General features: G+C 53.7%; 49 protein-coding genes and 2 tRNA genes (1 of these 51 running past the window's edge). 29 read left to right on the top strand and 22 right to left on the bottom strand.

Annotated features, from left to right (window positions below):
* From gyrA to pyrF, 11 genes are all read left to right on the top strand, one after another.
* Positions 1-1653: the 3' portion of a DNA gyrase subunit A gene (gene gyrA, locus MWU64_RS08660; protein ID WP_247063524.1), read on the top strand. The gene continues 966 nt to the left of window position 1, outside the view; the window shows 1653 of its 2619 coding nt (coding positions 967-2619); its start codon lies off the left edge, out of view; it ends in the stop codon at positions 1651-1653.
* Positions 1650-2732 carry a 3-phosphoserine/phosphohydroxythreonine transaminase gene (gene serC / locus MWU64_RS08655; protein ID WP_247063522.1) on the top strand — a complete coding sequence of 361 codons (1083 nt, stop codon included), beginning with the start codon at positions 1650-1652 and terminating at the stop codon, positions 2730-2732. The genes gyrA and serC overlap by 4 nt, the downstream gene beginning before the upstream one ends.
* A 2-nt stretch (positions 2733-2734) precedes the next feature.
* Positions 2735-3832 (top strand): prephenate dehydratase, encoded by a 1098-nt coding sequence (pheA, locus tag MWU64_RS08650; RefSeq protein WP_247063519.1) that lies wholly within the window; start codon positions 2735-2737, stop codon positions 3830-3832.
* A 32-nt stretch (positions 3833-3864) separates the two neighbouring features.
* Entirely contained in the window at positions 3865-4989 is a 1125-nt protein-coding gene (hisC, locus tag MWU64_RS08645) for a histidinol-phosphate transaminase (protein ID WP_247063518.1), read from the top strand.
* Position 4990: 1 nt separating this feature from the next.
* Positions 4991-7219, top strand: coding sequence for a bifunctional prephenate dehydrogenase/3-phosphoshikimate 1-carboxyvinyltransferase (locus MWU64_RS08640; RefSeq protein WP_247063517.1), 2229 nt, complete (start codon positions 4991-4993; stop codon positions 7217-7219).
* Positions 7219-7899, top strand: a complete 681-nt coding sequence (cmk, locus tag MWU64_RS08635; RefSeq protein ID WP_247063516.1) for a (d)CMP kinase — start codon at positions 7219-7221, stop codon at positions 7897-7899. The genes MWU64_RS08640 and cmk overlap by 1 nt, the downstream gene beginning before the upstream one ends.
* Before the next feature lie 131 nt (positions 7900-8030).
* Positions 8031-9722: a 30S ribosomal protein S1 gene (rpsA, locus tag MWU64_RS08630; RefSeq protein ID WP_199007384.1), complete on the top strand. Its 1692-nt coding sequence runs from the start codon at positions 8031-8033 to the stop codon at positions 9720-9722.
* A gap of 133 nt (positions 9723-9855) precedes the next feature.
* Positions 9856-10152, top strand: coding sequence for an integration host factor subunit beta (locus tag MWU64_RS08625; RefSeq protein ID WP_114335658.1), 297 nt, complete (start codon positions 9856-9858; stop codon positions 10150-10152).
* A 66-nt stretch (positions 10153-10218) separates the two neighbouring features.
* A complete protein-coding gene (locus MWU64_RS08620; RefSeq protein ID WP_199007383.1) occupies positions 10219-10521 on the top strand; it encodes a LapA family protein in 303 nt (100 codons plus the stop codon).
* The gene (gene lapB / locus MWU64_RS08615) at positions 10521-11690 is read left to right on the top strand and encodes a lipopolysaccharide assembly protein LapB (protein WP_247063515.1); all 1170 of its coding nucleotides are present in this window, start codon (positions 10521-10523) and stop codon (positions 11688-11690) included. The genes MWU64_RS08620 and lapB overlap by 1 nt, the downstream gene beginning before the upstream one ends.
* Positions 11691-11721: 31 nt before the next feature.
* The gene (pyrF, locus tag MWU64_RS08610) at positions 11722-12432 is read left to right on the top strand and encodes an orotidine-5'-phosphate decarboxylase (RefSeq protein WP_247063513.1); all 711 of its coding nucleotides are present in this window, start codon (positions 11722-11724) and stop codon (positions 12430-12432) included.
* Between the two features lie 476 nt (positions 12433-12908).
* Here pyrF and MWU64_RS08605 read toward each other — a convergent pair.
* Together MWU64_RS08605 and MWU64_RS08600 are read right to left on the bottom strand one after the other, a co-directional pair.
* Positions 12909-12984, bottom strand: a tRNA-Asn gene (locus MWU64_RS08605).
* Positions 12985-13054: 70 nt separating this feature from the next.
* Complete coding sequence (locus MWU64_RS08600) at positions 13055-14239, bottom strand: pyridoxal phosphate-dependent aminotransferase (RefSeq protein WP_247063511.1); 1185 nt, start codon at positions 14237-14239, stop codon at positions 13055-13057.
* 190 nt (positions 14240-14429) lie between these two features.
* Here MWU64_RS08600 and uvrB point away from each other — a divergent pair, with 190 nt between their 5' ends.
* A complete protein-coding gene (gene uvrB / locus MWU64_RS08595) occupies positions 14430-16487 on the top strand; it encodes an excinuclease ABC subunit UvrB (protein WP_247063509.1) in 2058 nt (685 codons plus the stop codon).
* Here the strand turns inward: uvrB and rimI are convergent, their stop codons facing one another.
* Entirely contained in the window at positions 16488-17603 is a 1116-nt protein-coding gene (gene rimI, locus MWU64_RS08590) for a ribosomal protein S18-alanine N-acetyltransferase (protein WP_247063507.1), read from the bottom strand. It lies immediately after the preceding gene.
* A gap of 199 nt (positions 17604-17802) precedes the next feature.
* Here rimI and MWU64_RS08585 point away from each other — a divergent pair, with 199 nt between their 5' ends.
* Positions 17803-19302, top strand: coding sequence for a RimK family protein (locus tag MWU64_RS08585; protein WP_247063505.1), 1500 nt, complete (start codon positions 17803-17805; stop codon positions 19300-19302).
* A 14-nt stretch (positions 19303-19316) separates the two neighbouring features.
* Here MWU64_RS08585 and MWU64_RS08580 read toward each other — a convergent pair whose 3' ends face one another.
* Positions 19317-20477 carry a cation diffusion facilitator family transporter gene (locus MWU64_RS08580; protein ID WP_247063503.1) on the bottom strand — a complete coding sequence of 387 codons (1161 nt, stop codon included), beginning with the start codon at positions 20475-20477 and terminating at the stop codon, positions 19317-19319.
* Positions 20478-20880: 403 nt separating this feature from the next.
* Between MWU64_RS08580 and MWU64_RS08575 the strand changes: the two genes are divergently transcribed.
* Positions 20881-21906 carry a quinone-dependent dihydroorotate dehydrogenase gene (locus tag MWU64_RS08575; protein WP_247063500.1) on the top strand — a complete coding sequence of 342 codons (1026 nt, stop codon included), beginning with the start codon at positions 20881-20883 and terminating at the stop codon, positions 21904-21906.
* Positions 21907-22080: 174 nt separating this feature from the next.
* Here the strand turns inward: MWU64_RS08575 and rmf are convergent, their stop codons facing one another.
* On the bottom strand, positions 22081-22293 hold the full coding sequence (gene rmf, locus MWU64_RS08570) for a ribosome modulation factor (protein WP_247063498.1): 213 nt from the start codon (positions 22291-22293) through the stop codon (positions 22081-22083).
* Positions 22294-22611: 318 nt separating this feature from the next.
* Here rmf and rlmKL point away from each other — a divergent pair, with 318 nt between their 5' ends.
* Entirely contained in the window at positions 22612-24786 is a 2175-nt protein-coding gene (rlmKL, locus tag MWU64_RS08565) for a bifunctional 23S rRNA (guanine(2069)-N(7))-methyltransferase RlmK/23S rRNA (guanine(2445)-N(2))-methyltransferase RlmL (RefSeq protein ID WP_247063497.1), read from the top strand.
* A gap of 190 nt (positions 24787-24976) precedes the next feature.
* Here the strand turns inward: rlmKL and MWU64_RS08560 are convergent, their stop codons facing one another.
* On the bottom strand, positions 24977-25579 hold the full coding sequence (locus MWU64_RS08560) for an outer membrane beta-barrel protein (protein WP_247063492.1): 603 nt from the start codon (positions 25577-25579) through the stop codon (positions 24977-24979).
* A gap of 100 nt (positions 25580-25679) precedes the next feature.
* On the bottom strand, positions 25680-26171 hold the full coding sequence (locus tag MWU64_RS08555) for a hypothetical protein (protein ID WP_247063487.1): 492 nt from the start codon (positions 26169-26171) through the stop codon (positions 25680-25682).
* Between the two features lie 120 nt (positions 26172-26291).
* Between MWU64_RS08555 and MWU64_RS08550 the strand changes: the two genes are divergently transcribed.
* Positions 26292-27575, top strand: coding sequence for a M18 family aminopeptidase (locus MWU64_RS08550; protein WP_247063485.1), 1284 nt, complete (start codon positions 26292-26294; stop codon positions 27573-27575).
* A 53-nt stretch (positions 27576-27628) separates the two neighbouring features.
* Here the strand turns inward: MWU64_RS08550 and MWU64_RS08545 are convergent.
* Positions 27629-27704, bottom strand: a tRNA-Asn gene (locus MWU64_RS08545).
* A gap of 130 nt (positions 27705-27834) precedes the next feature.
* Here MWU64_RS08545 and MWU64_RS08540 point away from each other — a divergent pair.
* A complete protein-coding gene (locus tag MWU64_RS08540) occupies positions 27835-28743 on the top strand; it encodes an alpha/beta fold hydrolase (RefSeq protein WP_348645553.1) in 909 nt (302 codons plus the stop codon).
* Positions 28744-28929: 186 nt separating this feature from the next.
* Here the strand turns inward: MWU64_RS08540 and MWU64_RS08535 are convergent, their stop codons facing one another.
* Complete coding sequence (locus MWU64_RS08535) at positions 28930-29559, bottom strand: arylesterase (RefSeq protein ID WP_247063483.1); 630 nt, start codon at positions 29557-29559, stop codon at positions 28930-28932.
* Between the two features lie 63 nt (positions 29560-29622).
* Here MWU64_RS08535 and MWU64_RS08530 point away from each other — a divergent pair, with 63 nt between their 5' ends.
* Both MWU64_RS08530 and MWU64_RS08525 read left to right on the top strand, forming a co-directional pair.
* A complete protein-coding gene (locus MWU64_RS08530) occupies positions 29623-30342 on the top strand; it encodes an ABC transporter ATP-binding protein (RefSeq protein WP_247063679.1) in 720 nt (239 codons plus the stop codon).
* Positions 30342-32828 (top strand): FtsX-like permease family protein, encoded by a 2487-nt coding sequence (locus MWU64_RS08525; protein ID WP_247063482.1) that lies wholly within the window; start codon positions 30342-30344, stop codon positions 32826-32828. The genes MWU64_RS08530 and MWU64_RS08525 overlap by 1 nt, the downstream gene beginning before the upstream one ends.
* Before the next feature lie 8 nt (positions 32829-32836).
* Here MWU64_RS08525 and MWU64_RS08520 read toward each other — a convergent pair whose 3' ends face one another.
* From MWU64_RS08520 to MWU64_RS08505, 4 genes are all read right to left on the bottom strand, one after another.
* Entirely contained in the window at positions 32837-33619 is a 783-nt protein-coding gene (locus MWU64_RS08520; RefSeq protein WP_247063480.1) for a transporter substrate-binding domain-containing protein, read from the bottom strand.
* Between the two features lie 175 nt (positions 33620-33794).
* Complete coding sequence (locus MWU64_RS08515; protein ID WP_247063477.1) at positions 33795-34982, bottom strand: iron-containing alcohol dehydrogenase; 1188 nt, start codon at positions 34980-34982, stop codon at positions 33795-33797.
* On the bottom strand, positions 34982-35527 hold the full coding sequence (locus MWU64_RS08510) for a hypothetical protein (protein ID WP_247063476.1): 546 nt from the start codon (positions 35525-35527) through the stop codon (positions 34982-34984). The genes MWU64_RS08515 and MWU64_RS08510 overlap by 1 nt, the downstream gene beginning before the upstream one ends.
* A 165-nt stretch (positions 35528-35692) precedes the next feature.
* Positions 35693-36970: a M48 family metalloprotease gene (locus MWU64_RS08505; protein WP_247063474.1), complete on the bottom strand. Its 1278-nt coding sequence runs from the start codon at positions 36968-36970 to the stop codon at positions 35693-35695.
* Positions 36971-37162: 192 nt separating this feature from the next.
* Here MWU64_RS08505 and MWU64_RS08500 point away from each other — a divergent pair, with 192 nt between their 5' ends.
* The 8 genes from MWU64_RS08500 to MWU64_RS08465 all read left to right on the top strand — a co-directional run bounded on the left by MWU64_RS08500 (position 37163) and on the right by MWU64_RS08465 (position 45388).
* Positions 37163-37405, top strand: coding sequence for a DUF599 family protein (locus tag MWU64_RS08500; RefSeq protein WP_247063472.1), 243 nt, complete (start codon positions 37163-37165; stop codon positions 37403-37405).
* Between the two features lie 103 nt (positions 37406-37508).
* Positions 37509-37979 (top strand): PaaI family thioesterase, encoded by a 471-nt coding sequence (locus MWU64_RS08495; RefSeq protein ID WP_247063470.1) that lies wholly within the window; start codon positions 37509-37511, stop codon positions 37977-37979.
* Positions 37976-38410 carry a PaaI family thioesterase gene (locus MWU64_RS08490; protein WP_247063468.1) on the top strand — a complete coding sequence of 145 codons (435 nt, stop codon included), beginning with the start codon at positions 37976-37978 and terminating at the stop codon, positions 38408-38410. Before MWU64_RS08495 ends, MWU64_RS08490 begins: the two co-directional genes overlap by 4 nt.
* Before the next feature lie 374 nt (positions 38411-38784).
* The gene (htpG, locus tag MWU64_RS08485) at positions 38785-40677 is read left to right on the top strand and encodes a molecular chaperone HtpG (RefSeq protein ID WP_247063465.1); all 1893 of its coding nucleotides are present in this window, start codon (positions 38785-38787) and stop codon (positions 40675-40677) included.
* 12 nt (positions 40678-40689) lie between these two features.
* Entirely contained in the window at positions 40690-40908 is a 219-nt protein-coding gene (locus MWU64_RS08480) for a DUF2835 domain-containing protein (protein WP_247063463.1), read from the top strand.
* A gap of 249 nt (positions 40909-41157) precedes the next feature.
* Complete coding sequence (gene katG, locus MWU64_RS08475; RefSeq protein ID WP_247063461.1) at positions 41158-43329, top strand: catalase/peroxidase HPI; 2172 nt, start codon at positions 41158-41160, stop codon at positions 43327-43329.
* Between the two features lie 136 nt (positions 43330-43465).
* Complete coding sequence (locus tag MWU64_RS08470; protein ID WP_247063460.1) at positions 43466-44440, top strand: tRNA-dihydrouridine synthase; 975 nt, start codon at positions 43466-43468, stop codon at positions 44438-44440.
* A gap of 69 nt (positions 44441-44509) precedes the next feature.
* Positions 44510-45388, top strand: coding sequence for a metal-dependent hydrolase (locus MWU64_RS08465; RefSeq protein WP_247063459.1), 879 nt, complete (start codon positions 44510-44512; stop codon positions 45386-45388).
* On the opposite strand, the gene MWU64_RS08460 is transcribed toward MWU64_RS08465, so the two are convergent.
* The 5 genes from MWU64_RS08460 to MWU64_RS08440 form a co-directional block, all read right to left on the bottom strand.
* Entirely contained in the window at positions 45351-45857 is a 507-nt protein-coding gene (locus MWU64_RS08460) for a methylated-DNA--[protein]-cysteine S-methyltransferase (RefSeq protein WP_247063458.1), read from the bottom strand. The two genes, MWU64_RS08465 and MWU64_RS08460, sit on opposite strands and share 38 nt — an antisense overlap.
* Before the next feature lie 7 nt (positions 45858-45864).
* Positions 45865-46350, bottom strand: coding sequence for a GNAT family N-acetyltransferase (locus MWU64_RS08455; protein WP_247063457.1), 486 nt, complete (start codon positions 46348-46350; stop codon positions 45865-45867).
* Positions 46351-46457: 107 nt separating this feature from the next.
* Positions 46458-46910 (bottom strand): hypothetical protein, encoded by a 453-nt coding sequence (locus MWU64_RS08450; protein ID WP_247063456.1) that lies wholly within the window; start codon positions 46908-46910, stop codon positions 46458-46460.
* Between the two features lie 107 nt (positions 46911-47017).
* The gene (locus MWU64_RS08445; RefSeq protein WP_247063455.1) at positions 47018-47716 is read right to left on the bottom strand and encodes an NrdJb; all 699 of its coding nucleotides are present in this window, start codon (positions 47714-47716) and stop codon (positions 47018-47020) included.
* Between the two features lie 30 nt (positions 47717-47746).
* Entirely contained in the window at positions 47747-49885 is a 2139-nt protein-coding gene (locus MWU64_RS08440) for an adenosylcobalamin-dependent ribonucleoside-diphosphate reductase (RefSeq protein ID WP_247063454.1), read from the bottom strand.
* 372 nt (positions 49886-50257) lie between these two features.
* Between MWU64_RS08440 and MWU64_RS08435 the strand changes: the two genes are divergently transcribed.
* Positions 50258-51082, top strand: a complete 825-nt coding sequence (locus MWU64_RS08435; protein ID WP_247063451.1) for a DUF6160 family protein — start codon at positions 50258-50260, stop codon at positions 51080-51082.
* Between the two features lie 50 nt (positions 51083-51132).
* Here the strand turns inward: MWU64_RS08435 and MWU64_RS08430 are convergent, their stop codons facing one another.
* The 3 genes from MWU64_RS08430 to MWU64_RS08420 form a co-directional block, all read right to left on the bottom strand.
* The gene (locus MWU64_RS08430; RefSeq protein WP_247063448.1) at positions 51133-51927 is read right to left on the bottom strand and encodes an ABC transporter ATP-binding protein; all 795 of its coding nucleotides are present in this window, start codon (positions 51925-51927) and stop codon (positions 51133-51135) included.
* 9 nt (positions 51928-51936) lie between these two features.
* Positions 51937-52842: an ABC transporter permease gene (locus MWU64_RS08425; RefSeq protein ID WP_247063446.1), complete on the bottom strand. Its 906-nt coding sequence runs from the start codon at positions 52840-52842 to the stop codon at positions 51937-51939.
* Between the two features lie 66 nt (positions 52843-52908).
* A complete protein-coding gene (locus tag MWU64_RS08420) occupies positions 52909-53883 on the bottom strand; it encodes an ABC transporter substrate-binding protein (protein WP_247063445.1) in 975 nt (324 codons plus the stop codon).
* Positions 53884-54139: 256 nt separating this feature from the next.
* Here MWU64_RS08420 and MWU64_RS08415 point away from each other — a divergent pair, with 256 nt between their 5' ends.
* Positions 54140-55807 (top strand): AMP-binding protein, encoded by a 1668-nt coding sequence (locus MWU64_RS08415; RefSeq protein WP_247063444.1) that lies wholly within the window; start codon positions 54140-54142, stop codon positions 55805-55807.
* 84 nt (positions 55808-55891) lie between these two features.
* Here MWU64_RS08415 and MWU64_RS08410 read toward each other — a convergent pair whose 3' ends face one another.
* Positions 55892-57580: an iron ABC transporter permease gene (locus tag MWU64_RS08410; RefSeq protein ID WP_247063443.1), complete on the bottom strand. Its 1689-nt coding sequence runs from the start codon at positions 57578-57580 to the stop codon at positions 55892-55894.
* Positions 57581-57671 lie beyond the last annotated feature (91 nt).

Genomic DNA, 57671 nt, shown 5'->3' with positions numbered 1-57671 from the left:
CAGACCCAGCTCCAGACCGTGTTCGGTATCAACATGGTGGCGCTGATTAACGGCGAACCAAAGACGCTGAACCTGAAAGAAATGCTGGATGCGTTCGTGCGTCACCGTCGCGAAGTGGTGACCCGCCGAACCATTTTCGAACTGCGCAAAGCCCGTGAGCGTGGCCATATTCTGGAAGGCTTGACCGTCGCTCTGGCTAATATCGACGAGATGATCGAGCTGATCAAAGCCTCTCCGACTTCGGTTGAAGCAAAAGAGAAGCTGATGAGCCGTGGCTGGGCCCCGGGTGATGTGTTGGCGATGCTGGAACGTGCTGGCCAAGACGCCTGCCGTCCTGACGACCTGCCAGAGATCTACGGACTGCGTGATGGCCTGTATTACATGTCGCCTGAGCAGACTCAGGCGATTCTGGACATGCGTCTGCACCGCCTGACCGGGCTGGAAACCGAAAAACTCCAGAACGAGTACAAAGAGATTCTGGAAAAGATCGCGGATCTGCTGGACATTCTTGGCGATCCGGAACGTTTGATGTCGGTTATCCGTGAAGAGCTGGAAGCGGTTGTTTCCGAGTTTGGTGACGAGCGCCGCACTGAAATTACCAGTTCACAGCGCGACCTGACCATTGCCGACCTGATTGATGAAGAGGACCTGGTTGTAACCATTTCCCACACCGGTTACGCCAAAACGCAGGCCGTTGAAGACTACCAGGCCCAGCGCCGTGGTGGCCGCGGTAAAGCGGCAACGGCCATGAAAGATGAAGACTTTATCGAGAAGCTGCTGGTGGCGAACTCTCACGACACCATATTGTGCTTCTCGAACCGCGGCAAGGTCTACTGGCTGCGTGTATTTGAAATTCCTCGTGGCAGCCGGGGCTCCCGTGGCCGCCCGATGGTGAACATTTTGCCGTTGGACGAGGACGAGCGTATTACCACGTTCCTGCCGGTACGTGATTATCCGGAAGACCAGTTTGTGTTGATGGCTACCTCTGCGGGTGTCGTCAAGAAGACGCCTCTGCCGAACTTCTCCCGCCCGCGCAGCAGCGGTTTGATCGCGCTGAATCTGGACGAAGGGGATACCCTGATCGGCGCGGCCATTACCAATGGCGATGCCGAGGTCATGTTGTTCTCCTCGGCCGGTAAAGCGGTTCGTTTCAAGGAAGAGCAGGTGCGCCCGATGAGCCGGACCGCCCGTGGTGTTCGCGGTATCAAGATGCCCGAAGGGCACCATGTGGTGTCGCTGATTATTCCGCAGGAAGGCGGCGTACTGTTGACGGCCAGTGAGCACGGTTACGGTAAGCGGACCGCCATTGACGAGTTCCCGGCCTACAGCCGTGGCAGTCAGGGCGTGATCGCGATGCAGTGTTCTGAGCGTAACGGTAACCTGGTGACGGCGCTTCAGTTGTTCGAAGGCGACGAGATGATGCTGATCTCTGATAAGGGCACGCTTGTGCGTACCCGCACTGATGAGGTGTCTATTCTCAGCCGGAACACTCAGGGTGTGCGTCTGATTCGTTTGGCGCAGGAAGACGAGCGCCTGGTGGGTGTCGAGCGTATCGCGGAATCCGATGATGAGGATGAAGACGGCGCGAACGTAGAAGCCAATACAGAGTCAAGTGCCGATGAAGGTGCCGCAGGCGAGGAAACTGAAGAATGAGTAGGGCGTATAATTTCTGTGCCGGCCCGGCTACGTTGCCGGAAGCCGTGCTGAAACAGGCGGAAACGGAGCTATTGGACTGGCGCGGTACTGGCATGTCGGTGATGGAGATGAGCCATCGCAGTGACGAGTTTGTCGCCATCGCTGAAACCGCAGAGAAAGACCTACGGGAATTGGCTGGGATTTCAGATGATTACGCAGTTTTGTTCATGCAAGGTGGTGCGTCCAGTCAGTTCGCTACCATCCCGCTGAACCTGCTGGGTGAGAACGGCACAGCAGATTACGTAAGCACGGGCATCTGGTCCAAAAAGGCTATTGCCGAAGCCAAGCGCTTCGGTAACGTCAATGTGGCGGCCAGTTCGGAAGACAGCGGTTTTACCACTATTCCGGATCAGTCCAGCTGGGCAACCACGCCCGATGCGGCCTATTTGCACTACACACCCAATGAAACCATTGGTGGCCTGGAATACAACTTCGTGCCGGAGAGCGGTTCCGTTCCTCTGGTAGCGGATATGTCATCAACGATTTTGTCTCGCCCTCTGGATGTCTCGAAGTTTGGCCTGATCTACGCCGGCGCTCAGAAAAACATCGGCCCATCCGGACTGGTCGTTGTGATTGTCCGCAAAGATCTGTTGGGTAAAGCCCGCAAAGAAACGCCGACAATGATGAATTATCAAGTCATTGCCGATAACGGTTCGATGTACAACACGCCAGCTACTTATTCCTGGTACCTTGCAGGTTTGGTGTTCAAGTGGCTGAAGGAGCAGGGTGGCGTGCAGGCGATGGGTGAAATCAATGCCCGTAAAGCCAGCAAGCTGTATGGCTTCATTGATAACAGCGATTTCTACGCTAACCCGATCGACCCGCGCTTCCGTTCCTGGATGAACATCCCGTTCACCTTGGGCGATGATGCGCTGAACGGTGAATTTTTGAAAGGCGCCAACGCGCGAGGCTTGCTCAACCTTGCCGGTCATCGCTCTGTGGGTGGCATGCGTGCGAGTTTGTATAACGCAATGCCCGAAGCGGGTGTAGATGCGTTGATCGGGTACATGGCGGAATTCGAGAAGGAGCGGGGCTGATCATGACCGACGAGAAGGCCCGCCTGAGCGAACTTCGGGACGAAATCGACAGCCTTGATCAGCAGATCATGAAACTGATCAGCGCCAGAGCCGCCTGTGCCCAGGAAGTCGCCCATGTCAAAATGGCTGCGAATCCCGGGCAGGATGTGTTTTTCTACCGCCCGGAGCGGGAAGCTCAGGTGCTTCGCCGGATAAAAGAAGAAAATCCGGGGCCCTTGCCGGCTGAAGAAATGGCGCGTCTGTTTCGGGAAATCATGTCGGCGTGTCTGGCGCTCGAGAAGCCGATGCATATCGCGTTTCTGGGGCCGTTGGGCACCTTCACGCAAGCGGCCGCGCTCAAGCACTTCGGCCACTCGGTCATCAGTGTGCCGATGCCGGCGATTGACGAGGTGTTCCGCGAGGTCGAATCCGGCTCAGCACATTACGGCGTCGTTCCGGTCGAGAACTCAACAGAAGGTATGGTGAATCATACCCTCGATATGTTCATGTCGTCGCCGCTGAAAATCTGCGGAGAAGTACAGCTTCGCATTCACCATCATTTAATGGTGTCGCCACAGTTTAAAGACCAGGAAATTACCCGTATTTACTCGCATCAGCAGTCGTTTGCCCAGTGCCGGCAGTGGCTGGACTCGCATCGTGCCGGAATCGAGCGGATTACGGTTTCAAGTAACGCAGAGGCGGCTCGCCGTGCGTCCGAAGAGCCCGGCTCGGCGGCAATTGCAGGTGATATGGCGGCCGAGCTATACGGTTTGGAGGTGTTGGCAAGCAGCATCGAAGACCGTCCGGACAACACCACCCGGTTCTTGATTATCGGGCGGGAAGAGGTTGAAGCGAGCGGGCAGGACAAGTCGTCCATTCTGGTGTCCATGCGCAACAAGCCGGGAGCCTTGTACCAATTGTTGGAGCCTTTCCATCGTGAAGGTATCAGTCTGACCCGAATCGAAACACGTCCATCGCCCAGCGGCACATGGGCTTACGTATTCTATATCGATTTCGAGGGGCACATGGAAGACGAGCTTGCTCGCAAAGTGTTGGCCGAGATTGATGAAGAAGCGGTGGAACTGAAGCGTTTGGGTTCTTACCCGATTGGCGTACTTTAAGATTAGATTGAATTAACCCGGAGGAACGTTGAATGTCAGTGGATTATCAGAGTCTTGCGGTCGAAGGTGTTCAGGCTCTGTCTCCTTATCAGCCCGGAAAACCAATCGAAGAGCTTGCTCGAGAATTTGGTCTGAACCCGGACGAGATTATCAAACTGGCTAGCAACGAAAACCCTCTGGGGCCGAGCGAAAAAGCCATGGCTGCGGCTCGTAAGGCATTGGAAGAATCCTGCTTGTACCCGGATGGCAATGGTTTCGCGCTGAAACAGGCTCTGGCAAGCCGGTTTGGCGTGGCGATGAACCAGATTACGCTAGGTAATGGCTCCAACGACGTATTGGAAGTGATCGCCCGTTGTTTTGCCGGGCCGAACAGTGAGGTGGTGTTTTCGCAATACGCTTTCGCAGTTTACCCATTGGTGGCCCAGGCGATTGGTGCTAAAGGTGTATCGGTTCCTGCAAAAGCGTGGGGCCATGACCTTGATGCCATGGCTGACGCGGTCAATGAGCGTACCAAGCTGGTTTTTGTCGCCAACCCGAACAATCCCACCGGCACGGTCCACATCGCCGATGCGATCGAAGCTTTCCTCCAGCGTATCCCGGAACAGGTGTTGGTTGTTCTGGATGAAGCCTATTGCGAGTACCTGACCGGCAAAGCGTTTCCTGACGGGGTCCGGTTGCTCGAGCGTTTCCCGAACCTCGTTGTTTGCCGTACCTTCTCCAAAGCCTGGGGGCTGGCGGCGATGCGGGTAGGCTATGCTTTCAGCTCACCTGCCATTGCCGATGTGTTGAATCGGGTGCGCCAGCCTTTCAACGTCAACTCTATTGCCCTGGCTGCAGCTGCCGCCGTTCTTGAAGACGAAGACTATTTGAACCGGTCCCGCGAGGTGAATGAAGCCGGCTTGCGTCAGTTGGCCGAGGGTTTCGAAAAAATCGGTGTGCCATTCATTCCGTCTGTCGGTAATTTTATAGCGGTTGAAGTGGGTCAACAGGCGGCCGAGGTTTATCAGGCTTTGCTCAGTCGTGGGGTGATCGTTCGCCCGGTTGCCGGTTACGGTATGCCTAATCATTTGCGCGTATCCGTAGGCCTTGCGGAAGAAAACCAGCGATTCCTGGATGCCTTGTCGGATGCACTGCGAGCTGCGCGGGATGGGCATTAAGGTGGCTGATAGCGCACCTTCATTTCAACGGGTTGCCATCATTGGACTTGGCCTGATTGGTGGCTCTCTCGCCAGTGCCATTCGCAAACATGGCCTGGCCGGTTGCGTGGTGGGTTTTGATCAGCGTGCCGATGAGCTTGAGCTGGGCGTAGAGCTTGGCGTGATTGACCAGGCTGCTCCTAACCTGCAAGCGGCGGTTGAGGGCAGTGACCTGGTTGTTCTGGCGGTCCCTGTGCGGGCCACACGCACGGTGTTAGAGCAAATTAAACCATGGTTGGGTAAAGATGCCGTACTTTCGGATGTAGGCAGCACCAAGACCAGCTTTGCTACCGATGTGGAAGCCGTATTCGGAGCGATACCTCCCAATGTTATTCCGGGGCATCCCATCGCGGGTTCCGAAAAAAGCGGCATTCGCGCAGCCAATCCCGATCTGTTTGCCAATCACAAAGTGATTCTGACTCCGGCCGATAATGCCAATAGCGTAAGCTTGGTTCGTTTGAAAAAAATGTGGGAAGGCGCCGGGGCAACCGTATTGACTATGTCGGTGGCTTACCACGATGAAGTGTTGGCCGCGACCAGTCACCTGCCGCATCTGATTGCGTTTTCGTTGGTGGACACCCTAGCCGGAGAAGATGAGAACCTGGATATCTTCCGGTACGCTGCCGGAGGCTTCAGGGACTTCACGCGAATTGCAGCCAGCGATCCCGTGATGTGGCATGACATTTTTTTGTCAAACCGCGACGCAGTGTTGCGCGTGATTGACCATTTTACCCACGATTTGGGTGAACTCCGGGGTGCCATTGCCGAAGGCGATGGCGCGACTTTGCTCCGGGTTTTCAGTCGTGCCAAGGCGGCGCGCGAACATTTTACGAAGATGCTTTCAGGGCAGGCGTACGTGACTAATAACAGTGATCAGCAAGTTATCTTTCAAATGCAGCCGGGCGGATCGGTCCGCGGTGACATTCGGGTGCCGGGTGATAAATCCATTTCGCACCGTTCCATCATGTTGGGTGCATTGGCCGAAGGCGTGACTGAGGTGAAAGGCTTTCTCGAAGGTGAAGACAGCCTCGCTACCCTGCAAGCCTTTCGCGACATGGGGGTTACCATCGAGGGTCCGGAAAACGGATTGGTACGGATTCACGGGGTAGGGCTGCATGGCTTGCAGGCGCCCCGCGGCCCGCTGTATTTGGGTAACTCTGGCACTGGCATGCGCTTGTTTGCCGGCTTGCTGGCGGCGCAGCCGTTCGATTCGGAACTTTCCGGCGACACAAGTTTGTCAAAGCGCCCGATGAACCGGGTTGCTGATCCGCTGCGCGCCATGGGCGCGGTGATTGATACAGCGGAAGGCGGGCGCCCACCATTGAAGATCAAGGGCGGACAATCGCTGAACGGTATTCACTACGATATGCCGGTTGCCAGTGCGCAGGTAAAATCCTGCCTGTTGTTGGCCGGGCTATATGCAAACGGCGTCACCTCGGTGACAGAGCCTGCGCCTACGCGCGACCACACAGAGCGCATGCTGCAAGGCTTTGGTTATGAGGTTCAGCGAGACGGAGCAACGGCCAAAGTCACCGGTGGCGGCAAATTGGAAGCGGGTGTTATTGATGTGCCTGCGGACATTTCATCTGCGGCGTTCTTCCTCGTAGCCGCTTCTATTGCACCGGATTCCGATCTTACCCTGCGCCATGTGGGTATGAACCCGACGCGTGTCGGTGTGATCAACATCTTGCGCCAGATGGGCGCGAACATTGAAATTCTCGAAGAACGGGTTATTGGCGGTGAGCCAGTGGCTGATCTGCGAGTGCGTTCGGCCGAGTTACACGGTATTGAAATCCCCGAAGATCAGGTGCCGCTGGCCATCGATGAATTCCCCGTTCTGTTTATCGCAGCGACCTGCGCCAAAGGCCGCACAGTGCTTCGTGGTGCTGAAGAGTTGCGAGTCAAAGAGAGTGATCGCATCCAGGTAATGGCTGACGGGCTGGCCGAGCTCGGTGTTGAAACCACCGTTACCCCGGACGGGATTATTATTGAGGGTGGCCAGACGATTGGCTCCGGTACGGTTGAGAGTCATGAAGACCATCGTATTTCGATGTCCTTCGCGGTGGCCTCTTTGCGGGCGACTGGCCCGATTACCATTAACGATTGTTCGAACGTGACAACATCGTTCCCGGACTTCGTTGAGCTGGCGAAACAGACAGGTTTTAATATCAGAACAGAAGGTGGTTCTTAATGGTGGATAGTAAGGCCCCGGTCATTACAGTAGACGGTCCTGGCGGTGCGGGTAAAGGAACGATTACCCAAATGTTGGCCCGTAAACTAGGGTGGCACTTGCTTGATAGTGGGGCCTTGTATCGCCTCACCTCTCTGGCAGCAACCCGCCAGGGTGTGGCTCTGGATGATGAATCGGGCCTGGTTAAAGTTGCGGCCACTCTGGATGTGGAGTTTGAGCCGGGAGAAGTAGGCCAGCCGGTGCGTGTGCTTTTGGCGGGGCAGGATGTCACTTCCGACATCCGTACCGAAACCTGCGGCAACAACGCGTCAAAAGTGGCGGTCATGCAGCCGGTTCGGGATGCGCTTTTGCAGCGCCAGAGGGATTTTCAGAAAGCGCCCGGTGTCGTGGCCGATGGCAGGGATATGGGGACCGTGGTTTTCCCCGAGGCGCCAGTGAAAATCTTCCTGACTGCAAGCGCCGAAGAACGCGCACGCCGTCGTTATAATCAGTTGAAGGAAGCCGGGGTCGATGTTAGTATTGACGCCGTTTTAGACGAGATTCGGGAGCGTGATGATCGGGATATGAACCGGTCAGCAGCCCCTCTTAAGCCTGCAGATGATGCGCAAGTCATTGATTCTACAGGTTTGAGTATAGAAGAGGTGTTAGACAGGTGTATGGCCGCAGCAGGTCAGGCCTGACTACACCTTTTTGTCGTTGGAATGCCGGAGTCAGCGAAATATTGCCAGCCACAGGCTGAATCCGGAAATCATTAACAGACCGTGTTGCTGGCGGCACGGAGCATACTTGCGTTGATCATATAGGGCACATAATGAGCGAGAGCTTTGCGGATTTATTCGAAGAAAGTTTAAAAGAAATCGACATGCAGCCAGGTTCCATTGTTCAGGGGACCGTTGTTGATGTTGATAGCGACTGGGTCACCGTTAACGCTGGACTGAAGTCCGAAGGCGTTATCCCCGCCTCCCAGTTCCTCAATGAAAAAGGCGAGTTGGAAGTTCAAATCGGCGACGTAGTCGACGTAGCTCTCGACGCTGTTGAAGACGGTTTCGGTGAAACTCGTCTGTCCCGTGAGAAGGCGAAGCGCGCTGAAGCCTGGAAAGTGCTTGAGAAGTCCTTCGAAGCTGAAGAAGTCGTTAAAGGTATTATTAACGGCAAGGTTAAAGGTGGTTTCACCGTTGATCTGGCTGGTATCCGTGCGTTCTTGCCGGGTTCACTGGTAGACGTTCGTCCGGTTCGCGACACTGCGCACCTGGAAAACAAAGAACTTGAGTTCAAAGTTATCAAGCTGGACCAGAAGCGTAACAACGTGGTTGTTTCTCGCCGCGCCGTTCTGGAAGCTGAAAACAGCGAGCAGCGTGAAGCTCTGCTGGAAACTCTGACCGAAGGTCTGGAAATCAAAGGTATCGTCAAGAACCTGACCGACTACGGCGCGTTCGTAGATCTGGGTGGTGTTGACGGCCTGCTGCACATCACTGACATGGCTTGGAAGCGCATCAAGCACCCAAGCGAAATCGTGAATGTGGGCGACGAAATCAATGTTAAGGTCCTGAAATTCGACCGTGAGCGTAACCGCGTTTCTCTGGGTCTGAAGCAGCTGGGCGAAGATCCTTGGGTAGATATCAAAGCTCGTTACCCGGAGAGTGCTCGCGTAACGGCTCGTGTAACCAACCTGACCGACTACGGCTGCTTCGCAGAGCTGGAAGAAGGTGTTGAAGGTCTGGTTCACGTATCCGAAATGGATTGGACCAACAAGAACATCCACCCGTCCAAGGTTGTTCAGGTAGGTGACGAAGTTGAAGTAATGATCCTGGATATCGACGAAGAGCGTCGTCGTATTTCTCTGGGTATCAAGCAGTGTGTGTCTAACCCTTGGGAAGACTTCTCTGGCAACTTCAACAAAGGCGATCGCATCTCCGGTAAGATCAAGTCAATCACAGACTTCGGTATCTTCATCGGCTTGGATGGCGGCATCGACGGTCTGGTTCACCTGTCTGACATCAGCTGGAACGAAACCGGTGAAGAAGCCGTTCGCGAATACAAGAAGGGTGACGAAGTTGAAACCGTTATCCTGTCTGTTGATCCAGAGCGTGAGCGTATCTCCCTCGGTATCAAGCAGCTGGAAAGCGATCCGTTCGCCGAGTTTGTACAGCTGAACGACAAGGGCTCAATCGTTAAGGGTACTGTTTCTGCAGTAGACGCTAAAGGCGCCACTATCGCCCTGAACGAAGAAGTTGAAGCGGTACTGAAAGCCTCTGAAATCAGCCGTGACCGTGTTGAAGACGCGCGCAACGTGCTGAAGGAAGGCGAAGAAGTTGAAGCGAAGATCATCAGCATCGATCGCAAGAACCGCGTTATCAACCTGTCTGTTAAGTCTAAAGACGTAGAAGACGACAAGCAGGCTCTGGACAGCGTACGCAGTAAGGCTGCAGAAACCTCAGGCGCCACCACCATCGGTGACCTGATCAAGGAACAGATGCAGCAGCAAAACGCCAACAAAGACTAATTGTCTGGTTGGTAGTGAAAAAAACGGGCTCTAAGAGCCCGTTTTTTTTGTGTTTTTTTCTGGTTTGGCTAAACTAGAGTCATTGGAATCCAGCATTTAAGTGCGGAATAATAATGACAGAGGAAAGTGCCTCATGACGAAGTCCGAACTGGTTGAACTGGTAGCATCAAAACAGACGCAGCTCTCGGTTAAAGATGTCGAGCTGGCGGTTAAGACGATCATTGAGCATATGTCTCAAGCGTTAGCGGATGGGCAGCGTATTGAAATAAGAGGGTTTGGCAGCTTTTCTTTGCATCATCGCGAAGCGCGTGTCGGCCGAAATCCCAAAACCGGTGAAGCTGTGCAGTTGCCTGCGAAGTATGTGCCGCATTTTAAACCCGGAAAAGAGCTTCGGGAACAGGTTAATGATAGTTTGAAGAAGGGTTTTTAATCTTCGCGCAAGTGAATCTTGCAGCAACATGAGATCGCAATTTTATCCGTCTGGAGCGAGTACGAGATGGCAGCACTGCAGAAGATTCTCTTAATTGTCTTGGTCGTAATTCTGATAGTCGTTGCTCTGGTGTTCTCGTTGAATAATCAGATGGCGGTGTCTCTTAATTTTCTGCTGTTCGAGACCCAGCCTCACGGGGTCGCTGTCTGGATTATCTTGTCGTTTGTTCTTGGGGCGCTGGTCGGTGTTCTGCTGATGTTGATCGGTTCGTTTCGGTCCTCAGTATCCCGTCGCAATCTCAAGAAGCGGCTTGAGCGCACGGAGCAGGCGTTAGAGAAATCCCGGGCTGATAACGACCAGGCACTTTAATGGAATTAGTGTTCAACTGGCTGCTTCTCACGGTAGCTGTTGCTGTTGGCTGGCTAGTAGGGCGGTACGGCAGTGCCTATCGTCGATCTCGTAAAACCATATCTGACGTAGATTCGGTTAAAGATCGGCTTCAGTTTTTATTTACCAATTATTCAGATCAGGCCGTTGAGAACTTTGTGCAATCCTTGCCGGTTAACAAAGACACGGTCAGCCTTCATCTGTCGATTGGAAGCCATTTCCGCAATAAAGGCGAAACAGATCGCGCCACTCTGATACATCAAAATTTGCTGGCCCGCCCCGAATTGCCTGCACGCTACACCCCCAAAGTGACGCTCGAACTGGCCATGGACTATTTGGGCGCCGGGTTGCTGGACAGAGCGGAAGCGCTGTTTCAGGAATTGATGGGGGATCGTGAGTATGGCCGCCGTGCCGCAAATGAGCTAATAGAGCTATATCAGCAAGAAAAAGAGTGGGAAAAAGCCGGGCAAGTGGCGAAAACGCTGACTCGGACTGATTCGGATCCGGTGATGTTTAAAACGCTGGCTTACATCACTTGCGAGTTGGCCGATTCTGCATTGAAAGACGACGATCGCTGGACGGCGAAGAAATTATTCAGAGAAGCGTTGGAATACGACCCTTCGTGTGTGCGCGCGACCCTGCTGTTGATGAAGTTGCATGTCCGTCAGGGTAACTATCGCGAGGCGAGTAAGCAGGGGTTGAAGGTGTTCGATCAAAACCCCCAATTTGGCCCTGAGGCCGTTGAACGGCTGATGCAACTTGAGCGCGATCATGGTGACGTGGGGCGTTTATTCAAGAAGCTGAAAAAACTTTATGAACAACACCCAAGCACCAGCTTGCTGCTTGCGCTGGTAGAATCGGTGGAGCGTTCGTCCAGCCGCCCTGCAGCCATTGATTTGCTGCGTCAGGAGCTGGAGGTGCGCCCGTCCATGCGAGGTCTGTTGCGCCTTGTGGAGTTGGCAGGTTACGAGAAGGGAATGACGACCGATGAAGGACGTCTGGTGAGTCGTATTGGCCATCTGATACTGGCTAATCGTCCGATCTATCGCTGTGTGAACTGTGGCTTCGATGGTCGGCAGCTGCATTGGTTGTGCCCGAGCTGTAAACAGTGGGAGACCGTGCGGCCGATTCAAGGTGTGGAAGCCGAATAACGTTTTAATTTACTGACCGGGAAAATCGAACGTGCAAAACCCCAAAGACCCGAAAATCATTGTAGCTTTAGACTTTCCCTCTCAGGATCCGGCGCTGGCGCTTGTTGATCAGCTTGACCCGGGCAAGTGTCGCTTGAAGGTTGGCAAAGAGTTGTTTACCCGCTCCGGCCCGGAACTGGTCAGGGCGCTGCAGAGCCGTGGCTTTGATGTCTTTCTTGATCTGAAGTTTCACGATATCCCGAACACTACTTCGTCGGCAGTTGCTGCCGCAGCGGACCTGGGTGTGTGGATGGTGAATGTTCACGCGTCAGGTGGCGAGAAGATGATGGTCGCCTGTCGAGAGCGCCTGGAGTCGTTTGGTGCAGATAAGCCGTTGCTGATCGCTGTTACGGTTCTGACCAGTATGTCAGGCGATGATTTGGCAGGTATCGGTATTACCGATTCGCCAGAAGTGCAGGTGTCCCGCCTCGCAACGCTAACCAGGAATTGTGGATTGGATGGCGTAGTGTGCTCCGCCCAGGAAGCGCCGCGCCTGAAAGCAGAGCAGGGTGCTGATTTCCAGCTCATCACCCCGGGCATTCGCCCATTGACTGCTGATAAGGGCGATCAGCAACGTATCATGACCCCCACAGATGCCCTGAAAGCGGGTTCTGACTACCTGGTTATTGGTCGCCCGATTACCAAGGCTAACGACCCTCTGGCGGCGTTGGAAGCTATTCATGCTGAGGTTGCCGCTGTTTAAACTTGTTTCTTGAAGCCGATTCCCGGCCCTAGCCTGTGAGGATTGCGGGTAGGGCTGCGGGGGCTGGCTCCCAAAAACCGCTCCTTCGGCACGTCCATGTGACGCTTCTGCTCCGCCATCCATGGCTCCGCACATTTTTGGGAGTCAGCTCCCGCGACCCTAGATCAAGTTATGTAGCAATAGTCGGCTAGAGTGGTGTCTGTTGGTCAGTGCAGCGTCGAAATGTGGTTTGAATCGCGTATATTGGCATTGCTTGGTCGGCAGTGTGGGAAGCCCTTTCCAAAAATTTCGTAGGCCATGGATGGCCGGAGAGAAGCGCACATGGATGTGCTTGTAGCGGTTTTTGGAAAGGGCTTCCCACACTGTCCTTGCAACTAGCTAAGCAGGCTAAGGCGGCAATCTCCAGAACAATCGGGTAAAACGAACGCCCACAAAAAAGCCCGCTAATTCATAGAACTAGCGGGCTTTCGAAATAGTGGCTCCCCGAGCTGGGCTCGAACCAGCGACAAACGGATTAACAGTCCGTTGCTCTACCAACTGAGCTATCGGGGAACATCGTCATGTGACGAGGCGCGTATATTAGTGTGACCTTACCGCCTCGTCAACCCCTTAACTAAAAAAATTAGCCAAGAGCTTTTTCCAAACGCTCAATGGCCTTCTCGAGGTTGTCCATGCTGGTTGCAAAGCTCAAGCGCATGTGCCCCGGGCTACCGAACGCAGAACCCGGAACCAACGCAACGCCCGCTTCGCCCAGCAGTTTCTCGGCGAACTCAACGTCAGTGCTTACGCCCTCTGTTGCGTCGATTGCGCCCTGGAAGCTTGGGAACACGTAGAAGGTCCCGTCGCCGTAAGGGCACTCAACGCCCGGCAACTTGTTCAAGGCATCAACCAGCCAGTCGTGACGCTCCTTGAACGACTTAACCATCTCGCCTACGCATGCCTGATCACCATCAAGTGCAGCGGTAGCCGCCGCCTGGGAGATAGAGCAGGGGTTAGACGTGCTTTGAGATTGAATCTTCTTCATCGCACCGATGATCTTCGCCGGGCCTGCGGCATAACCGATACGCCAGCCTGTCATGGAGTAGGCCTTGGAAACACCGTTCAGCACGAACGTGCGTTCGTAAAGCGCAGGGCAGGCATTGACGATGTTGCAGAACGGCTTGCCGGTCCACAGAATCGGCTCGTACATGTCGTCGGTGGCGATCATGATGTTCGGGTGCTTTTTCAGCACTTCACCAATCGCCTTCAGCTCTTCCATCGAGTAAGCCATGCCGCTCGGGTTAGAGGGGCTGTTGATCACGAACAGACGGGTACGGTCGGTGATCGCGTTTTCCAGCTGCTCCGGGGTGATCTTGAAGCGGGTATCTACGGATGTCTCGATGATAACCGGCTTACCCTCTGCAACCAGCACCATGTCCGGGTAAGATACCCAGTAAGGAGCAGGGATAATGGCTTCGTCGCCCGGGTTCAAAGTAGCCAGTGCCAGGTTGAAAAAGCTTTGTTTGCCACCACTGGATACCAGAATCTGGTTGGCTTCGTATTCCAGACCGTTGTCGCGTTTGAACTTCGCAATGATCGCTTTTTTCAGAGCTGGCGTACCATCAACGGCGGTGTACTTGGTTTGGCCGTTGGTAATGGCTTCAATGGCGGCCTGTTTGATGTGCTCTGGGGTGTCGAAGTCCGGCTCACCTGCGCCCAGGCCAATAATATCTTGGCCAGCAGCGCGAAGCTCTGCTGCTTTGTTGGTAACGGCGAGGGTTGGAGATGGCTTGATAGCCTGTACACGGCTGGAAAGTTGAAGGTCCAAACTTGAGCTCCTTAAAGCTGCGTCTTATGGGCTGCGACCGGCGTGTTAGCACGGGGAGTTCTGATTCCCGTCTGAATTTTACACGGCCGTCGATCGTGCAGATGGTATCATGAAGCGACGGTATCGCTAAATTTCTTGTAAGTAGTAGCCGTGATGGTTGCCACTGACGACTGGAGGTTCTTTGCCAATTATGGCTAGTCAATCAACTCGTGCTCCCAAAGAGGGTGTTTTTCGTGTCGATTCTCCCTATAAGCCAGCCGGGGATCAGCCCACGGCGATTGCCGGGCTGGTAGACGGCATTCACTCAGGTCTGGCCCATCAGACCCTGCTGGGTGTTACGGGCTCCGGTAAAACCTTCACCATCGCGAACGTGATTCAGGAAGTGCAACGGCCAACCATTGTGATGGCCCACAACAAAACTCTGGCGGCGCAGCTGTACGGTGAGTTTAAAGAATTTTTCCCTGACAACGCGGTGGAGTACTTCGTTTCCTACTACGACTACTACCAGCCAGAAGCCTACGTACCGTCTTCCGATACGTTTATCGAGAAAGATGCGTCTATTAACGAGCACATTGAACAGATGCGCTTGTCGGCGACCAAGGCGCTGTTGGAGCGACCGGATGCGATCATCGTCGCTTCGGTATCGTCGATTTACGGTTTGGGTGACCCTGAGTCTTACATGAAGATGATGCTGCATCTGGATCGAGGTGACCCGGTTGATCAGCGCGCCATACTGCGCCGATTGGCCGAGCTGCAGTACACCCGGAACGACGTGGAATTCCATCGCGCCAATTACCGGGTTCGGGGGGACGTGATTGATGTGTTCCCGGCCGAATCCGAACGTGAGGCCATTCGCATTGAGCTGTTTGACGATGAAGTTGAGCAACTCAGTTATTTTGATCCACTGACCGGCGAAGTTCTGCGTAGGGTGCCGCGAGTCACCATTTATCCTAAGTCTCACTATGTCACTCCGCGCCAAAAAGTGTTGGATGCGGTCGAAAATATCAAAGTGGAACTGGATGAACGGCTGAAACAGTTGCGGGATAACCATCGCTTGGTAGAAGCTCAACGGCTGGAAGAACGCACACGTTACGACATCGAGATGATGTTGGAGCTGGGTTACTGCAACGGCATTGAAAACTACTCACGCTATCTGTCTGGTCGAGATCCGGGCGCGCCGCCACCCACCTTGTTCGATTATCTGCCGCCGAATGCTTTGCTGGTGGTGGACGAATCCCACGTGACGATTTCGCAAATCGGGGCGATGTACAAGGGCGACCGTTCGCGTAAAGAAACACTTGTTGAATATGGCTTCCGCCTGCCGTCGGCACTGGACAACCGCCCCATGCGCTTTGAAGAGTGGGAGCGGATTGCGCCTCAGATGATTTTCGTGTCGGCGACCCCCGGTAATTATGAAGCTGAACACGCCGGGCAGGTGGTGGAGCAGGTGGTTCGTCCGACCGGGTTGCTGGATCCGGAAATAGAGGTTCGTCCTGCGTCTACCCAAGTAGACGATCTGCTCTCCGAGATTCACGCCCGGGTTGAGGTTAAAGAGCGTGTTCTTGTGACCACGTTAACCAAACGTATGGCGGAGGACTTAACCGACTTCCTGATGGAGCACGATATTCGAGTGCGCTATCTGCATTCGGACATTGATACGGTGGAACGGGTCGAAATTATCCGGGATCTGCGCCGGGGCGAGTTCGATGTGCTGGTGGGCATCAACCTGTTGCGAGAAGGGCTGGATATGCCAGAAGTTTCTCTGGTGGCTATTCTGGATGCCGACAAGGAGGGCTTCTTGCGTAGCGAGCGTTCGCTGATTCAGACCATTGGGCGCGCTGCTCGTAACGTGAACGGCAAAGCCATTCTGTATGGCGACAGGATTACCGGTTCCATGCAGCGAGCGCTGGACGAAACAGAGCGTCGCCGGGCGAAACAGCAGGCCCATAACGAAGAGCATGGCATTACACCGACCGGTCTAAATAAAAAAATTGCCGATATCATGGAAGGGGCTCCCGGCGGCGGGCGTGGTCGCCGCAAAGCTGATCGGCCCGGCCAGAAGGCTGCGGAAGAGGCGGAAGACTACCTCGTGGCGGCCGGCAAACGGTCACCGCAAGAGCTTCTTAAAGAAGTGGCGGGTCTTGAAGATGAAATGTACAAAGCCGCCGCTGATCTGGATTTTGAAGCAGCGGCCCGTTTGCGAGACCGGATATCGGAATTGAAGGAGGCAGCCATCCGCAATGGCTGATTATGCTCTTGGTGGGCCGACAATCACCGCTGCTTGCAGCGGCTGGTTGCGGCCGTAACTCGAGATCTTGCTAAACACCCGTTTGTCGATCGGTAAATATTGCTTGTCGGCCACGGTTTCACCTTCCTCTATGTCGATCTCGGGGTCGTGCAGATACACGAAATCCTCATCGATGGCGCACACCGTCACCCAGTGAGGTGCCCGGCTGCGGTTCAGTTGCCAGGTGCTGATGAGAATAACCGCTATCTCGCCTCTAAGCAGGGCCTCTTCCATCGCATCCAGTGTTAATGGGTCGTGGTGTATCTGGATGCCGGTTTGCCCTATGTCGTGCAGAAACCCCTCATGCACCAGTTCCAATACCCGCTTTTTATCGTCGTTACGGACGGTGTCTTTGAACAGAGCGCCCTCTTGGCTAATCCAGGCGCTGGCCTGAAAGCCGCGGTTCCAGGCTGAAAGTGCGAGGCCGTGGGGGCCGCAGCCTCCATGGCCCGCAAGCATGAAAATGGTGGTGGCTTCGCGCCATATTTTCAGCTCTTCAAGGGTGGTTAACGGCTGACGCTCATCCAGCGCCGACAGCGCCATCATCAGAGCCGATGGACCGCAGGTAAATTCGGTCGTCTGCGGGTAATAAGGTACCGGTAGAAACTCCCGGGCGGGTTCGTAGTAGAGAATACGTCGCTCAAATCGCAGCGCGGTACCGTGGTCTTCATAGTAATCGCGGTAGGTGCCGAACTGTCGGTAACCCAGGCGTCGATAGAGATTGATGGCGCCGACGTTATCTTCCCGTACCTCAAGGCGCATAACAATGCGGTCGGCATCGGACGCTTCTTGCTCTGCCGCTTTGATCAGTTGTTCTCCGACACCTTTTCCACGGGCATTCGGGGAAACCGCAATGGAATAGATTCTGGCGAGACGGGTCGCGGCATTCATCAGAACCAGGCAGTAACCCACCAGATCGGAACCCAGTTCCGCAACGATCAGTCGGTCTCGGGGCACTTCCAGAAAACGCCGGAAGCTCCGCCGGGAAATGCGGTCTTCGACAAAGCACAGGTTTTCGAGTTCGACGAGGTTTTTAAGGTCGCCGGCGACGGCTTGTCGTAGCAGTACATCATGCATGGTGATTGAGCCCCGGGGCGCAGAAAAGACGGGGAGGCCATAAGGGCTCCCTCTGCAGCTATTATGGTAGAGGCAAGGGCCTTTCGATAGCGCGGAGGGATGCGTAAAAGCACTCATCAATGGATGATTGTGGGGGACCCTGCAGCGGCGTATTGTTGCGCTAATTATCCGGCTGAACCTTCAGGGAGGAATGCCCGCTATGTCCCGTTTGTTGATTGTTGTGGATCGTGAGAAAGATTGGGCGCCTTATTACCCAAGCGAAGATGTACTCACCTTTGACCAGTACCTCCAGTTTACGGCCCCTACTAACAGTCGGGTGCGGGTAATAAACCTCTGCCAGAGTGCCCGGTATCTGAGCCGGGGCTATTACTGCTCCTTGTTAGCAGAAGCCCGTGGCCATCACGTTGTGCCTTCTGTAATGACCCTGAATGACCTCGGTCGAAAAGGTCTGTTTTCCCTGGAACTCGAGGAGTTGGACGCCAGTGTTATCCAGTGGCTGGAAAACGCAGCCCAGGAGATCGATCCCGCTACAGACGAGCGGGCTGCTACCCATGAAGTTCGGATTCGGACGTATTTTGGGCAAGCTGAACATGCAGACCTTAAACCCGTTGCTCGTGCGCTGTTTGAGCGTTTTCCTTGCCCCATTCTCGAAGTGGTTTTCCGGCACAGAAAACAGTGGCAAATCGAATCCATGAAGCCTGCTTGCCCCGCGGATCTCAATGAGCATGAGCAAGATCTGTTTGCAGCGGCTTTGGATCGATTTAGCAGCATGGTATGGCGCAAACCGAAAACCCGTCGCCGCTATCGTTTTGATCTTGCCATGTTGGTAAATCCCGATGAGGAAATGCCGCCGAGTGATGAAGCTGCTCTTAAAAGGTTCGAGCGTGCAGGTCGTAAGCTGGGTATTAATGTCGAGCGAGTTACTCGCCGGGATTACATGCGGCTGCCGGAATTCGATGGTTTGTTTATTCGGGAGACCACAGCGATTGATCATCATACCTATCGCTTCGCGCGAAAGGCGGAGGCGGAGGGTTTGGTCGTGATCGATGATCCGGTCTCTATTCTGCGCGGCACCAATAAGGTGTTCCTCGCGGACTTGCTGAAAAACAACAAAGTACCAACACCCAAGACGCTGATTCTTTCCAAAGGCCAGGCGGATGCGGTCGAGCAGGTGGTGAATGAATTGGGCTTCCCGGTGGTCATAAAAATTCCCGATGGCGCATTTTCGCGGGGTGTCGCCAAAGCCAAGGATGAAGCGGAGTTAAAAGCGGGTTTAAAAGAGTTGTTCAGGCAGTCAGCGTTGGTGTTGGCTCAGGAGTATTTCTACACCGACTACGACTGGCGTATAGGCGTATTGGGTGGCCGCGCGATTTATGCCTGCAAGTACATGATGGTGAAAGGCCATTGGCAAATCTATCAACATGGCGGTGCAGCGGTCGAAAGTGGCGATTTCGAAACGATGCCAACCTATGAGGTGCCTAAAAATGTGATTCAAGCGGCTCTGAATTCGACCCGCCTGATCGGGAACGGACTTTATGGCGTCGATATCAAACAGGCAGGAAACCGTGTTGCAGTCATTGAGGTAAACGATAACCCGAGTATCGACTCGGGCGTTGAGGACAAGTTTCTTGGCGGTGAGCTCTACACCTTGGTTATGCAGGAGTTCCTTTCCCGCATGGAAGAAAATCGTCGACGGTAGCTGTGTATTTCGGATCAGGCAGCAACCCAGATCCGGACACTGCCCAGCCAAGGAGGATTGGCCAATGCTTCGCGAACGCGTTGGCTGGTAATCTCCGGAGCCGGGTAGTCCTCGTCCAGAAAAATCTCGAGATGCACGCGTTTTTCGAGATAGTGGAGGCCCAGCCGGCTTTGAGGCGGCAGTTCGCCCAGCGATTCTGCAATCTCGGTATGGATTTCCTCCCGAGACGGTAGCCCGGGCTCGTTCAGTGCTGGAGTATCCTCGTCGTTTTCAGCATCGATATGAAAAGTGATGTCCTGGATGTTATCGAGCGCTTCGCGCATACCTGCGACCACCTTCAGGCCGATCTGGTGACCTTCTGAAACACTGATCTCGGGCCGCACCACAAGATCAACGTCCAAAAGAATATCCTGACCCATTCGACGGCTGCGCAGTTCATGCACGTTTCGAACGCCCGGTGTTGATAGGGCGATGGCGCGTAGCTTCTCGGTGTCTTCCTGAGACAAGCCGGTGTCGATCAGTTCTTTTACACTGTCCCAGGTAAACTTCCAGCCGGTGTGGACGATGATGATGGCAACGGCCACAGCCGCAGCCGTGTCGAGCCAGACCACGCCCAGCATTGCACCGGCTGTTGAAAGCAATACCACGACTGATGATATGGCATCCGTGCGGCTGTGCCAGGCATTGGCGACAATAAGGTCTGATCGGATCTTGATGCCGACTCGGCGGGTGTAGCGAAATATCCATTCTTTACTCAAAACCGATATGGCCGCTGCAATCAGTACCGGCCAAGCAGGAATCACCAGCTCCTCACCTTCAAACAGGCGCAGAATATTCTCCCACGCTAAGGCTGCACCGACAGCGATGAGGATACTTCCTAACAAAAGGGTTCCCAGAGTCTCAATTCGTTGATGACCATAAGGGTGATCGTCATCCGGACCTTTTCGGGACAGGCGCATAACAGCGAGCACAACCCAGTCGGAGACGACATCGGTAAACGAATGGATGCCGTCAACAACCAGAGCGTGAGAGTGGAACAGTGTGCCGGCGACGACTTTAAGCAGGCCGAGAATGGCATCAAGTAGCATGCCAATGATGGTGACTTTGGAGGCTGCGTGTTTCTCGGCGTCTAGGTCGCGCTCGGGGTTCGCGGGGCTTCTAAATAGGTTTTCCATTCTGGCAGGCTCCATTGTATTGCTGTGGCGCCAGTATAGCCTCAAAAAATCAAAAAAGGGCTTGCAAAATCCAGAATGACCTTCCGTTTTATGCACATTGTGAAATGTTAATCGCTAGCTACCATTACGTTACGCTTTTCGTCAATTCTTATTTCAATCTTTATAAGTTATTGAAAGTTAAGGGTTAAAATGCTGCTCAAAAAATGATCAATCTGTAGGCTGGCGCCGTTATCAAGGCTTGGAAACGTTTGCCCCGCGCTTATTAACAGAGTTATCCACAGATTCCGTGGAAAAGCCCCGGAAGCCTCGACAGTATGCGGCTTTTGGCGACATTTGATGGTTCAGGAAGATGGTGTGGAAAACTTACGGTATACTCCCGCCACCTCTTGCAAGGAGTTTTCTGATGTACCCCGTTCTAAGAAATTTGTTGTTTCGGTTACCGCCAGAGCAGGCTCACAATGTCGCTTTGAAGAGCCTCGATGTGGCTCAAAAAACAGGCATGCTTAACCTGTTTACGCGTCATCCCGATCCTTGCCCGGTAACGGTTATGGGTCTGGAATTTCCAAACCCGGTGGGACTCGCGGCCGGTTTGGATAAAAATGCAGACCACCTGGACGCGTTAGGTGCTTTGGGGTTCGGGTTTATTGAAGTGGGTACGGTCACGCCACTGGCCCAGCCCGGTAACCCTAAGCCGCGCATGTTCCGTTTACCTGAGCATGAAGCGATCATTAACCGGATGGGTTTCAATAACGAAGGGCTTGAACACCTAATCGGTAATGTCGAAAACCGCCGCTATAAAGGCATTCTTGGCATTAACGTCGGAAAAAACAAAGATACGCCGAATGAGGAATCAGAATCCGATTATCGCAAGGGGATTGCGGCGGTTTATCGCTACGCTGATTACATCACCGTGAATGTTTCGTCGCCCAATACGCCGGGCCTACGGGATCTACAGTTTGGTGATTCATTAAAGCAGTTATTGCACGCGATTAAAGACGAACAAACGCGTTGTCATCAATCGCAAGGGCGTTACGTGCCGATAGTGGTGAAGATTGCGCCGGATATGGATGATGACGGTGTTCGGTTTGTAGCTGCTGCGCTTCTTGAGGCCGGGCTGGATGGCGTGATTGCAACGAATACGACGATCAGTCGGGAGGCCGTTAAGGGGCATCAGCACGAGCAGGAGGCTGGTGGTTTGAGTGGGGCACCCGTGCGGGAGTCGTCAGTCAGAGTGATCGCAGGGCTGTATGCGGAACTGGGGGACCGTATTCCTATCATCGGAGTGGGTGGAATCACAGATGCCGAAAGTGCGGCTGAGAAGATCCGGGCGGGCGCTAAACTGGTGCAAATCTACACCGGGTTTATCTACAAAGGTCCGAAGCTGATTGGTGATGCGGTAGAGGCTGTTCGCAAAGCGCGGCCGGCGTAAAATGGTAGGGCCCGCTTAGCGGGCCCTTTGCGGGGAATGAACCCCGTGGCGCTTCTTCGCATGGTACGGGGCGGGTGGCCCCGTTTCGGTTGCTCGGAATACTGCGTCAAATTGTCTTGATCAAACAATGTAAAAAAAACAGATCTAGCTTACTGAGATTGGCCAACACCGCTATTATGTTGCAGTTACGTTGGCTAATTTGTGGATGCCGGAGACGCCGGTCATGCCCTCCCAGTTATCTGTGCGGCCTTCTCGCCACCCGTTCAACCATTCCTGGCGCGTTTCTGGTTGATCTAATGGGCAGCTGTCTTTGGATTTTCCGGACACGCCAGCGAGGTAACCCCGCTTGAATGCACGAGCGTAAACGTCTCTTTTCTGTCTTTTCATGCCGTTCCTCACTATGGATTAACAGAACAAGCGTGTACACATCTGCAGTGACCATGGCGATGGGGCCCATCCGGGACAACCCACTATTGCCAGCTTCGGTCAGAGCAGTCAGGATCCTGTTAATGGAAGCGTTAATTGTTGCTTCCAGAGCGACGCGTCAAGTACAAGGTAAGACGAACCTTGCAGAGAAGTACACTAACGATTTCGTCTATATGAATGCTTTCTTATAGTTTTATGAACTAATGATGACGGGCCATTTTGGCTTTCGCTGCGAATCCAGCGGCTTACCAGCTTTATCTAGAAAACCAGGAGTTTATTTTGTCCAAGTATGTCTTTTTTGTAACCTGCCCGAAGGGCGTTGAGTATCTCCTGGGTGATGAGTTGGAGGCTTTTGGCCTCACGCTTTTACGCAACGCACCGGCGGGTGTCTGGGTTGAAGGTGAGCTGGAATCTGGATATCGGGCATGTATGTGGTCCCGGCTGGCCAACAGGGTGATTCTGCATATCGATGAAGTGGACGCTCGCAGCGCCGAAGAGCTCTACGACGGCATCGTAAAAATGGATTGGCAGGCCCATATTCCTGCAGGTGGCAGCTTCCGGGTCAATTTCCTTGGCCAGAATGAAGCACTTAGAAATACCCAGTTCGGCGCCCAGAAAGTAAAGGACGGAATTGTCGATAGCATTCGTGGCGCGGGTGCACCGAGGCCGGCGGTTGCCCAGAAAGATCCGGATGTGACCATTTCAGCTCGGCTCAACCGTGGCCGTTTGGCGGTTGGCATTGATCTCAGTGGCCACAGCCTTCATATGCGGGGCTATCGCACAGAGCAGGGCTTAGCCCCCTTAAAAGAGAATCTTGCCGCGGCCGTACTGTTGCGGGCAGGCTGGCCCGAGATCGCCGAGGCAGGCGGGGATTTTGTTGATCCCATGTGCGGTTCCGGCACGCTGCTGATTGAAGCCGCTTTGATGGCGCTGGATATTGCGCCGGGCCGTCGCCAGGAGCGCTTCGGGTTCGAAAAGTGGCCCGGTCACCAGCCCGAGCTATGGCTGGGCATTCGCCAAGAGGCAGAACGCCGTGCACACGAAGGCAAACAGCGGCGTGTGCCGGTATTCGCCGGGTTTGATGAAGATGGCCGGGTATTGGATACAGCCCAGAGAAACGTTCAACGGGCGGGGCTTGAAGGTATTGTAACGGTCGAGCAGCGTTCGCTGAGCGACTTTACGCGCCAGGACGGCTGGGCGGAGACGGGTCTGATTTTGACTAACCCGCCCTACGGTGAGCGGTTAAGTGAGCGCAATGTGCTTGCTGCGCTTTACCAGAGCTTGGGCGAAGTGTCGCTGCGTGAGCTGGCCGGATGGCGTTTGGGTGTGTTCACCGGCGCGCCTGAATTCGGTAAGTCTGTGGGGCTCAGAAGCTTCAAACAATACAAGCTTTTCAATGGCAAATTGCCGGCGCAATTGCTGTTATTTGAAGTGAGTGCAGAAAACGCAAGAACCCCGCGAGATCCCGCTGCCGCTGGCCAAGTGGTCCCGCGTATCGTCAATGCGGAGCGGGCCGAGATGCTTCGGAACCGCTTGAAGAAGAACTTGAAGTCCATCGGACAATGGGCCAGAAAGCAAAATATTGGCTGCTACCGCCTCTATGATGCGGATATGCCTGAGTACGCACTGGCGATTGATATCTATGAGGGCCGGGTGCACGTTCAGGAATACTTGGCACCCAAGTCCATCGATGAAAAAGCTGCACGCGAACGGTTGGCAGAAGCCCTGGCCGTTATCCCTGATGTGCTGGAAATCGACCCCAAGGACATGGTCTGCAAACAGCGCCAGCGTCAAACCGGCACTAAGCAATATGAAAAGCAAGCGGCAACCGGAGAGTATTTCAATGTGCAAGAACACGGCTGCACGCTGAAAGTTAACTTGAAAGACTATCTCGACACGGGTTTGTTCCTCGACCACCGCCCTGTGCGTCATTGGATTCAGCAGAACGTCCAAGGTAAGCGGTTCCTGAATTTGTTCTGTTACACCGGTGCGGCAACGGTACATGCTGCGGTAGGCGGTGCCAGTCGTTCACTGAGCCTTGATATGTCCAAAACCTACGTAAACTGGGCGACGGACAACTTGTCCCTGAACGGCGCAGACCCGCGTAAGCATCTGGTTGAACAGGCTGACTGCCTGGCATGGCTGGCGGACAGGCGAACGGCCAACCAAACTTTTGATCTGATCTTCATGGACCCGCCAACGTTCTCCAACTCAGCCCGTATGGCGGGTGTGTTGGACGTGCAGCGGGATCACAGTGTGATGGTTCGCCAGTGCATGGAACGCTTGTCTACCGATGGCTTGCTGATCTTCTCTAACAATTTCCGTAAGTTTAAGCTGGACGAAGATTTGGCTGCGGAGTTCGATGTGAAGGAAGTGACTTCGAGTACCCTGGATAAGGATTTCCAGCGGAACCAGAAGATTCACCAGTGCTGGCATATTCAGCATAAGGTCTGAGTTTTGGTAGGGAAGAGGCAGGCGTGGGCCGCTGCCCTGAAACCGAGTTTGGGGCGAGCGAGGCTAGAATCCTTTTTCTGGAATTTCGAAGGCCAAGGATGGCCTGAGAGAAGCGCACATGGATGTGCTCGTAGCGGTTCCAGAAAAAGGATTCTAGCCTCGCTTGACCTGCATCGAGCCTGGCGTTCCCTCAAAATTCGTAACGAATCCCCGAAGAAAACTGAAAGGCATTCGCGCTGGTATCGGTATCTTCGAACAACTTCCCGCCCTCCAGTACCAGATACATGCTATCGATTAACTTGAAATCGATACCCGCTATCCAGCTGAAACTGAAGCTGCTGCTCGGATAGTCCTCGCCAAATTCCTGGAATTCGCGGTTGCGACGCTCGTCCGGATTATCAAGCGTGGCCTCGCCACTGATGTGAGTAAAGCCTGCTTGAGCGTAAACGTTACCAATCTCGCCGACCGGGTAGTGCAGTCCCATATACCAACTGCCGTAATAGTCGACCGCAAGGGTGAAGTCACTGTTTATGTCAGCATCTTTATAACCACCGCCCAAGCGGACTTCGGCGTGAATGAGGTCGTTCAGGTGACCACCAATCACCAAAGTGCCTGCCTGGCTCCAGGTATCTTCTTTGGAGATTTCACCGATAGAGCGGTGTTCTATGGTGGTCGCCAGCAGGCCCACGTAGTGTTTGTCTGAGCGCGGCGTCTCCTGAGCGAGAGTGGCTGCAGGTGAAAGGCACAAGGACATTGTGCTGGCGGCGAGGAAACGGGTTGCGACCTTATTCATTATTATCTGGCTTCCTGTCAGTAACGGTGCTGACGCCAGATTCTGCCTTGTGTAACGGCTTGTTACGCAGACACCTGTCACAGTTCGCCGCCTCTGGCGCTCAGCCGTGCAGATCGTCCAGTAACCCGGACTCGCGTGCGATCAGCAACAGGGCGTATACCCCGTTTTCAGGAAGCTGGGGTTCCAGCCCCTCTTCAAACATCAACTCACGCCGCCGGTCTTCCAGAGTGTCTGAATCCAAATCGGTTATCAGGTCGGCGATCGGCGCAATTTCGAAAGGTGCTTCTTGCTTCACGGCCTCAAAAATAAGGTCGGCCAGAGTCTCGTCCGGGTCTATGCCGTCAACGTAAACGGTTTGGCCCGGTAGGTCTTCGTGAAGCTCCCGAACGAGCTCGAGAATGGGCACACCTTGTTCCTCTAAGTAGAACAGGTCAATGTCGCCCAAATCCGCACCATCGGGAACCCAGGCTTCATCGGGAGCGATCACCACCGATTTCATTTGCCCGTCTTCCAATGACCAGGCGATGGCGGTCGGAAAAAGTGCGTCGTCGGTTTGGCAGTATTCGATGTCCAGAAAACGAGGTATCGACACAGGGAGCTCCAGTTGGTTCGTTGAACGACTAATACGAATAGGGAGAAACCGCCAGCCTGTAGGAGAGTTAGCGGCTTCATGCCATACTGTAGCGGCCATTATCATGCAATCAGGAAGATCATGGAACACACTGAATTTAATAATGACTTGTTGCAGTTTCTGAACGCCTCGCCCACGCCTTGGCATGCGGTGAATGTGATGAAAGAACGCCTTGATGCGTCCGGTTTCGAACAGCTGGATGAGCGCGACGAATGGGCTCTGGAACAAGGTAAAAGCTATTACGCCATCCGCAATGGCTCATCCATCATTGCGTTTCGTACCGGTAAAAAAGAAGCTGCGAACTCAGGCATCCGAATGGTAGGTGCTCACACCGACAGCCCGTGCCTGAAGGTAAAACCAAACCCCGAAGTGCGCCGTAAAGGGTATTTGCAGCTCGGTGTCGAGGTATACGGCGGAGTGCTGTTGAACCCGTGGTTTGACCGCGACCTTTCCTTGGCGGGCCGGGTAACGATCCTCGATGAAGCCGGGAAAGTTCAGGATGTATTGGTGGATTTCAGGAAACCGGTGGCCATCATACCGAGCCTGGCAATTCACCTCGACCGGGAAGCCAACAACAACCGCTCGGTTAATGCCCAAGCGGATCTGCCGCCCATACTGATGCAAACCTCAGAGACGGAAACATTCGACGATCTGCTTAAAACGCAAATTGCCGACGAATCCGGCCTGACGGCTGGCAAGATTCTGGGCTACGAGCTCAGCTTCTACGACGCTCAAAACGCATCCTTGGTCGGACTGCGCGAAGACTTCCTGGCGTCTGCGCGCCTGGACAATCTTTTGAGTTGTTACATCGGTCTGCAATCGCTTCTCGATACATCAGGAGATGAAGCCGCACTGCTGGTGTGCAACGATCACGAAGAAGTAGGCAGTGTCTCGGCAGAAGGTGCCCAAGGGCCATTCCTTGGTGATGTATTGGAGCGTTGGTGTGGGGCTGACAAGGGCAGGGCGATTGCAAGGTCCATGATGATCTCCGCGGATAACGCCCACGGGATACACCCCAACTTCATGGACAAGCACGATGAAAATCACGGGCCTATACTAAACCAAGGACCGGTGATTAAGGTAAACCACAACCAGCGTTATGCAACCAACAGCCGTTCAGCCGCGTTGTACAGGCATATCAGCGATGAACTTGGGTTGCCGCACCAGACCTTTGTAGTTCGAAGCGATATGGGGTGCGGTAGCACCATCGGCCCTTTGACGGCTGCAAGTCTGGGTGTGACCACCCTGGATATTGGTGTTCCGCAGTTTGCGATGCATTCCATTCGAGAACTGATTGGCGTGCAGGATGGCTTCACCCTGTACCAGGTTCTTAAAGAGTTCATGCAGCGGGAAGAAGTGCTTTGACCTAGAAAGAAAAAAGCCGCTGATTGAAACAATCAGCGGCTTTTAAAAAGAAGTGGCTCCCCGAGCTGGGCTCGAACCAGCGACAAACGGATTAACAGTCCGTTGCTCTACCAACTGAGCTATCGGGGAACAGCATCAATGTGCGGCGCATATTAAGGACTTTGATTTGGTTCGTCAACCCCCTGAATTAAAAGGTCAAAATTTGCACAGGCGAGTGCAGTATCCGTACCGGCCACCGGTGTGGTTACGAAACGGGCACGTGCAGTCCATCTGGCCGACCCTGTTTCGAAACGTCGAGATGCCAACGCCTCAAACCGAAGTGCTTGCCACTCCGGATAACGACGAACTGCACTTGGACTGGTACCGACAAAACAGCGACCGAATCGCCGTGATCTCACACGGCTTGGAAGGCCACAGCCGAAGACCCTACGTGCTGGGCCTGGCGAAAGCGCTCATGGCAGACGGCTGGGACGTACTGGCCTGGAACTTCCGCTCCTGCGGCGGAAACATGAACCACCAGCCTCGGTTCTACCACAGCGGTGCCACCGAAGACCTCCACACCGTTGTCACCCGAGCGCTGGATAATAGCTACAAAAACCTGTTCTTATCCGGCTTTAGCATGGGCGGCAACCTCACTTTGCTGTACCTCGGGCAGCAAAGCGAACACCTCGATAGCCGAATCAGCGGCGCCGTTGCCTACTCCGTCCCCGTTGACCTCGCCGGTAGCGCCGACATGTTGGCCTTGCCCAGCCGCCGCATCTACATGCAGAGATTCCTCAACGACCTGTACGGAAAAATGCAGGAGAAAGCCGAACGCTTCCCCGAACTGATCGATATCAGCGACTTCAAAAAAATCCGAAACTTCCATCAGTTCGACAACCGATACACGGCACCGCTGCACGGTTTCAAAGACGCAAAAGACTATTGGGCCCAATGTTCAGCGTTATACCGTTTAAAAGACATTCGAGTGCCCGTGCTGATGGTCAACGCCGCCGATGACCCGTTCTTGTCTGCCGCGTGCTACCCGGAATCGAAAAAAGTATTAGGCCGGCACGTGAAAGTTGAAGCGCCCCGGTGGGGCGGCCACGTCGGCTTTGTTGAGCATGCAAAAGATGGCTACTACTGGTCGGAAAGGCGAGTGTTGGATTTCGTTGGAAATTTTGCTTAAGGGAATTGCTGAGATGCGGTGAGAGGTACCCCTGAGAAGTCTGGGGTGAGGGCGATCCGCTCCTCTCCTGAAATGTCGTAGGCCATGGATGGCCGAAGAGAAGCGCACACGGACGTGCTTGTAGCGGTTTCAGGAGAGGAGCGGATCGCCCTCGACCTACTCGAAAGCCCGAAGGCTTGGGGCCGCTTAGTGAACCAAAGGTTCTAGCTCAGGCCAAATATTCTCCAGCAACAAAGGCTGCGCCTCCTCAGTAGGATGAATACCATCCCCCTGCATCAAACCCTCCTGATCGTAAATTCCCTTTAAGAAAAACGGAACCAACCCCACTTCATACCGGTCAGACAACGCTGGAAAGATATCCGAAAACATCTGCGTATAACGCTGACCGTAATTCGGTGGAATCTGCATGCCCACAAGAATCGGAGTAGCACCTGCATCCAGCGACAGCTCAATCATCTTGGCCAGATTCGCCTCAATCACATTCGGAGGAAATCCGCGCAGACCATCGTTACCGCCCAGCTCAATGACAACCACCTTCGGCTCATTCTGCTCAAGCAAACGAGGCAACCGGCGCAAACCTCCATCGGTCGTTTCACCGCTGATACTGGCATTCACCACCTGCCAAGATAGACCTTCGCGCTCCAGCCGGTCGCGCAGCAGAGGAACCCAGGCTGTTTCAGACGGAACACCGTAAGCGGCACTCAAACTGTCGCCAACAACCAGCAAAGTGGATTGATTTGCCAATGTGGGCCACGAAACCACAACCAAAGCGAAGAGAAAAAACGACCAAACAAACGTAAACGCCTTATGAAACATAGATTCGTGTACTCTTGAAAATTAAATCATTAAACGCCAGCGAACGGAGCAACCGTGAACCAAATGACGGACCTGACAAAGAATAACCAACGCCCCATGCTGCGAGTATCCGGATTGACCCACACAGTCAGTCTCGAAACCGATACCTTGACGATCTTGCAGGGGGTGAACCTGGAAATCAAACGGGGCGAATCCGTCGCCATCGTTGGCCGTTCCGGCTCCGGAAAAACCACCTTGCTTGGCTTGTTGGCCGGGCTCGACACCCCAAGCCAAGGAACCGTAGAGCTGGACGGAGCCGAAATCAGCCGCCTTAGCGAAGACGAGCGTGCCAAACTCCGCGCACGGCGAGTGGGCTTTGTTTTCCAATCCTTTCAGCTGCTTCCAGCATTAAGCGCGTTAGAAAATGTCATGTTACCGCTGGAACTGGCCGGAATAGAAGCACCCCATCAACGCGCCCGCGACCTGCTCGAACGTGTTGGATTGGGCGAACGCCTCAACCATACACCACGGCAACTATCCGGAGGCGAACAACAACGGGTAGCCATTGCTCGCGCGTTCGCCTCTGAGCCAAGCATCCTGTTTGCCGATGAGCCCACGGGAAATCTCGATAACCGAACCGGCCAGTCAGTCTCCGATCTACTGATGGACTTAAACCGGGAACAAGGTGCCACACTGGTGATGGTAACTCACGATGAGCGATTGGCGGCACGTTGTAACCGCACCTTCCATATTGAAGCGGGTGTTTTGAGCGAGCCAGATGCGGCTCGGGAGTTCGCTGACTGATGGCTGCTGCAAAAAAATTAATGTCCGTCAGGCGAGACTGGCGCGAGCGGGATGTTCGGGTGGTATTGGTTGCCCTGATGATCGCAGTGGCAACGGTCGCGACCATCGCGCTGTTCGCAAACCAGCTTCAGCGCACCTTGGTATCTTCGGCCAGCTCATTTCTGGCAGCAGACCGTCAGCTTGATGCGGAGAACGGAAAGCCCGTACCGCCCGGCTGGATTGAAGAAGCGAGAAACCGAGGCCTGCAAACCGGCCAGATGATCAAATTCTCAACCATGGTGTTCGGCGAAAGCGGATTCCAGCTGGTTTCGGTGAAAGCCGTTAGCGATGAATACCCGTTACGCGGCGACATCGAAATTCAGCCTAATCAAGACAGCTCTCGAACCATCGTTGATGCAGGGCCAAGGCCCGGCGAAATTTGGATTAACCCGAGGTTGCTCAGGCTGTTGGAGCTTCAGATTGGTGACACGCTAGAAGTGGGAAACCTGAAACTGACCGTGTCTAATCTGCTTATCCGGGAGCCGGATGGCGGTTTTCGACTGTCGTCATTGGCACCCCGCGTGATGATGCACGTAGACGATGTGGCCGCAACCGGTGTGGTTCAGGAAGGTAGCCGAGTGGGGTTTGTCTATCTCTTTGCCGGTGATGATCGGCTACTTGAAGATTACTATCAATGGCTTGAGCCACAACTGGAACCCAGCCATGAATGGGAAGGTGTGCGTGACGGTGAAACCTTCTCACGCTCACTGGAACGAGCCGAGCGGTTTCTGTTGCTTGGCGGTAGTTTGGCGGTTTTACTCGCGGCTGTGGCCGTTGCGGTCGCAAGTCGTCAGTACGCGCTATCCCAGCGGGATACGGTGGCTCTTCTGAAAACTCTCGGCCTTACCGGTGGCGGGATTGGTCGGTTGTACCTGCGCCGCTTGGCTCTTTGGGGTGTCGTGGGAATAGCTGGTGGGTTAGCCGTTGCGTTGCCGCTGTTTTGGATGCTCGTCCGTATGTTGAGCGATGTGCTGGAGCGTCCCATTGATTTCTACCTAGACCCCTCGGCACTCACGCCGGCGTTGCTAACCGCGCTGATTTCGCTGTTTGCGTTTGCGTACCCCCCTATTCGCCGACTGCAAAATGTGCCTGCGATGCGGGTATTGCGCGCCCAGCCCGGTGAATCCGGAAGGGAAGTGGTACCGGACCTGCTCATCGCAGTCATTGCTGTGTTTGGTTTGGTATGGCTGTATGCGGGTGAATTAACCTTGGTGGTTTCATTGCTCGGTGGTTTGGTGCTCCTGCTCACGGTGTTGGCACTCATTGGCTGGCTGATGGTATCTCTCCTGCGCCGGGTGCGCGGAGGGGGTAACGCATGGCGTCTCGCGCTGGTTGGGCTGTATCGGCACCGGCAAGCCAGCATGGCGCAAATGGCCGTGTTTGCCATGACTCTGATGTTGGCGGCTACATTGGTATTAGTCCGTTCGGCGTTGCTGGAGGATTGGCAGGCCCAGCTACCGGAAGACACCCCCAATCACTTCCTAATCAATATTGCTCCGAACGACGTTGATGCCGTGGAGTCCTTTTGGGCCGAGCGCGGTGTGCCCTTGGATACGGTGTATCCGATGGTTCGGGGCCGGTTGACCGAGCTAAATGGGCAGCCCGTTAAAGAAGCGGTTAGCAAAGATGAACGCATCAATGCCTTGAATCGCGAGTTAAACCTTACGTGGATGGAGCAGCTTCCCGAAGATAACCGAATTCAGGAAGGGCAGTGGTTCGCCAAAGGGGATACCCGGGGCGTGTCGGTCGAGGCGGAATTAGCCGGTAAGTTAGGTTTAAAATTAGGAGATAAACTGACCTTTACCATTGGGTCCGAGAAAGTCACTGAGCCTGTTGGCAGCATTCGAAGCGTTCAGTGGGACAGTATGAAGCCCAACTTTTACATGGCATTCCCCCCAGATGGCGGGTTGACCAATATGCCCGCAACCTGGATCACCAGTTTTCACCTCGATGAAAGCAGCAAGCTGTTGTTGAACGAATTCTCACGACAGTACCCGACGGTATCTGTGCTGGAAATTGACCACATCATTGAGCGCATTCAGGACATTGTTCAGCAAGTGACTCAAGCTATTGAAGCGATACTGGCGTTGATTCTTGCGGCTGCGTTAGTTGTGATGGCGGCGGTGGTGAGTGCCACTTTGCGTGACCGGCAGCGAGAAGGTGCGTTGTTGCGCACCTTGGGGGGGCAGCAGCTGTTGCTAGTGCGCAGTACCATGCTGGAATTTGCACTATTGGGCTTCTTTGCGGGTGTACTGGGCGTGTTGGCCGCGGAAACCGCCGTTTATGCGTTGCAGGCACGGGCGTTTGAAGGGGAGTTTCGCTGGCATTGGCAGGTGGTGCTTTCGGTTCCGTTAATCAGCGCCTTGTTATTGGCGTTGTTCGGGCGCTGGCAACTAAGGCCGGTATTAAGCGTTTCGCCGATGCTGCTACTGCGTAGATTGGAGTAATCTCGGGTTTAACGGTAATTCGCGAGGATGGCGTCTAGCTCGCCGTTCTCGCGCATGGCCGACAACTCCCGGTTAAAACCTTGTGCGAATTCAGTCCAATCTTTTCGAAGCATGAGACGGTAGCCATATTCGCTGATGTTGCCCGTCGAAGCTCTGAACTGGTTGGACAACCCTTCATTGCGCAAGATCCATTGCCCCACCAAGCGGTCAGCCAAGGCGGCATCAAAGCGCTCGCCCAGCAAGACATAACGAAACAGATCTTTGTCGCTGGATACGTTGAAGCGATTAATTTTTTCTTGTTCGAAATAAGGGGCAAGGCTTGGGTATTTGTACCCTAAATGAGCAACGATAGTCTGCCCGAACAAATCAGAAGGATGAGAATAGTCTGCTGTGGATTCATGATGGAAAAAGAGCACTTCTTCGACATCCACGACCGCCCGCGTGAATAGATACTTATCTGGTTGTTCGGTCCATTCGGTGGCTCTTAGCGTACCGTCGATGTACCCATCAAGCAGCATGTTATCCACCCGTTTTCGAGGGATTTTTCTGGGCACCAACTCGTAACCCAAACGAGGCGCTATTGTGGTCATTACATCCCACAAAATACCGGAAGGCGTCTCTCCGTCGACAATCAGATAGGGCGGGTAACCATGTGGGGAAATGTTCAACCGAAATGTTTTGATGGCGTTTTGTGTGTCGGCCCATGCACTTGTTGATACGGCAGCGTAAAACAAAGCGAAAGGCAATAATCTAAGAACTGGGACTAGATGTTTAAAGCGTCGATGAATCATGGTCAGAAACCCATGCAGCTGGAAAACGAAAACCTTTTTAACATGCCTCCAGCCGTATCGTTGCTAGAATGCTAATCGAATAATACCTACTAAACGGTTCCGGTGAAATGTTTGTTGTGTAGTAAAATGCTACCCAACGAGTGTCGGGCAGCATTTGCCGGGTTAAAGCGGGTGATCAGGCCCAGGCTCGTCTCAAAATCGTTATGGTATCGTCGAGCGAGACTTCCCTTGGGTTGAACATGATAGAGCCATCATCCAAGGCCATTGTCGCGATGTCTTCCAGCTGACTCTCGAGGACTTTCTCGGTTTCTTTCAGCGTCCGAGGAAGTTTGCAGCGTTTGTAGAGTTCGTCCCGAAGTTTGCGGATGGATGAGATGCTGGCTTCCGCACGGCGCGCGGCCGGCGTTGCCGAATACACTTCGGGGCCTTCAAGGTGCAGTAGCAGATCGCCCAGGGGTTCCCGAATGCTTTCCAGATTGAATTCCAGTACGTAGGGCAAGTACAAGCTCATGCACAGACCGTGTGGTAAGTGGCAGATCGCGCCGGTAGCGTGCCCCAGGGAATGAACAAGGCCGACCATGGAATTGGAAAAGGCAATACCAGCCATGGTGGAAGCTTGCGCCAAATCCAGACGCCCGTCTTCGTCTTTTGGCTTATCCATAACCTTCAGCAAGGATTGGCTGATTTTCTTCACCGCTGCGGTTGCGTATGCATCGCTCAGAGGGTTCTTGGCCATGCAGGTGAAGGCTTCGGTGGCGTGGGTGAGCGCGTCCATCGCCGTGGCTGCGGTAATGTGCGGGGGCAGTGTAAGGGTCATTCGCGGGTCGATAACGGCCGCGTTGGGGAGCAAAAACGGCGATGAGTAGGGCAGTTTAACGCCTCGCTTTTCATCGGTAATAACGGCAACAGAGGTTACTTCAGAGCCAGTGCCTGCGGTGGTGGGCACCACGAAGAAGGGTTTCAGCGCTTTCTTCAAAATGCCCGCGCCACTGTACTCGGCGATGTCATCACCGCCCTCGGATACCAGAATGTTCACGGCTTTGCCGGTGTCGATGGCTGAGCCGCCACCCACCGCGATGATGGAATCGCATTTTTCCTTGCGGTACAACTTGGCGATCGCGCCAACGACGGTGGTAGAAGAGTCTGGCGGTACGTCGTCGTAGATTGAAACAATGTCCAGGCCACTCTCTTCGCAGGCCGCAATCACTGGTTCCAGAAGTCCTGCAGCACGCACGCCTTTGTCGGTAATGATCATAGGGCGCTTGGCGGCCAGGCTGGTGAGCTCGAACGGGATGTGTTCCAAAGCGGCTTTGCCTGCAATGACTTTCACCGGGCAGAAGAACTCGTAGTATTTGTTGGTCATTATGCTCTCACTGTCTCGACAAGGTTGGTGGCAACTTTCAGGTATATGCGTGCAGCATTCAGTAATTTGTTGGGCAGCTTCAAGGTGGCCGGATACTCTTTCACAGCCCGTTCCGCGACCAGTTTAGGCAGGATGAATGCTTCTAAACGATTCAAAACGCGAGTCATTTTGATCGCAAGGCTTACATCGCCATCGACCAACATGCGGTCGTGCGCGAACGCCACGGCCGTTTTTTCCTGAAACGACATCACCAAAAACGCATGGGCCATGTGCTTGAACTGGATCGACAAGTCCACCGCGCGTGGCGCTTCGTCGCCGAGATACTTCAGCCGGCCATCGCCGATGTGTTCCACCACCAGGCTCGGACCCGCAGGCATTACCTGCATCTCGAAAAGGAAGCCCACCGGAAGCTGGCTGGTTTCTGCGCGAGCGGCTTCGTCTACTTCGGTAATCGCTTGCAAAGCGCGCCCCATGACCTGAAACATCAGTTCGACGTAGGCTCGCCTGGCTTGGGATGCGATCGGTTGCAGTCGTTTAGAGAGCATGTTTTTCATCCGCTTGTTATTGGGTTATCTGATTTTTAGAGTTATTGCTCTAGAAGTCAATGTAATCATTGACACGGTGATAGCGTCAAACGGGCAATGTTTTCGCGCATAAAAAAACCGGAAGCGTTTAACTTCCGGTTTTTATTTGAAATTTCAGATCAATTGTTAATTGGTCATGGCGGCCAGTTTGCGCTTGGCCTCCTCCCCAATCTCTCCGCCGGCTTCGGCTGCAGTGGAATAGTAGCCCATGGCTTCATCCCGGCGGCCCTGTTGCTTGGAAATGTCACCAAGGCGAAGGTAAGCAATGGACGTTGGTACGACTTCATTTGCTCTTTCCAAATGGGTTCTGGCTTTGGATAAATTGTTCAGGGCCAGCTCGTTGAGCCCGCTGTGAAGTTGGTATTGGAACATTTCAGGGTACAGCGACACGGCCTTGTCGAAGTCTGCACGGGCTTTTTTGAGTTGATTCTGGCTTTTATAGATCCGGCCACGCAGGGCGAAGAACATTGCCTCGCGAGGTTCTATTTTGATGGCCTTGTTAATGGCCTCCAAAGCGCCGGAAAAATCGCCTTCCGACGCCAGCTTCATGGCGTTGTCATGTGCTTCGTAAGCCGGTTGAAGCTTTTTGATCATGGCGATTCTGCGCTGATAAATCTCGGCACCACGGTAGCCACCCGCGCCGATTTTCTGTACCAGTTTCTGATTCGCCTGCACGCGCTTTGCGGAGGGCGGGTGGCTGGCAAACAAACCGTTTAACCAGCTTGATTCGTTGCCTTCAGACAACGACAGGAACAGCTGTTGCAGTTCAACAGCCGCTTGCGGATCGTAGCCCGCGGCGTGCATGTACCTGATGCCGTAAGCATCCGATTCAAGTTCATCTCCCTGGCCATATTGTGCCAAGGCCAACTGGGCTCCCACGGCCGCTCCACCCATGATCAGGCCGGCCCATTCGTTCTCCGACATGGCCATGCCAATGCCGGCCATTCCCAAGCTGATGAGTGTGCCTTTCTGCATGCGCTGCACACTATGGCGAGCGGCTGCATGAACAATTTCGTGGCCCAGCACGGATGCCAGCTGGGCCTCATCATCAAGTTTGGCCAGCAAACCTCGGTTGATGGCAATTTTTCCCCCCGGGAGTGCCCAGGCATTGGGGACGCTGCTGTTGAGCACAACGAACTCATAGGGCAGGTCAGGGCGGTCGCTCACTTGTGCCATTTTTTGACCGACTTCCCGAACGTACACCGTCAGTTCGGGGTCAAGGTAAAACTTGCCGCCTTGCGTTTGCTGGGTTGGGACGTATTGCTCGGCTCCGAGGGACAGCTCCTGGCTTTCGGGGATCAGCGACAGCTGGCGTTCGCCGGTAACCGGATTGACAGCGCATCCGGCAAGGGTCGATAGAATGGCCAGAATAATGAGCAGACCGGGCAGGTTTCCTTTTTTCACGCATGGCTCCTTCACGTTGCGTCTGTATGTTCGTTTCGAACAGAAAGCGGCTTCAAGTCCGAAATTTATAGCACAATCGCGGCAGTATGCCCCATCGACGTTCGCTGTAATATGGCCCAGCGGGCTCGCTTACCGTATTATATGTAAGTCTTGTAACCGCATTTTACTGGCCTGGATGCAGATAATTAGCCAATGACACACTACCTAGACATTCTGGCTTTGCTCTGGTTCCTGATTTGCTGGGGTGGCTATACCTGGTACTCAAAAAAGCGAGCCCAAACTCATCCGTGTTTATCGAACAGTCTCGATCTGTATCGGGAGGATTGGATGCGGGTGATGTTGAAGCGTGAAAACCGCATTGCGGATACATCTGGTGTTTATTGCGGCTTCAACTCTGGTGGTTATCGTATTGTATCGCCGAGAATTCCATTCTGATGCTCTATGCGCACTGCGAGACAGCAAGGTTTTTAACAAAGCCAAGCCCGTTGCGCAGAAGGCAACTGCAAAACTGAACAACTGATCTGCTGGACTTTCCTGAATGAATGATGAAACCCGAATCGACCGGGTCACCCGGTTTTTGAGCACGTTAAACCAGGCGAAAGCTTTGGGCCTGGCACCGAAAGAGGTGGGTGACGGATATCTGGTCATGGAGCTGCCGTACAGCGACAAGATCATTGGCAACCCCGATACCGGTGTGATTCACGGTGGTGCCATTACCACCTTGATGGATACAACTTCCGGCTCGGTGATGATTTGTGCGTTGGATGAGTTTGAGTTGTGCCCAACACTGGATTTGCGCGTTGACTACATGCGCCCGGCAGAGCCCAGAAAACCGGTGTTTGCCCGCGCTGAAACCTACAAAGTAACCCGTAACATCATCTTCACCCGTTGTGTTGCTTATCAGGAAGGCGGCGAAATTATCGCTAACTGTGTGGGCACGTTCATGCGCATCGGTAAAGAAGCCAGCCCGAAATCCTATCGTGACCTGATTACCGGAGGCGAGGAATGACCAGCCCGGAGATTCTGAAGTACACCCAACAAACCGGTGATTTTTCTCGCATGCTGGAGAGCGTTCCGTACGCGAAGTGGATCGGTTTGCAGTGTGACCGTTTCGGGGATGATTTGATTTTTCGTCTTCCGGTGAAAGAAGAAAATCTGGGTAACCCGATTTTACCGGCGATTCATGGCGGCGTGATTGGTGGGTTCATGGAAATGTCCGCAGCCATCTACCTGATGATGTCGCAAGATACTCTGCGAATGCCCAGGATTATCGACTTTTCATTGGATTATCTGCGGGCAGGCCTGAACCGAGAAACTTACGCGGAATGCCACCTGACGCGTCAGGGAAACCGGGTTGCGAATGTGATGATTACCGCCTGGCAGAAATCCCGTTCTCAGCCCATTGCCACCGCTCGCGCTCACTTCCTGCTCGAAGACTGATTTGCTTTTGCCGGGGTTGAAATGCCCCGGCGGGCCCCCATTTCTGAACTCAGTCCACGCTGCATGGGTGTAAGCCCTCATGCGGGGATGCGCTTCCGAAACACGCCTCAAGACGTCCCTGTACGGCTCGGGCTCCGCCATCCATGGCTCCGCACGGTTTCGGAAGCGCATCCCCACATGAGGGCCCAAACTCCGAGCAGCTTTCGACATTTTACCCAAGTCGGGTGGTGTGATTGGGGAGAGCTTTCCAAAACCTTGCGTAGCCATGGATGGCGAAGCAGAGCGTACATGGATGTATCCACAGCGTGTTTTGGAAAGCTCTCCCCGATCACACCGCTCCACCGAACGTTAAATAGTAGGAGATAACACGAGCCATGACGGTAGAAACCAATAAAGAGACCCTGGGATTCCAGACTGAAGTGAAGCAGCTGCTTCAGCTGATGATCCACTCTCTGTACTCCAACAAGGAAATCTTCCTTCGTGAGCTGATTTCCAACGCATCAGATGCCGAAGACAAACTGCGCTTTGCCGCCCTGAAAGACGACTCATTGTTTGAAGGCGATTCGGATCTGAAAATCCGTCTGGACTACGACAAAGATGCCGGCACCATTACCCTGACCGATAACGGTATCGGCATGAACCGTGATGACGTGATTTCCAACTTGGGCACCATCGCACGTTCGGGCACCGCTGAATTCCTCAAGCAATTGTCCGGTGATGAAAAGAAAGACAGCGCGTTGATCGGCCAGTTTGGTGTAGGTTTCTACTCCGCATTTATCGTTGCTGACAAAGTTGACGTGTTCACCCGCCGTGCGGGCACCCCGGTTGAAGAAGGCGTGCATTGGTCCTCCAAGGGCGACGGTGAGTTCACAATCGAACAGGTTAGCCGTGACAAGCGCGGTACCGAGATTGTGCTGCACCTGAAGCCGGAAGCCACAGAATTCGCCGATGGCTGGAAATTGCGCACTCTGGTGAAGAAATACTCCGACCACATCTCGTTCCCCGTAGTTATGAAGACCGAGAGTGAGGAAGAGGATAAGAAGGGCGAAGACGAAACCATCAACGATGCGACCGCTCTGTGGACCCTACCGCGTACCGAGATCAAAGACGAAGAGTACAAAGAGTTCTACAAACACATCGCCCACGACTTTGAAGACCCGCTGACGTGGTCGCACAATAAGGTAGAAGGTAAGCTGGACTACACCAGCCTGTTGTACATTCCCAAGCGTGCGCCGTTTGATTTGTACAACCGTGAAGCGCCGCGTGGCCTGAAACTTTATGTTCAGCGTGTGTTCATCATGGACGACGCCGAGCAGTTCCTGCCGTTGTATCTGCGTTTCACCAAAGGTGTGATCGATTCCAACGATCTGTCTCTGAACGTATCCCGTGAAATTTTGCAGAACGACAGCACCGTAGAAAGCATTCGCACTGCCATGACCAAGCGTGTGCTGGACATGTTGACCAAGTTGGCGAAGAAGAGCGCGGATGAGTATCAGAGCTTCTGGAATGAGTTTGGTACCGTTTTGAAAGAAGGCCCGGCTGAAGATTTCAGCAACAAAGAGAAGATTGCTGGCCTCCTGCGTTTTGCGTCTACCCACACGGGTGAAGAAACCCAGAATGTGTCGCTGGATGATTACATCAGCCGGATGAAAGAAGGTCAGAACAAGATCTATTACATCACCGCTGATAACTTTGTGGCCGCTAAGAGCAGCCCGCATCTGGAAGTTTTCCGCAAGAAAGGCATTGAGGTGTTGATCCTGTCTGATCGTATCGACGAGTGGATGATGGGTTACCTTAACGAGTACGACAGCAAGCAGTTCCAGGACGTTGCTCGTGGTGATCTTGACTTGGGTGAAGTGGAAACCGAGGAAGACAAGAAACATCAGGAAGAAGCTGCGAAAGAGCACAAAGAGCTGACGGAGCGCATCAAGAAGGCTCTGGAAGACAGTGTTCAGGACGTGCGGGTAACCAACCGCCTGACAGACTCCCCGGCTTGCCTGGTGACCGGTGAGTTCGACATGGGCGCCCAGATGAAGAAGATCATGGAAGCAGCTGGCCAGACGGTGCCGGACAGCAAGCCGATCTTTGAAATCAACGTGGATCACCCGCTGGTTCAGCGTTTGGAAAGTGAGCAGGGCGAAGAGCGCTTCGCCGAACTATCGGCCGTATTGTTCGACCAGGCTACACTGGCCAGCGGCGAGCAGCTGAAAGATCCCGGGTCTTACGTCAGCCGCTTGAACCGTTTGCTGCTTGAATTGGCTAACTGAGTTAGTAGCTGAATGCAGCAAATTATTGTGGACATTGCCATCAGCCCTGAGGAATGGATTAAGTTCTATCAGGGCGTAGCCTCCGATGTTCACACCACGAGCCGGGACGGACGCACCGTCCGCTTCCCGGCGCGTATTCTCTCCAAGTTCTACCTTCGTGACGGCGTACGAGGCAGTTTTCGTATTCTGTTTGATGACTCCGGAAAGTTCTCCTCTATCGAAAGGCTCTGATGCCATTTGTCTGACTGTCATCCTTCGATTAATAAAATCTTTCATTAGTCTGTCTTTAATTAATTATCTCTTCGTTTCTCGTGAATGTAATCTGGCCTCATCTAAATCAGATGCGAAAGGATGATGCTATGTCAGCACCTAAGGACTGTAAGTCTCGTATATGGAGTGATGTCTCCCAAATCATGTTTGATTACTGGGAGAACTTTGCGATGGCGCATTTCACGAAACACTGAAGAGTAGGAGAAGTCTATGTCGCACAATAACCCAAGTGCCAAGTGTCCGGTGATGCACGGGGCGAATTCGACCACGAGTCGTAACGTGACGGACTGGTGGCCAGAAGGATTGAATCTGGACATTTTGCACCAGCATGATCAAAAAACGAATCCGATGGGTGACGATTTTGATTATCGGGAAGAGGTAAAAACACTCGATTTCGAAGGCATCAAGAACGATCTGCACGACCTGATGACGCAAAGCCAGGACTGGTGGCCGGCGGATTGGGGGCACTACGGCGGCTTGATGATTCGCATGTCGTGGCACGCAGCAGGAACCTACCGCTTGGCTGATGGCCGGGGTGGTGCGAGCAGCGGTAACCAACGCTTTGCCCCCTTAAGTTCCTGGCCGGATAACGTCAGTCTGGATAAGGCCCGCCGGTTGCTGTGGCCGATCAAGAAGAAGTATGGCAATAAAATCAGTTGGGCCGATTTATTGGTGCTTGCAGGTACCGTCGCTTATCAATCGATGGGCCTGCCGTCTTACGGCTTCTCCTTTGGCCGTGAAGATATTTGGCACCCTGAAAAAGACGTCTATTGGGGCTCCGAGAAAGAGTGGTTGGCGCCGTCCGACGAGCGTTATGACGATATCAGCAAGCCTGACACCATGGAAAACCCCTTGGCGGCAGTTCAAATGGGGCTGATTTATGTCAATCCCGAGGGTGTAAACGGACAACCAGACCCGTTGAAGACCGGCGAACAAGTGCGTGAAACCTTTGCCCGGATGGCGATGAACGATGAGGAAACCGCCGCTTTGACGGCTGGTGGGCATACCGTTGGTAAATGCCACGGTAATGGTGATCCGTCGGTGTTGGGGGCTGATCCCGAGGCGGCCGACTTGGAGCACCAAGGCCTTGGCTGGCATAACCCGAACATGAATGGGTTGGCGAGTCGTGCGGTCAGCTCTGGTATTGAAGGCGCTTGGACCACGAACCCGACCCAGTTTGATATGGGTTACTTCGAGCTTCTGTTTGGCTATGAGTGGGAGCTAAAAAAGAGCCCGGCAGGTGCCTGGCAGTGGGAACCGATCGATATTAAAGAAGAAGATAAGCCGCGGGATGCCAGCGATCCGTCGGTGCGTCACAATCCGATTATGACCGATGCGGATATGGCGATGAAAATGGATCCCAAGTATCGCGCGATCTGCGAGAAGTTTATGGCCGATCCCGAGTATTTTCGGGATACCTTTGCGAAGGCTTGGTTTAAATTGACGCATCGCGATTTAGGACCGAAAACTCGCTATATTGGCCCGGATGTGCCCGCTGAAGAGCTGATTTGGCAGGATCCGGTTCCTGCTGGAAACCTGGATTACAGCGAAGAAGTCGTAAAGCAGCAGATAGCCGCAAGCGGTTTGAGCATTAGCGAAATGGTCAGCACCGCATGGGACAGCGCCCGTACCTTCCGAGGCTCTGACTTACGCGGCGGTGCGAATGGGGCGCGGATTCGTTTGGCACCTCAGAACCGTTGGGAGGGCAACGAGCCGGCTCGGCTGGCGAAAGTCCTCGACGTCTACGAGCGGATTTCTGCGGATACCGGTGCCAGCGTGGCCGATGTGATTGTGCTTGGTGGCAGTGTAGGCATTGAGCAGGCGGCCAAAGCCGGGGGCTACACGGTACGAGTTCCATTCCTGAAAGGGCGAGGCGACGCAACCGATGAAATGACCGACGCAGAGTCTTTTGAACCATTGGAGCCGGTGGCTGATGCATTCCGGAACTGGTTGAAGAAAGATTATGTGGTCAAGCCGGAGGAGCTGATGCTCGATCGCGCTCATTTGCTCGGCCTGACGGCACCAGAGATGACGGTGTTGATTGGCGGGATGCGTATGCTTGGCACTAACTACGGCGATAGTGGTGCAGGCGTATTCACCGACCGTGTCGGGGTATTGAGCAACGACTTTTTCGTTAATCTGACTGACATGGGGAACACCTGGAAATCGGTAGGCAGCAATCTCTATGAGATTCGCGACCGTAAAACGGGTGAACTGAAGTGGACGGCGACCCGCGTCGATCTGGTGTTCGGTTCTCATTCAATCCTGCGCTCGTACTCCGAAGTGTATGCTCAGGACGACAATCAGCAGAAGTTTGTAAATGATTTTGTCAGAGCGTGGGCCAAGGTAATGAATGCTGATCGTTTTGATCTGCAAAAATAAACCAGCACAAATCGGCAGGATGCTCCGATAGGGGAGTATCCTGCTATCAACTTTCCGGTAAATTCCTTACAATCCTCCTCCGCTTGATTTTTGATCAGCCTCACTCTGAATATTCTGTTATTGCTCTGGAGCTTTCATGCGAATCATCCTTGCCCCGATGGAAGGGCTGGTCGATGCACCCATCCGTGAAACCCTGACCAAGGTCGGTGGTATTGACCGGTGTGTCAGCGAGTTTGTTCGTGTGACCCAGGGTATGTTGCCGCCCCGTATTTTCTACAAATACGCGCCAGAATTGCATAACCAGTCCCTGACTCAGGTCGGTGTTCCGGTGGCCGTTCAGCTTTTGGGGTCAGACCCCGAAATGATGGGACGACACGGCGCGAAAGTCGCCGAACTGGGGGCTACCCAGGTCGATATCAACTTCGGTTGTCCTGCGAAAACGGTAAACCGGCATAAAGGTGGCTGTGTGCTGATGCGTGAGCCGGAACTGATGTACGAGATCGTGGCCGGCGTTCGAAAAGCGGTTCCTGCCGATGTGCCGGTGACTGCAAAAATGCGTTTGGGATACGACGACCGCTCCATGGGCGTTGCCTGCGGTCAGGCTTTGGACGCGGCGGGCGCATCGGAAATCGTTATCCATGCCCGTAGCAAGGTGGACGGTTATAAACCGCCGGCCTACTGGGAAGAGATCGCCAAAGTTCGCGAAGCGGTCCGCAGCCATGTTATCGCCAATGGTGAAATATGGACCGTTGACGACTACTGGCGCTGCCGGGAAGTTTCAGGGTGTGACGATGTAATGATTGGCCGGGGGCTGATCGCTCGCCCGGATTTGGCAGCCCAAATCAAAGCCTCCCAGCGCGGAGAATCTTTGGAGCCGATGAGTTGGCCGGAAGCGGTGGCACTGGTGCGTGAATACGCCGCGGCCTTGCAGACCCGGTTGGAAGACCGGTTTGTAACCGGGCGCATTAAGCAGTGGCTCAATTTTCTGCGGCAAGGGTTCCCCGAAGCGGAGCGCTTGTGGCCCGAAGCCCGTAAACTGCGGGATGTGGCACCCATGCTGGCCTGCCTTAATCAGGAGATTTCTGTTCATCCGATCAATTTGGCCTCTTAAAACCTGCCTTCGAGGGCCGAATAGGTCTAGCCTGATGCTAGTTTAATAGTATAGGGCGGGAGGTTTGTGATGAACATGGCCGCGAACAGAGTAAAGGCGGGAACAAAAAAGGTTTACAGGTCTTTGGCACCTAAAGGGTTTGTGCCCGTGGTGCGCAGACCTGATTTCGAGTTGTCGCAAGATCTACCTAAATATTGGTGGGATAACGATCCCGCCAAGACACTCCTGCTGGCAGCTTTGTCGGCCAGCTTTCCTCCCGGTGAACGGTTCTTCATTGATTCGGTACGGTACTATCAGGATCAAATTAGTGACCCCGATCTGCAAAACGCGATCCGTGCCTTTATTGGCCAAGAAGCTCATCATTCGAAAGAACACAAATTGATGAACGGGTGTCTGGAGGAAAAAGGGGTCGGTCTGGCGCGAATCGAACGTGACATTCAGTGGTTCATGGATTGGATGAGAAAACATCTCAGCCCTGAGCGACAGCTAGCCCACACCGTCGCTGTCGAGCATTTCACCGCGATGATGTCAGAAGAGTTTTTGTTGAAATTTGATGCGTTGGATGAAATGGATCCGCGTATTGCTCCGGTTTGGGCTTGGCATGCGATTGAAGAATCCGAGCATAAGTCGGTGGCTTTCGACGTCTATCGCACGGTGGGTGGTAGCGAGTTCGTTCGAATTACGGAAATGGTGTACGTCAGCGTGATGTTCCCATTCTATACGTCACTTCATTTAGTGCAGCTGATGAAAGAGGAGGGCGAGCTGGGTAACCTGAAATCCTGGGCCGGCGCGCTGAATTATATGTGGGGGCAGCCGGGAATCTTTCGCAAGATGATCCCTTCATATCTGAGGTATTACAGCCCCAACTTTCATCCTTGGGATAATGATGTGCGGCACCTGCTCGACAAAGCTAAGAAACGATGGCTGCCAGCTTCGCTTCGCGATTGAGCAGTGCTTGTTTTCGTTCGATACCCCAACGATAGCCTCCCAAGCCGCCGTCAGAGCGTACGACTCGATGGCAGGGGACAATAATGGCCAGTCGGTTTGCTCCGCATGCGTTCGCTACAGCCCGCACGGCATTGGGCTTATTGAGCTGGCTGGCCAGTTCCGAATAGGTAATCGTTTGCCCCGGCGGGATGGCTTGCAGAGCTTGCCAAATTTGTTTCTGAAATCCGGTGCCTTCGAGGACTAGGGGATAGTCGAATCGGATTTCCGGGTTTTCAAGCGCCTGTATGATGCTACCAAATAACTCGGAGCTTTCGCCGTTAACCGGTGTTGTCTGCAGACTGGAAAAGCGAGCCTTGAGCAAAGCCATGAGTTTCGTTTCGTGATCGCTCAACTCGACCGTATACAGCCCCCGCTCATCCCACACGGCAAGCACCCATCCAATGGTGCTGTTTGAAATGCCGTAGTACATTGCTCTGTCAGCCTTGTAGTTCTTTACGCATTTTGAAGCGCAGGAAATGCGCTCCTTTTATGGTCACTTGCTGCTCTTCGACCACTTCAAAGCCGTGCTTTTCAAAGAAAGGGCGGGCTATGACACTGGCTTCGGTTTCAAGCTCTTTAACGCCTTTTTCCCGGAGCTGTTGTTCTGCCTCTTGGTATAGAGCTGAGGCGATACCTTGGCGGGCGTAGTTCGGTGCGGTGAATACGAGATCTATTGCGCCCCCAGCTTCATAAGAGATAAAACCCGCAAGCGCATTGCCGTCTTCTGCGACCAGCGTTTCCAGTGAGGCCAACCGATCCTGCCAGGTGTCCAGATTCGGTGTCCGGGAAGCCCAGGCGTATCGCTGAGTTTCGTCGTAAGCCGTTGCCGTCAGCTCGTGAACGGAATCGGTAAACAAGCGCACGACCGGGCTCAGGTCTTTAATCCGATATTTGCGAATAGTAATTGCAGTGGCTGTAGTCATATCGTTTCAGTGTCTACCTGTGTTGGAAAGCAGGTTGTGGCCAAAAGACGTTGACCGCTCTTTGAAGCATACCGACAACTACAGGAAAATCCAGCCTTGGCCCGGCATCAGTTTCTGTTCTTTAATAGCGAGTAAATCCGATACGCTGCCGCATCTGCATTCGGATAATCATTCTCATGAACAGTCCCGGTAAAACGGTCCTCTAGGGTTGTCGGGTTGTTGAGGTTTTCTGCCCATTGGCTGAGTACCTTTATCACTCGTTTTTCATCATTGCTGCGTAATCCCGGCCAGTACACATAGGGGACAATGTCGGGATGGCTGATAAAGAACAGTGCGGCTTCTTCCGGTTTTTCGACGATATCGCCGCGAAGGCCGATAGTGAAAGACTGGCCGTCGCTTCCAACCATTGAGACGAGCAACGAGTTGTCGTTATCGACATAGCGGGCATTTTCGGCCTTTATGGGTTGTTCGAGGCTGGGAACGGACGTGATGTAATACTGAAAAGCAATCAGCACGGCCAGAATGGCAAGAAGACTTGAAAGAGCAAGGGATTTTACCATGACTGTGTACCGTCAAGAATGAACAGGCGAGCATGCATGCCGAGCGGGAAAATAAAAAGCCCGGCAACTCGCGCCGCCGGGCTTTCGTTTACTGCTGTTGAGCTATATCAACCGCATTTGCTGTCACCGCAGGACAAGCAAGTGGCGCAACCGTCCATCACAATCACCGCTTTAGTGCTGCACTTGCCACACATGGTGGCGTTGGCCGGGTAGTCGCTGCTGGTGTCATCGTTAGTGGCTGTGCTGTGCGACGCTTCGAATTCAGCGCGCTTTTCCGCCAGGATGCGCTTGGTGGTTTCGCTCATCTCGTCGCTTTCCAGCAGGCCGATGGCCTTCAGGTGCTTCTCGATGACGGCGCCAATTTCGGCCACCAGAGACGGCATGAATACGCCGCCTTTTTTGAAGTAGCCACCGTTGGGGTCGTATACGCTGCGCAGTTCTTCAACGAGGAAGGTAAGATCCCCGCCTTTGCGGAAGACGGCAGAAATAACCCGTGTCAGCGCAATAACCCATTGAAAGTGTTCCATCGACTTGGAGTTGATGAATACTTCGTACGGCTGGCGGCTTTCATGATCGGTGTCTTCGTTGAGCAGGATGTCATTGATGGTAATGTACATCGCGTGCTCTGCTACCGGCGGCTTAATCTTGTAGGTGGTACCCAGCAAGAAGTCAGGCCGCTCGATGTATTCATTCATCTGAACGGGCTTGGTGTCCGGCTGCGCGGCCGCCGGACTTTCGTTGCTGGTTTCTGTATCGGCTTTTTTTACACGGTAGCCGACAATCTGATTGCTGATTTTAACTGTCATGTTCTTTGTCCTATCTGTCGGGTTCCGGGATCAATACTTGCCGTAAGTGCCTTCTTTAAGCGCATCAAACAAGTTGGCGGCCGTATGAACTTCACCGTCGTATTCTACCTGTTCGTTGCCCTTCAAGGTGACCTTGCTGCCATCATCCAGGGTGAACTCGTACAGAGTGTTCTCGAGATCTTTCTCTTTAACCAATACGCCCTGGAAGGCTTCCGGGTTAAAGCGGAAGGTGGTGCAACCTTTCAAGCCTTGATCGTAGGCGTACAAATAGATGCCCTTGAAGTCCTGATATGCGAAATCCTGAGGCACGTTCGCGGTTTTGGAAATGGAGGAATCTACCCATTTCTGTGCGGCGGCCTGAATGTCTACGTGCTGCTTCGGCGTAACATCGTCGGATGTGGTGAAGTAGCTCGGTAGCTTTTTATCTTCGTCCGCGGAGAACGGCATGGCTCCAGGGTTAACCAGGTGGCGATATGCCAGCAGCTCGAACGAGAACACATCCACTTTCTCTTTGGTCTTACGGCCTTCACGGATGATATTGCGAGCGTAGTGATGCGAGAAGCTCGGCTCGATACCGTTACTGGCGTTGTTCGCTAACGACAAGCTGATGGTCCCGGTTGGGGCAATTGAGGTGTGGTGAGTGAATCGCCCACCGTTCTCCGCCAGCTGTTCGACCAGTTGCGGATCAACTTCGCCAATCTTCTGCATGTAGCGGCTGTATTTGGCGTGGAGCACTTTACCTTTCAGCTTGTCGCCAACTTTGTGGCCGTCTTTGGCCAGTTCAGGGCACTTGGCCAGCATCTTGGGCGTCACTTCAAACTCGTCGTCCATGATGGGGGCAGGGCCTTTTTCTTCTGCAAGCGCCAACGACTGGCGCCAGCCTTCAACGGCCATCTCGCGAACCACTTCTTCGGTGAAGGCTACGGATTCGTCGGAGCCGTAGGGCATGCGAAGCATGGCAAGTGTGGAGCCTAGCCCCAAAATACCCATGCCGTGGCGGCGCTTGTAAGTGATTTCATGGCGCTGCTCTTCCAAAGGCAGGCCATTAATCTCAACCACGTTGTCCAGCATGCGGGTAAAGGTGCCTACAACCTTGCGGTACTTTTCGTAGTTGAAACTGGCTTTTTCGGTGAACGGGTAGTCAACGAATTTAGTCAGGTTTACAGAGCCAAGCAGGCAGCTGCCGTAGGGAGGCAAAGGCTGTTCGCCACAAGGGTTGGTGGCACGAATGTCTTCGCAGAACCAGTTGTTGTTCATCTGGTTGACTTTGTCGATCAAGATGAAGCCTGGCTCGGCGTAGTCGTAGGTGCTGGTCATGATGGTGTCCCAGATGAACTGGGCTTTGACCGTCTTGTAGATGCGGCAGGCTACTTTGCCTTCATCGTTCACTACATAGCTATCCTGAACCGGGAAATCGCGGTATAGGAATTTGCTGGTGTCGGTCAAATCGAGCTCTTCTTGCTCGACTTCTTTCTGGCTGACCGGGAACGACAGGTGCCAGTCATCGCCATTGCGCACGGCTTCGATGAAATCTTCGGTAATCAGCAGAGACAAGTTGAACTGGCGCAAGCGACCGTCTTCGCGCTTGGCTTGAATAAACTCTATGACATCCGGGTGGTGAACGTCAAAGGTTGCCATTTGCGCACCGCGACGACCGCCGGCAGAGGAGACGGTGAAGCACATGCGGTCAAAGATATCCATGAACGACAATGGGCCGGAAGTGGTTGCACCAGCGCCTGCCACGTAGGCACCACGGGGACGCAGAGTGGAAAATTCGTAACCGATACCACAGCCAGCCTTGAGGGTGAGGCCTGCTTCGTGGTTTTTCTCCAGAATGTCATTCATGGAGTCATGGATGTTGCCAGACACGGTGCAGTTGATCGTGGAAGTTGCCGGCTTGTGGGCTTCAGCTCCCGCATTGGAAGTGATTCGGCCAGCGGGAATTGCGCCATTCTGCAAAGCCCACAGAAATTCCTTCATGTACTTGTCTCGTACATTCTTTTTTTCAACTTCAGCAAGGGCTTTGGCGACCCGTTCGTAGGTTGCATTAATGTCTTTGTCTACAGACTCGCCGGTTTTGGTTTTCAGCTGATATTTGCTGGCCCAGATGTCGAGCGAAGCTTCCTGCATGGGAATCGTTGTGATCACTGCCTGTGCCTTAGCGTTCATTGCCACCCTCTGCTTTTTTAAAAACTGTGTTCACGTCTATAACCCTACATATGGGTTAATTTTCGAGGAGTATAACAGGATATAGTGTTTTGTGAATAAGGGATAACCTATGAATCGCGAAGCGCGAGCAAAGAAATTCAATGAAAAAAGACTTGAAAGTTCGTAACCCCGTGTGGGGCTTGAGCTTCTGGCCGGCTCAGGAAAATCGGCCCAAAACGGACGTTTCCTGGGGCTGATTTATAAGTGAACAAGCTGAGGGATTTGTGATCACTGCACGTCTTGTATGGCGACGTATCGGTAAACTAGGCTGGTGGCGTCGTACATCCGCAGTGGCCCATAGGAATTGGCTAATACTATACAAGGAAAAAAATAATGAAAGGCCTGAAACCAACATTATTAGCGCTGTTCGTTAGTGGAGTGCCTGCGTTGGCTCTGGCTGGTGCCGGTTTTCAGCCCTTGGATGAAGCGTCCATGGGTAATGTTACCGGCCAGGCTGGTGTCAGCATCGAACTCGAAACCAAAATTAGTATCGATCGGTTTTTGTATCAGGACGAAGGCGCGTTCGTTGTTGATTACATCAGTATCGGGGGCGCGGAACGCACGGACTTCTTTGGCTTCAACGGCATTGGAGGCCCGTCTGCGACCGATACGCTAGATAATATTCGAATTGATATTGATCTTCTGAGCGATGGTGATGCAGCCATCAATATCGTGCCCACGAACTTTGCCGCCGTTGATTTTCGGATTACGACGGGTGCTTGGTCTTTGCTGGCGACAGATGGCAGCAACAACCATACGAATCTGATGAGTTACTTTTATGCCGAAGGCTTGATGGGGCGTGGTTCGATCCATATCGATACCGCCTCGGATGTTATGCGGCTTAGAACCGGCTTTGCCATTGAAACGATGGAGTTTGATGTGCCGTTTCTGGCTCTCGGCGTTCGCGGTATGCAAATTACCGGTGCGGATTACGATTTGACCTTCCCGAGCCCGCTGGACTTGTTTGCCGAGGTGGACTTGTACATTTATGAAGGCGCACGGCTATCGAGCAATGTGTCCTCCCTGGCCATCGATATGCCATCGTTCCGTGCAGACATTGGCATTGATGAGTTGCTAGTAGGTCAGCAATCGGTGGGCAGTGTTTTCGTGGATGATCTCGCGATCATGAATACGAGGATGCGTGTATACGGACATTGAGTTTATAACTATCCGAAAAAACGGGAGCCAGTTCGGCTCCCGTTTTTTCGTCAGCCTAGTAACAGGCTGTCGTCATCCACTGTGATTCCCCGCTGTTTTTCAAACAACTCGAGGAGGTCTTTCACTTCCAGGCCTTCACGTTCTTTACCTTTAATGTCGAACACCACCTGGCCTTGGTGCAGCATCACCGTACGGGTGCCAACTTCGAGCGCCTGCTTCATGCTGTGAGTTACCATCAAGGCCGTCAGCTTCTGCTCGTCAATGATCTTGGTGGTTAGCTCAAGTACGAACGCCGCCGTTTTGGGGTCCAGCGCTGCGGTGTGTTCATCCAATAAAAGGATGGAAGATGGGGTTAGGCTTGCCATCAGCAGGCTAACCGCCTGACGCTGGCCACCGGAAAGAAGTCCCATCTTGTCGCCAAGACGATTTTCCAAGCCCAGCTTAAGCGTAGACAAGCTTTCCCGGAACTGTGCGAGGTATTGCCGTTTGACTGCGCTGGTAAGCCCGCGGCGTTGTCCCCGTTTGATGGCCAGAGCCAGATTTTCTTCAATGCTCAAACCTTCGCAGGTGCCGGCCAGTGGATCCTGAAACACTCGTGCCACGCGGCCGGCCCGTTTGTGGGTTGGTAGTTTGGTGACATCAAGGTTATCGACAACGATTTTGCCACTATCGACCATGACCTCGCCGGACAGGGCGTTAAGAAACGTCGATTTACCGGCACCGTTGCTGCCGATCACGGTCACAAATTCGCCCTGATTGACGGTCAGGCTCATGCCTCGCAAGGCGGGATTCTCCAGAGGCGTTCCCTTGCCAAAGGTGAGCTTAAGATCGGTTGCGCTGATCATAGGGCCTCCTCAGGCTTTCTTGCGGCTAAAGCGGTTTGTAAGATTGGTGCGTACGCCCGGCAAAACAATCGCCAGCGTAACCAGAACCGCGGTAATCAGGTTGAGGTCTTGTGCCTGAAGCCCGAGAACGTCCGCGTTCAGTGCGAAAGCAATCGCCAGGCGGTAAATGATGGCGCCAATAACGCAAGCAATCAGTGCGCGCATAACCGATGACGGCGTAATGACTGCTTCGCCACCAATCAAAGATGCAAGGCCGATCACGATCACACCTACGCCCATGGTGACATCCGCGGCGCCCTGGCTTTGCGCAAAGAGTGCGCCAGCTAGACCAACCAGTCCGTTCGAAAGCGCAACACCGAAAATGATCATGCCACCGGTGGCGATACCTTGAGCACGCGCCATTCGTGCATTGGCGCCGGTCGCGCGCATCGCGAGGCCGGTTTCAGACTTCATGAATCGCCATAGCAGGATCAGAGAGATAACGGCAACAATGGCAAACAACACAACCGATACCTGGTGAAATTCGAGAAACTCGATGTCGTACCAAGGTGTCAGCACGGTTTCTTCGGTTAATAGTGCCAGGTTTGGACGGCCCATGATGCGCAGATTAACGGAGTAAAGCGCGATCATGGTCAAAATGGATGCCAGCAGATTCAGAATGTTGAGTTTTACGTTCAAGATGGCGGTCACTGCACCCGCTGCCATGCCCGCAAGGACCGCCATGCCGGTAGCAAGCCAGGGGTTCCAGCCTGAAATAATGAGAACAGCCGCCACGGCAGCACCTAAAGGAAAGCTGCCGTCGACGGTTAGATCTGGAAAATCCAGAACACGGAAAGAAAGATAGATACCAAAAGCAACTAGGCCGTAAATGAGGCCGGTTTCAAGAGCACCGTAAAATGCGATTTCGCTAAGCATGGGTAATGGGTCACCGTGAAAGAAAACGGGCGGGCCTTTGTGAGGCTCGCCCGTGTTGGTCAGGCATTATTTGTCGCTGTTGACGACTTCTTTGGCGTCCTTGATAAGGTCATCAGACAGTGTGAGACCCATGCGCTCGCCAGCGGTAGGGTTCACAAACAAGTCTAGTTCTTCCATGGTTTCTACCGGCATGGTGGCCGTTTCGGCACCTTCCAGAATACGAACGACCATCGCGCCGGTTTGACGGCCGTGCTTGTAGTAATCGAAGCCCAGAGCCGCCACTGCGCCCCGGGCTACGGTTGCTGTATCGGCAGCAAATACCGGGATGTTGGAGCGCTCACCCACGGAAACAACGGCTTCTGCGGCGCTAATGACCGTGTTGTCAGTGGTCAGATAAATCGCGTCTGCTTTTCCGACTAGCGAGCGGGCCGCACCCAGAACTTCAGACGTTTTCGTTGCAGCGCCTTTGACCAGCTCCAGACCGCGAGCGGCGAGACGTTCTTCGAGCAGCTCAATCAAAGCAACAGCGTTGGCTTCGCCCGGATTGTAAACGGTGCCGATTTTCTTGGCATCCGGCATGACGCGCTGAAGGAGATCGAGATGTTTTTCGATCGGAAGCATGTCGCTGACGCCAGTGATGTTGGCGCCCGGCGCTTCCCAGCTTTTAACCAGCTTGGCGGCAACGGGGTCTGTGACCGCAGAGAAAACCACAGGGATCTTGCGCGCAGCCGCAGCGACGGTCTGGGCCGAAGGGGTTGCAATAGCCACAATGACATCGGGGCTCTCGCCCACAAATTTACGGGCGATCTGTGTCGCAATGGCGGAATTGCCCTGAGCACTCTCATGCATGAGGCGTAAGTTTTCGCCATCAATATATCCGTGCTCTGCCAGTTCGTCTTTCACGCCTTGGTGAGCCGCGTCTAGAGCGGGGTGTTCAACAATTTGCGTGATGGCTACAACGCGCGCGTCATCAGCCTGTACCAGGCTTGCAGCCGCCAGCAAGGACGCGCCGAGCAGGGTGCGCAGGGTCTTTTTGGCCATATGCCCATCTCCGGTTTTTGGGGTTGTTTTCCCTTGTGTGCAGGGTCGAAAACTTAAAGTTGGCCAGTTTAACACAGGCTTACGGCATTGAGGGTAGTGACTATCGACAGTTTTCAGGTTTAAAGTGGCGAAGCGCTGATGAATCGAAAACGTTTCGTATTGACAACATTTGGATATACACTCATGTGTTGCATTGCGCGACTAAAGTCTAATAATACGCAAGTCATCCAACTATAAAGAAAAGACAGGAAGATCCATGGACTCCACCCAAAAACTCCCGCTCGATATGGTCTACCACTGGGAGGCCACGAACGCCGACTCACTCTACATGACCCAGCCTATTGGCAATGGCCAGGTTGTTGAATATACGTGGGGGCGCGCAATCGACGAAGCACGCCGAATGGCGGCCTACCTTAAATCGCTGAACCTGCCGGAGAAGAGCCGCATTGGGCTTATTTCCAAAAACTGCGCGCATTGGGTCATGACAGATTGGGCAATCTGGCTGGCCGGTCACATTTCCGTGCCTTTGTATCCAACACTGAATGCAGACACCGTTAATTACATTCTGGGGCACGCAGAGTGTGATGTTCTGTTCGTAGGTAAGCTGGACGATTGGGAAATGATGAAGCCTGGCGTGCCAGACTCTGTTCGTTGCATTTCCTACCCGCTCAGCCCGTCGAACGACTTTGAAACCTGGGACGATATTGTCGCCAAGTATCCTCCGCTGGAAGGTAAGCCACAGCGCGAAGCGAGCGAACTGGCAACCATCGTTTATACCTCAGGCAGTACCGGGCGCCCGAAAGGGGTAATGCTGAGTTTCGAAAATATGGCATTTGCCGCGGTGGGTGGTACTAAGACCTTGGGTGTTGGGCCTAACGAGCGGATGTTGTCTTACTTGCCACTTGCGCACGTATTTGAACGCACGTTCGTTGAGCTTGGTTCGCTGTACGCTGGTTTTGAGCTCTATTTTGCGGAATCCCTTGATACCTTTGTTGCCGATCTGCAGCGCGCAGAGCCAACGTTGTTCTTGTCAGTGCCGCGTCTGTGGGTGAAATTCCAGCACGGCGTGCTTCAGAAGCTGCCAAAGCAAAAGCTGGAGCGTCTGCTTAAGGTGCCCCTGTTGAACAAGGTCATCAAAAAGAAAGTTCTCAAAGGACTTGGCTTGAGTAAGGTAAAGCTGGCCGGTTCCGGTTCTGCACCTTTGTCTCATGACGTTCTCGATTGGTATCGCAACCTCGGGCTCGAGCTGCTAGAGGGGTACGGTATGTCTGAAAACTTTGCCTACTCACACATGAATAAGCCGGGTCGTACGCGCACCGGGTACGTGGGTGAGGCGTTGCCAGGTGTTGAAACCAAGATCAGCGAGATCGGTGAAGTTCTGGTAAAAAGCCCTGCCACGATGATGGGCTATTACAAGGATGAAGAGAAAACCGCCGAAGCCTTTACGGAAGATGGATTCCTCAGGACGGGTGATAAAGGCGAAATTGATGAGATGGGTCGTTTGAAACTGACCGGTCGAATCAAGGAAATCTTTAAAACCAGTAAAGGCAAATACATCGCTCCGGCTCCGATCGAAAACAGCTTGATGTCGCATGATGCCATCGAGATGGTGTGTGTGTCGGGCGCGAACCAGACTCAGCCACACGCGCTGGTGGTGTTATCTGAAGAGATCCGCCCGCAGTCGGCCGACGCGGATTTCCGGGCTAAGATCGAAGAAAGCTTCAAGAACCTGATCGATGAAGTTAACAAGACGGTTGATCCCCACGAGCAGTTGGCCTTCATTACTGTGGTTAGCGATGAATGGTCGATTGAGAACAGCTTCCTGACCCCAACGCTGAAGCTCAAGCGCAATGTGGTTGAAGATGCATACCAGGCAAAGGTTGATGGCTGGTACGCTCAGAAGCAAAAGGTGATTTGGCAATAATAAGTTCCAAGCTGAACAACCGATAGTAAAAAGGCCCGACATTTTGATGTCGGGCCTTTTTTGTTTCTGCAGGGTAGGGCGTAATCAACTCATGGAACGAGAGTTGGAAATAGACCGGCTCATGAGGATGATCGGAACAATGCCCGCCAGCACAATGATCAAAGCAGGCAGCGCGCTGTGGTAAAGCTGCTCATCAGAGGCAAACTGGTATACGTAGGTTGCCAGAGTTTCGTAATTGAAGGGCCGTAGAATCAATGTTGCCGGCAGCTCCTTCATACAGTCTACAAACACAACCAACGCGGCTGTTAGCAGCGTTCCCCGCAACATCGGCAGATGCACGTTGAGCAGCGTTTTGCCGGGGCTGTGCCCCAAAGAGCGAGACGCCATGTCCATGCTGGGTGTTATTTTTTGCAGTGCGCTTTCTACGCTGCCAGCTGAAACGGCGAGGAAGCGAACGGTATATGCGAACACCAGGGCAAAGGCTGAGCCGCTGAGTAGCAGGCCTGTGCTGATGCCGAGGTAATCTCGAGTCAGTGAATCAAGCCAGTTATCGAAACCAGCGAGCGGAACGATCACGCCAACGGCAAGCACAGCTCCGGGCATGGCGTATCCCAGACTAGACAGACGCATAAGCACTTTCATGCCCTTGGTGTTGTGTAAACGCCGGCTGTACGCGAGCGTGACGCCGATGATCAGAGTTGTTAATGCTGCGGTGCCTGAGAGGAACAGGCTGTTCATGGTATTGCGCACGAAATCCGGGTTCCAACTGACATCGAAGTATTCCCATGCGTAGTAGCCAAGGGTTGCTCCGGGAATCACAAAGCCCAGAATCAGCGGGATGGCACAAACCACTACACAGATCATCTGGCGAGGAAAAGACATGCTGAAACGGCGGATTGGGTCGCGGTTGTCTCGAGCTGCGAACTGCTGTTGCCGGCGACGTGAGTAGCGTTCCAAGGTCACCAGGATTACCACGAAAATAAGCATCGTGGTGGCAATTTGCGCCGCTCCGCCAAGGTTGCCGAGGTTCATCCAGGTGTCAAACAGGCCGCGGGTGAGGGTTTGCACGGCAAAGAAGTCGACAGTGCCGAAATCGTTCAGCGTTTCCATCAGCACCAACGACAGGCCCACGGCAATTGCCGGCCTTGCGATGGGTAACACCACTTTGAAAAACGTGCTTAAGGCCGAGTGGCCAAGGCTTCTGCTGACCGCAAAGAGAGACGGGGACTGCTCAAGGAACGCGGCGCGGCCCAACAGATACACGTAGGGGTAGAGCACCAGGCCAATCATAAGCGTGGCACCCTCCAGACTACGGATCTCGGGGAACCAATACTCGCTGGCGTTTTGCCAGCCGAACCACTCTCGTAGCGCTCGCTGAACCGGACCTGCATAATCTAGCAGGCTGGTGTAAACGTAAGCGATGACATAGGCAGGTACAGCAAAGGGTAGCAGCAACGCCCATTCAAAAAATTTCCGGCCGGGGAAGTCGCACATGGTAACGGCCCATGCCGTAGATAGCCCGATAATCAACGTGAGGGCGCCCACGCCAACCATCAGTTGAATCGTTGTTATGAGGTAGCGAGGCAAAGTGGTGCTGATTAAGTGCGGCCAGATATTCTCTTCAGGGAATAACGCAAGAAAAATGACCGCAAGAACAGGTAGCGCAACAATTGCGGTGGTGACGACGGCGCTTATCAGCCAGCGTTTCGAGGTGCGTTTTGCCAGTAGGGGTTGTGAAAGCCCTGGGTCGGCACTGCTAACAACCTCGGTCATGGCGTTCCTGTATATGAAGATGGTGATGAGAAGTGTTGCGATTTTAGTTACTGAGCCTGCTTCCTGCAATGACGCGAGTCATCTTGTTGCC

The sequence above is a fragment of the Marinobacter sp. S0848L genome (genome assembly GCF_023016065.1).
GTDB lineage: Bacteria > Pseudomonadota > Gammaproteobacteria > Pseudomonadales > Oleiphilaceae > Marinobacter.
The sequence above is the reverse complement of the archived record's forward strand: the minus strand, read 5'-3'. Positions and strand labels throughout refer to the sequence as shown.

Excerpts from the sequence above, each read along its gene's own strand:
- serC (WP_247063522.1), top strand. The coding sequence starts at position 1,650 with ATGAGTAGGGCGTATAATTTCTGTGCCGGCCCGGCTACGTTGCCGGAA.
- pheA (WP_247063519.1), top strand. The coding sequence starts at position 2,735 with ATGACCGACGAGAAGGCCCGCCTGAGCGAACTTCGGGACGAAATCGAC.
- hisC (WP_247063518.1), top strand. The coding sequence starts at position 3,865 with ATGTCAGTGGATTATCAGAGTCTTGCGGTCGAAGGTGTTCAGGCTCTG.
- cmk (WP_247063516.1), top strand. The coding sequence starts at position 7,219 with ATGGTGGATAGTAAGGCCCCGGTCATTACAGTAGACGGTCCTGGCGGT.
- rpsA (WP_199007384.1), top strand. The coding sequence starts at position 8,031 with ATGAGCGAGAGCTTTGCGGATTTATTCGAAGAAAGTTTAAAAGAAATC.
- MWU64_RS08625 (WP_114335658.1), top strand. The coding sequence starts at position 9,856 with ATGACGAAGTCCGAACTGGTTGAACTGGTAGCATCAAAACAGACGCAG.
- MWU64_RS08620 (WP_199007383.1), top strand. The coding sequence starts at position 10,219 with ATGGCAGCACTGCAGAAGATTCTCTTAATTGTCTTGGTCGTAATTCTG.
- lapB (WP_247063515.1), top strand. The coding sequence starts at position 10,521 with ATGGAATTAGTGTTCAACTGGCTGCTTCTCACGGTAGCTGTTGCTGTT.
- uvrB (WP_247063509.1), top strand. The coding sequence starts at position 14,430 with ATGGCTAGTCAATCAACTCGTGCTCCCAAAGAGGGTGTTTTTCGTGTC.
- rimI (WP_247063507.1), bottom strand. The coding sequence starts at position 17,603 with ATGCATGATGTACTGCTACGACAAGCCGTCGCCGGCGACCTTAAAAAC.
- MWU64_RS08585 (WP_247063505.1), top strand. The coding sequence starts at position 17,803 with ATGTCCCGTTTGTTGATTGTTGTGGATCGTGAGAAAGATTGGGCGCCT.
- MWU64_RS08580 (WP_247063503.1), bottom strand. The coding sequence starts at position 20,477 with ATGGAAAACCTATTTAGAAGCCCCGCGAACCCCGAGCGCGACCTAGAC.
- MWU64_RS08575 (WP_247063500.1), top strand. The coding sequence starts at position 20,881 with ATGTACCCCGTTCTAAGAAATTTGTTGTTTCGGTTACCGCCAGAGCAG.
- rmf (WP_247063498.1), bottom strand. The coding sequence starts at position 22,293 with ATGAAAAGACAGAAAAGAGACGTTTACGCTCGTGCATTCAAGCGGGGT.
- MWU64_RS08560 (WP_247063492.1), bottom strand. The coding sequence starts at position 25,579 with ATGAATAAGGTCGCAACCCGTTTCCTCGCCGCCAGCACAATGTCCTTG.
- MWU64_RS08550 (WP_247063485.1), top strand. The coding sequence starts at position 26,292 with ATGGAACACACTGAATTTAATAATGACTTGTTGCAGTTTCTGAACGCC.
- MWU64_RS08535 (WP_247063483.1), bottom strand. The coding sequence starts at position 29,559 with ATGTTTCATAAGGCGTTTACGTTTGTTTGGTCGTTTTTTCTCTTCGCT.
- MWU64_RS08530 (WP_247063679.1), top strand. The coding sequence starts at position 29,623 with ATGACGGACCTGACAAAGAATAACCAACGCCCCATGCTGCGAGTATCC.
- MWU64_RS08525 (WP_247063482.1), top strand. The coding sequence starts at position 30,342 with ATGGCTGCTGCAAAAAAATTAATGTCCGTCAGGCGAGACTGGCGCGAG.
- MWU64_RS08520 (WP_247063480.1), bottom strand. The coding sequence starts at position 33,619 with ATGATTCATCGACGCTTTAAACATCTAGTCCCAGTTCTTAGATTATTG.
- MWU64_RS08515 (WP_247063477.1), bottom strand. The coding sequence starts at position 34,982 with ATGACCAACAAATACTACGAGTTCTTCTGCCCGGTGAAAGTCATTGCA.
- MWU64_RS08510 (WP_247063476.1), bottom strand. The coding sequence starts at position 35,527 with ATGCTCTCTAAACGACTGCAACCGATCGCATCCCAAGCCAGGCGAGCC.
- MWU64_RS08500 (WP_247063472.1), top strand. The coding sequence starts at position 37,163 with ATGACACACTACCTAGACATTCTGGCTTTGCTCTGGTTCCTGATTTGC.
- MWU64_RS08495 (WP_247063470.1), top strand. The coding sequence starts at position 37,509 with ATGAATGATGAAACCCGAATCGACCGGGTCACCCGGTTTTTGAGCACG.
- MWU64_RS08490 (WP_247063468.1), top strand. The coding sequence starts at position 37,976 with ATGACCAGCCCGGAGATTCTGAAGTACACCCAACAAACCGGTGATTTT.
- htpG (WP_247063465.1), top strand. The coding sequence starts at position 38,785 with ATGACGGTAGAAACCAATAAAGAGACCCTGGGATTCCAGACTGAAGTG.
- MWU64_RS08480 (WP_247063463.1), top strand. The coding sequence starts at position 40,690 with ATGCAGCAAATTATTGTGGACATTGCCATCAGCCCTGAGGAATGGATT.
- katG (WP_247063461.1), top strand. The coding sequence starts at position 41,158 with ATGTCGCACAATAACCCAAGTGCCAAGTGTCCGGTGATGCACGGGGCG.
- MWU64_RS08470 (WP_247063460.1), top strand. The coding sequence starts at position 43,466 with ATGCGAATCATCCTTGCCCCGATGGAAGGGCTGGTCGATGCACCCATC.
- MWU64_RS08465 (WP_247063459.1), top strand. The coding sequence starts at position 44,510 with ATGAACATGGCCGCGAACAGAGTAAAGGCGGGAACAAAAAAGGTTTAC.
- MWU64_RS08460 (WP_247063458.1), bottom strand. The coding sequence starts at position 45,857 with ATGTACTACGGCATTTCAAACAGCACCATTGGATGGGTGCTTGCCGTG.
- MWU64_RS08455 (WP_247063457.1), bottom strand. The coding sequence starts at position 46,350 with ATGACTACAGCCACTGCAATTACTATTCGCAAATATCGGATTAAAGAC.
- MWU64_RS08450 (WP_247063456.1), bottom strand. The coding sequence starts at position 46,910 with ATGGTAAAATCCCTTGCTCTTTCAAGTCTTCTTGCCATTCTGGCCGTG.
- MWU64_RS08445 (WP_247063455.1), bottom strand. The coding sequence starts at position 47,716 with ATGACAGTTAAAATCAGCAATCAGATTGTCGGCTACCGTGTAAAAAAA.
- MWU64_RS08440 (WP_247063454.1), bottom strand. The coding sequence starts at position 49,885 with ATGAACGCTAAGGCACAGGCAGTGATCACAACGATTCCCATGCAGGAA.
- MWU64_RS08435 (WP_247063451.1), top strand. The coding sequence starts at position 50,258 with ATGAAAGGCCTGAAACCAACATTATTAGCGCTGTTCGTTAGTGGAGTG.
- MWU64_RS08430 (WP_247063448.1), bottom strand. The coding sequence starts at position 51,927 with ATGATCAGCGCAACCGATCTTAAGCTCACCTTTGGCAAGGGAACGCCT.
- MWU64_RS08425 (WP_247063446.1), bottom strand. The coding sequence starts at position 52,842 with ATGCTTAGCGAAATCGCATTTTACGGTGCTCTTGAAACCGGCCTCATT.
- MWU64_RS08420 (WP_247063445.1), bottom strand. The coding sequence starts at position 53,883 with ATGGCCAAAAAGACCCTGCGCACCCTGCTCGGCGCGTCCTTGCTGGCG.
- MWU64_RS08415 (WP_247063444.1), top strand. The coding sequence starts at position 54,140 with ATGGACTCCACCCAAAAACTCCCGCTCGATATGGTCTACCACTGGGAG.
- MWU64_RS08410 (WP_247063443.1), bottom strand. The coding sequence starts at position 57,580 with ATGACCGAGGTTGTTAGCAGTGCCGACCCAGGGCTTTCACAACCCCTA.